Origin of the sequence: Flavobacterium pectinovorum (assembly GCF_006438875.1) — a bacterium.
In the GTDB taxonomy this organism is placed as follows: domain Bacteria; phylum Bacteroidota; class Bacteroidia; order Flavobacteriales; family Flavobacteriaceae; genus Flavobacterium; species Flavobacterium pectinovorum_A.
The window spans coordinates 1-57,671 of record NZ_RCZH01000027.1; the positions used below are offsets into that span (position 1 = coordinate 1).

General features: G+C 33.4%; 48 protein-coding genes, 1 other RNA gene and 1 pseudogene (1 of these 50 running past the window's edge). 25 read left to right on the forward strand and 25 right to left on the reverse strand.

All coding sequences use genetic code 11. The features are described from left to right. Both EAH81_RS25810 and EAH81_RS25815 read right to left on the reverse strand, forming a co-directional pair. On the reverse strand, positions 1–4,858 hold a 4,858-nt coding region (locus EAH81_RS25810), incomplete at its 3' end, for a VWA domain-containing protein (protein WP_140511868.1). A gap of 50 nt (positions 4,859–4,908) precedes the next feature. Continuing rightward, complete coding sequence (locus EAH81_RS25815) at positions 4,909–5,460, reverse strand: hypothetical protein (RefSeq protein ID WP_140511869.1); 552 nt, start codon at positions 5,458–5,460, stop codon at positions 4,909–4,911. Between the two features lie 496 nt (positions 5,461–5,956). Between EAH81_RS25815 and EAH81_RS25820 the strand changes: the two genes are divergently transcribed. The 7 genes from EAH81_RS25820 to EAH81_RS25850 all read left to right on the forward strand — a co-directional run bounded on the left by EAH81_RS25820 (position 5,957) and on the right by EAH81_RS25850 (position 12,385). After that, complete coding sequence (locus tag EAH81_RS25820) at positions 5,957–6,442, forward strand: SixA phosphatase family protein (protein ID WP_140511870.1); 486 nt, start codon at positions 5,957–5,959, stop codon at positions 6,440–6,442. 8 nt (positions 6,443–6,450) lie between these two features. After that, a complete protein-coding gene (gene ppk1 / locus EAH81_RS25825) occupies positions 6,451–8,532 on the forward strand; it encodes a polyphosphate kinase 1 (RefSeq protein ID WP_170214159.1) in 2,082 nt (693 codons plus the stop codon). Between the two features lie 33 nt (positions 8,533–8,565). Continuing rightward, complete coding sequence (locus tag EAH81_RS25830) at positions 8,566–9,456, forward strand: Ppx/GppA phosphatase family protein (protein ID WP_140511872.1); 891 nt, start codon at positions 8,566–8,568, stop codon at positions 9,454–9,456. A 120-nt stretch (positions 9,457–9,576) separates the two neighbouring features. Then, positions 9,577–10,152: a TMEM175 family protein gene (locus tag EAH81_RS25835; protein WP_140511873.1), complete on the forward strand. Its 576-nt coding sequence runs from the start codon at positions 9,577–9,579 to the stop codon at positions 10,150–10,152. Further along, positions 10,149–10,709: a Crp/Fnr family transcriptional regulator gene (locus EAH81_RS25840; protein ID WP_140511874.1), complete on the forward strand. Its 561-nt coding sequence runs from the start codon at positions 10,149–10,151 to the stop codon at positions 10,707–10,709. Before EAH81_RS25835 ends, EAH81_RS25840 begins: the two co-directional genes overlap by 4 nt. A gap of 62 nt (positions 10,710–10,771) precedes the next feature. Beyond that, positions 10,772–11,800, forward strand: a complete 1,029-nt coding sequence (locus tag EAH81_RS25845) for a saccharopine dehydrogenase (protein WP_140511875.1) — start codon at positions 10,772–10,774, stop codon at positions 11,798–11,800. A gap of 6 nt (positions 11,801–11,806) precedes the next feature. Further along, positions 11,807–12,385 (forward strand): NAD(P)H-dependent oxidoreductase, encoded by a 579-nt coding sequence (locus EAH81_RS25850; RefSeq protein WP_140511876.1) that lies wholly within the window; start codon positions 11,807–11,809, stop codon positions 12,383–12,385. A 91-nt stretch (positions 12,386–12,476) separates the two neighbouring features. On the opposite strand, the gene EAH81_RS25855 is transcribed toward EAH81_RS25850, so the two are convergent. Then, positions 12,477–12,983: a DNA polymerase III subunit gamma/tau gene (locus tag EAH81_RS25855; RefSeq protein WP_241676660.1), complete on the reverse strand. Its 507-nt coding sequence runs from the start codon at positions 12,981–12,983 to the stop codon at positions 12,477–12,479. Between the two features lie 167 nt (positions 12,984–13,150). After that, a complete protein-coding gene (gene dnaX / locus EAH81_RS25860) occupies positions 13,151–14,236 on the reverse strand; it encodes a DNA polymerase III subunit gamma/tau (RefSeq protein WP_140511877.1) in 1,086 nt (361 codons plus the stop codon). 657 nt (positions 14,237–14,893) lie between these two features. Between dnaX and EAH81_RS25865 the strand changes: the two genes are divergently transcribed. The 8 genes from EAH81_RS25865 (at position 14,894) to EAH81_RS25900 (ending at position 18,685) form a co-directional block, all read left to right on the forward strand. Continuing rightward, positions 14,894–15,688 carry a peptidase gene (locus EAH81_RS25865; RefSeq protein ID WP_140511878.1) on the forward strand — a complete coding sequence of 265 codons (795 nt, stop codon included), beginning with the start codon at positions 14,894–14,896 and terminating at the stop codon, positions 15,686–15,688. Positions 15,689–15,759: 71 nt separating this feature from the next. After that, positions 15,760–16,251 (forward strand): hypothetical protein, encoded by a 492-nt coding sequence (locus tag EAH81_RS25870; RefSeq protein WP_140511879.1) that lies wholly within the window; start codon positions 15,760–15,762, stop codon positions 16,249–16,251. 65 nt (positions 16,252–16,316) lie between these two features. Further along, positions 16,317–16,607 (forward strand): hypothetical protein, encoded by a 291-nt coding sequence (locus EAH81_RS25875; RefSeq protein WP_140511880.1) that lies wholly within the window; start codon positions 16,317–16,319, stop codon positions 16,605–16,607. 3 nt (positions 16,608–16,610) lie between these two features. Continuing rightward, entirely contained in the window at positions 16,611–17,090 is a 480-nt protein-coding gene (locus tag EAH81_RS25880; protein WP_140511881.1) for a cupin domain-containing protein, read from the forward strand. A gap of 53 nt (positions 17,091–17,143) precedes the next feature. Further along, positions 17,144–17,386: a type II toxin-antitoxin system ParD family antitoxin gene (locus EAH81_RS25885; protein ID WP_140511882.1), complete on the forward strand. Its 243-nt coding sequence runs from the start codon at positions 17,144–17,146 to the stop codon at positions 17,384–17,386. Continuing rightward, on the forward strand, positions 17,387–17,689 hold the full coding sequence (locus tag EAH81_RS25890; protein WP_140511883.1) for a type II toxin-antitoxin system RelE/ParE family toxin: 303 nt from the start codon (positions 17,387–17,389) through the stop codon (positions 17,687–17,689). A gap of 134 nt (positions 17,690–17,823) precedes the next feature. Further along, positions 17,824–18,306 carry a BON domain-containing protein gene (locus EAH81_RS25895; RefSeq protein ID WP_140511884.1) on the forward strand — a complete coding sequence of 161 codons (483 nt, stop codon included), beginning with the start codon at positions 17,824–17,826 and terminating at the stop codon, positions 18,304–18,306. Between the two features lie 7 nt (positions 18,307–18,313). After that, positions 18,314–18,685, forward strand: a complete 372-nt coding sequence (locus EAH81_RS25900) for a LysM peptidoglycan-binding domain-containing protein (protein WP_140511885.1) — start codon at positions 18,314–18,316, stop codon at positions 18,683–18,685. Positions 18,686–18,965: 280 nt separating this feature from the next. Here the strand turns inward: EAH81_RS25900 and EAH81_RS25905 are convergent, their stop codons facing one another. Beyond that, a complete protein-coding gene (locus EAH81_RS25905) occupies positions 18,966–19,259 on the reverse strand; it encodes a hypothetical protein (RefSeq protein WP_140511886.1) in 294 nt (97 codons plus the stop codon). 124 nt (positions 19,260–19,383) lie between these two features. On the opposite strand from EAH81_RS25905, the gene rnpB reads away from it, so the two are divergent. The 3 genes from rnpB to EAH81_RS25920 all read left to right on the forward strand — a co-directional run bounded on the left by rnpB (position 19,384) and on the right by EAH81_RS25920 (position 22,022). Next, positions 19,384–19,701: RNase P RNA component class A (rnpB, locus tag EAH81_RS25910), an RNA gene on the forward strand. A 31-nt stretch (positions 19,702–19,732) separates the two neighbouring features. Next, a complete protein-coding gene (locus tag EAH81_RS25915) occupies positions 19,733–20,986 on the forward strand; it encodes a cation:dicarboxylate symporter family transporter (protein ID WP_140511887.1) in 1,254 nt (417 codons plus the stop codon). Positions 20,987–21,101: 115 nt separating this feature from the next. Beyond that, complete coding sequence (locus EAH81_RS25920; protein WP_241676661.1) at positions 21,102–22,022, forward strand: ketopantoate reductase family protein; 921 nt, start codon at positions 21,102–21,104, stop codon at positions 22,020–22,022. A gap of 1 nt (position 22,023) precedes the next feature. Here EAH81_RS25920 and EAH81_RS25925 read toward each other — a convergent pair whose 3' ends face one another. Then, a complete protein-coding gene (locus tag EAH81_RS25925; protein ID WP_140511888.1) occupies positions 22,024–22,218 on the reverse strand; it encodes a hypothetical protein in 195 nt (64 codons plus the stop codon). A gap of 164 nt (positions 22,219–22,382) precedes the next feature. Between EAH81_RS25925 and EAH81_RS25930 the strand changes: the two genes are divergently transcribed. Beyond that, entirely contained in the window at positions 22,383–22,931 is a 549-nt protein-coding gene (locus EAH81_RS25930) for a hypothetical protein (RefSeq protein ID WP_140511889.1), read from the forward strand. A 33-nt stretch (positions 22,932–22,964) separates the two neighbouring features. On the opposite strand, the gene EAH81_RS25935 is transcribed toward EAH81_RS25930, so the two are convergent. Together EAH81_RS25935 and EAH81_RS25940 are read right to left on the reverse strand one after the other, a co-directional pair. After that, on the reverse strand, positions 22,965–23,654 hold the full coding sequence (locus EAH81_RS25935) for a response regulator transcription factor (RefSeq protein WP_140511890.1): 690 nt from the start codon (positions 23,652–23,654) through the stop codon (positions 22,965–22,967). Positions 23,655–23,664: 10 nt separating this feature from the next. Then, a complete protein-coding gene (locus EAH81_RS25940) occupies positions 23,665–25,023 on the reverse strand; it encodes a sensor histidine kinase (RefSeq protein WP_140511891.1) in 1,359 nt (452 codons plus the stop codon). Between the two features lie 305 nt (positions 25,024–25,328). Between EAH81_RS25940 and EAH81_RS25945 the strand changes: the two genes are divergently transcribed. Then, positions 25,329–27,443, forward strand: coding sequence for an outer membrane beta-barrel family protein (locus EAH81_RS25945; protein WP_140511892.1), 2,115 nt, complete (start codon positions 25,329–25,331; stop codon positions 27,441–27,443). Positions 27,444–27,852: 409 nt separating this feature from the next. Here the strand turns inward: EAH81_RS25945 and EAH81_RS25950 are convergent, their stop codons facing one another. Together EAH81_RS25950 and EAH81_RS25955 are read right to left on the reverse strand one after the other, a co-directional pair. Beyond that, positions 27,853–28,455, reverse strand: coding sequence for an RsmD family RNA methyltransferase (locus EAH81_RS25950; RefSeq protein WP_140511893.1), 603 nt, complete (start codon positions 28,453–28,455; stop codon positions 27,853–27,855). After that, the gene (locus EAH81_RS25955) at positions 28,452–29,273 is read right to left on the reverse strand and encodes a DUF3822 family protein (protein ID WP_140511894.1); all 822 of its coding nucleotides are present in this window, start codon (positions 29,271–29,273) and stop codon (positions 28,452–28,454) included. Before EAH81_RS25955 ends, EAH81_RS25950 begins: the two co-directional genes overlap by 4 nt. A 285-nt stretch (positions 29,274–29,558) precedes the next feature. On the opposite strand from EAH81_RS25955, the gene EAH81_RS25960 reads away from it, so the two are divergent. Next, a complete protein-coding gene (locus EAH81_RS25960; protein WP_140511895.1) occupies positions 29,559–30,983 on the forward strand; it encodes an ATP-dependent RecD-like DNA helicase in 1,425 nt (474 codons plus the stop codon). A 99-nt stretch (positions 30,984–31,082) separates the two neighbouring features. Beyond that, positions 31,083–31,913 (forward strand): 4,5-DOPA dioxygenase extradiol, encoded by an 831-nt coding sequence (gene ygiD, locus EAH81_RS25965; RefSeq protein ID WP_140511896.1) that lies wholly within the window; start codon positions 31,083–31,085, stop codon positions 31,911–31,913. A gap of 95 nt (positions 31,914–32,008) precedes the next feature. On the opposite strand, the gene EAH81_RS25970 is transcribed toward ygiD, so the two are convergent. Further along, positions 32,009–33,343, reverse strand: a complete 1,335-nt coding sequence (locus tag EAH81_RS25970; protein ID WP_140511897.1) for a PQQ-binding-like beta-propeller repeat protein — start codon at positions 33,341–33,343, stop codon at positions 32,009–32,011. A 130-nt stretch (positions 33,344–33,473) separates the two neighbouring features. Between EAH81_RS25970 and kdsB the strand changes: the two genes are divergently transcribed. Beyond that, the gene (gene kdsB, locus EAH81_RS25975) at positions 33,474–34,205 is read left to right on the forward strand and encodes a 3-deoxy-manno-octulosonate cytidylyltransferase (RefSeq protein WP_140511898.1); all 732 of its coding nucleotides are present in this window, start codon (positions 33,474–33,476) and stop codon (positions 34,203–34,205) included. Positions 34,206–34,917: 712 nt separating this feature from the next. Here kdsB and EAH81_RS25980 read toward each other — a convergent pair. The 3 genes from EAH81_RS25980 to EAH81_RS25990 all read right to left on the reverse strand — a co-directional run bounded on the left by EAH81_RS25980 (position 34,918) and on the right by EAH81_RS25990 (position 41,278). Continuing rightward, a complete protein-coding gene (locus tag EAH81_RS25980; protein ID WP_140511899.1) occupies positions 34,918–37,329 on the reverse strand; it encodes a thiamine pyrophosphate-dependent enzyme in 2,412 nt (803 codons plus the stop codon). A gap of 188 nt (positions 37,330–37,517) precedes the next feature. Further along, a complete protein-coding gene (locus EAH81_RS25985; RefSeq protein ID WP_140511900.1) occupies positions 37,518–40,268 on the reverse strand; it encodes a M1 family metallopeptidase in 2,751 nt (916 codons plus the stop codon). Positions 40,269–40,549: 281 nt separating this feature from the next. Beyond that, entirely contained in the window at positions 40,550–41,278 is a 729-nt protein-coding gene (locus EAH81_RS25990; protein ID WP_140511901.1) for a TIGR00730 family Rossman fold protein, read from the reverse strand. A 982-nt stretch (positions 41,279–42,260) separates the two neighbouring features. Here EAH81_RS25990 and EAH81_RS25995 point away from each other — a divergent pair. Further along, on the forward strand, positions 42,261–42,923 hold the full coding sequence (locus EAH81_RS25995; RefSeq protein ID WP_140511902.1) for an ABC transporter ATP-binding protein: 663 nt from the start codon (positions 42,261–42,263) through the stop codon (positions 42,921–42,923). A 53-nt stretch (positions 42,924–42,976) separates the two neighbouring features. Here the strand turns inward: EAH81_RS25995 and EAH81_RS27570 are convergent. From EAH81_RS27570 to EAH81_RS26035, 9 genes and pseudogenes are all read right to left on the reverse strand, one after another. Next, positions 42,977–43,174 (reverse strand): annotated as a pseudogene (locus tag EAH81_RS27570) (hypothetical protein); the annotation flags it as partial. Positions 43,175–43,252: 78 nt separating this feature from the next. After that, on the reverse strand, positions 43,253–43,558 hold the full coding sequence (locus EAH81_RS26000; protein ID WP_140511903.1) for a type II toxin-antitoxin system RelE/ParE family toxin: 306 nt from the start codon (positions 43,556–43,558) through the stop codon (positions 43,253–43,255). 9 nt (positions 43,559–43,567) lie between these two features. After that, a complete protein-coding gene (locus EAH81_RS26005) occupies positions 43,568–43,795 on the reverse strand; it encodes an addiction module protein (protein ID WP_140511904.1) in 228 nt (75 codons plus the stop codon). A 48-nt stretch (positions 43,796–43,843) separates the two neighbouring features. After that, the gene (gene uvrA, locus EAH81_RS26010; RefSeq protein ID WP_140511905.1) at positions 43,844–46,675 is read right to left on the reverse strand and encodes an excinuclease ABC subunit UvrA; all 2,832 of its coding nucleotides are present in this window, start codon (positions 46,673–46,675) and stop codon (positions 43,844–43,846) included. A gap of 89 nt (positions 46,676–46,764) precedes the next feature. Further along, positions 46,765–47,721 (reverse strand): tetratricopeptide repeat protein, encoded by a 957-nt coding sequence (locus tag EAH81_RS26015; protein WP_140511906.1) that lies wholly within the window; start codon positions 47,719–47,721, stop codon positions 46,765–46,767. A 22-nt stretch (positions 47,722–47,743) separates the two neighbouring features. Next, complete coding sequence (locus EAH81_RS26020) at positions 47,744–48,697, reverse strand: Fic family protein (RefSeq protein ID WP_140511907.1); 954 nt, start codon at positions 48,695–48,697, stop codon at positions 47,744–47,746. A gap of 713 nt (positions 48,698–49,410) precedes the next feature. Next, the gene (locus tag EAH81_RS26025; RefSeq protein WP_140511908.1) at positions 49,411–51,195 is read right to left on the reverse strand and encodes a chloride channel protein; all 1,785 of its coding nucleotides are present in this window, start codon (positions 51,193–51,195) and stop codon (positions 49,411–49,413) included. 74 nt (positions 51,196–51,269) lie between these two features. Then, positions 51,270–52,952 (reverse strand): gamma-glutamyltransferase, encoded by a 1,683-nt coding sequence (gene ggt / locus EAH81_RS26030; RefSeq protein WP_140511909.1) that lies wholly within the window; start codon positions 52,950–52,952, stop codon positions 51,270–51,272. A gap of 39 nt (positions 52,953–52,991) precedes the next feature. Further along, positions 52,992–53,576: an ACP phosphodiesterase gene (locus EAH81_RS26035; protein ID WP_140511910.1), complete on the reverse strand. Its 585-nt coding sequence runs from the start codon at positions 53,574–53,576 to the stop codon at positions 52,992–52,994. 284 nt (positions 53,577–53,860) lie between these two features. On the opposite strand from EAH81_RS26035, the gene glmM reads away from it, so the two are divergent. Beyond that, positions 53,861–55,249 carry a phosphoglucosamine mutase gene (gene glmM / locus EAH81_RS26040; protein ID WP_140511911.1) on the forward strand — a complete coding sequence of 463 codons (1,389 nt, stop codon included), beginning with the start codon at positions 53,861–53,863 and terminating at the stop codon, positions 55,247–55,249. A 238-nt stretch (positions 55,250–55,487) separates the two neighbouring features. Here the strand turns inward: glmM and EAH81_RS26045 are convergent, their stop codons facing one another. Together EAH81_RS26045 and EAH81_RS26050 are read right to left on the reverse strand one after the other, a co-directional pair. Beyond that, positions 55,488–56,975, reverse strand: coding sequence for a glycosyl hydrolase (locus EAH81_RS26045; RefSeq protein WP_161595859.1), 1,488 nt, complete (start codon positions 56,973–56,975; stop codon positions 55,488–55,490). 231 nt (positions 56,976–57,206) lie between these two features. Further along, on the reverse strand, positions 57,207–57,671 hold the 3' portion of the coding sequence (locus tag EAH81_RS26050) for a lysophospholipid acyltransferase family protein (protein ID WP_140511913.1). It continues 408 nt past the right edge of the window; the window shows 465 of its 873 coding nt (coding positions 409–873); the start codon falls outside the window, past its right edge; its stop codon occupies positions 57,207–57,209.

Genomic DNA, 57,671 nt, shown 5'->3' on the forward strand with positions numbered 1-57,671 from the left:
AATAAGTTCCCGTTCCACCAGTTGCCGAAGCTGTTGCAGATCCTGTTGCGTCACCTTTACAATTTACATCAGTTTTAGTATTTATGGCTGCAGTTAAAGCAAGTTCAGGTTCTGTAATTGTTATTTGTTCGGTATCGGTACAGCCTTTTTCATCGGTCACAGTTACGATATAAGTTCCCGCAATTAAGTTATTGGCTGTAGCTGAGGTTTGAACAGGCGAAGTATTCCAGGAATAAGAATAAGTTCCGGTTCCACCAGTTGCTGATGCTGTTGCAGATCCTGTTGCATCACCTTTGCAGTTTACATCAGTTTTGGTATTTATGGCAGCAGTTAAAGCAAGTTCAGGTTCTGTAATTGTTATTTGTTCTGTATCGGTACAACCTTTTTCATCAGTCACCGTTACGATGTAAGTTCCCGCAATTAAATTATTGGCTGTAGCCGAAGTTTGAACAGGCGAAGTATTCCAGGAATAAGAATAAGTTCCGGTTCCTCCAGTTGCCGAAGCTGTTGCAGATCCTGTTGCATCACCTTTACAATTTACATTAGTATCAGTATTTATTGCAGCTGTTAGAGAAAGTTCAGGTTCTGTAATTGTTATTTGTTCGGTATCGGTACATCCTTTTTCGTCAGTTACTGTTACAATATAAGTTCCCGCAATTAAATTATTGGCTGTAGCCGAAGTTTGTGCTGGAGAAGTATTCCAGGAATAAGTATAGTTTCCATTTCCTCCGCTAGCCGAAGCTGTCGCAGATCCTGTTGCATCACCTTTACAGTTTAGATCAGTTTTAGTGTTTATTGCAGCCGTTAGAGCAGCTTGTGGTTGTCCAATAGTAACAGTACAAGTTGTTTTGTAACCTAATTTATCAGTAACAGTAACAGAATGTGAACCAGCAGTCAAAGCTATTGCCTGAGCAGTTGTTTCAGTATTATCCCATAAATAGCTGTATTCTCCGTTTCCGCCAATCGCTGTAACAGTTGCAACACCATTATTATCTCCGTAACATTTGGCAGGAGCGTCCTGAACAATACTACAAGATAAAACATTCGGTTCTGAAATAGTAATGGTACAAGTTGTTGTACATCCTTTAGAGTCAGTTACAGTTACAGAATGTAAACCCGCATTTAAGGCAATTGCTTTTTGTGTTGTTTCAGTATTATCCCATAAATAAGTATAACTACCGTTTCCGCCAAGTGGAGAAACTGTTGCTTCACCATCACTTAATCCATTTGAAGTTACTGCTTTGTTTTGCGTAATTGAACAAGATAAAGGATCATAAGGTTGTCCTATAATAACCGAATTAGATTGGCTGGAACAAGAATCCGTAACAGTCAAAGTGTAAGTTCCAGTAGGAAGCCCGTTTACAGAAGCAGTAATTCCTACTTCGACATTTGAGCTGTTTTTCCATGAATAAGTTACAGTTCCTACGGCATTAGTTACCAAACCTGCATTTACTGTTCCAGTACTTTCACCATAACAAGAAGCGTCTGTTTTGGAAGAAGCTGCCAATGCTAAAGGTAAAGCTGGTTGTCCAATAGTTACCGAATTAGATTGATTGGAACAAGAATCCGTTAAGGTCAAAGTATAAGTTCCAGCAGGAAGTCCGCTTACAGAAGCCGTAGTTCCCACAAGTGTATTTGAACTATTTTTCCAGGAATACGTTACAGTTCCCACGAAGTTTGTTACTAATCCTGCAGTTACAGATCCCGAACTTGCATTATAACAAGTAGCATCCGTTTTAGAAGAAGCCGCTAAAGCCAAAGGCGAAGCCGGTTGTCCAATAGTTACCGAATTAGATTGATTGGAACAAGAATCCCTTACAGTTAAAGTGTAAATTCCTGCAGGAAGTCCGCTTACAGAAGCCGTAGTTCCTACGACAGTATTTGAACTATTTTTCCAGGAATACGTTACAGTTCCCACAGAGTTTGTTACCAGTCCTGCAGTTACAGATCCCGAACTTGCATTATAACAAGAAGCATCCGTTTTGGAAGAAGTGGCTAATGCCAAAGGCGAAGCTGGTTGTCCAATAGTTACCTGATTAGATTGGCTGGAACAAGAATCCGTAACAGTCAAAGTGTAAGTTCCAGTAGGAAGCCCGTTTACAGAAGCAGTAATTCCTACTTCGACATTTGAGCTGTTTTTCCAGGAATACGTTACAGTTCCCACGGAGTTTGTTACAGTTCCGGCAGTTACTGATCCTGAACTTGCATTATAACAAGAAGCATCAGTTTTAGAAGAAACCGCTAAAGCTAAAGGCGAAGCCGGTTGTCCAATAGTTACCGAGTTGGATTGATTGGAACATGAATCCGTTACCGTCAAAGTATAAATTCCTGCAGGAAGTCCGCTTACAGAAGCAGTAGTTCCCACGACCGTATTTGAGCTGTTTTTCCAGGAATATGTTACAGTTCCCACGGAGTTTGTTACTAGTCCTGCAGTTACTGATCCTGAACTTGCATTATAACAAGTAGCATCAGTTTTAGAAGAAGCCGCTAAAGCCAAAGGCGAAGCCGGTTGTCCAATAGTTACCTGATTTGATTGACTTGAACATGAATCCGTTACCGTCAAAGTATAAATTCCTGCAGGAAGTCCGCTTATAGAAGCCGTAGTTCCCACGACCGTATTTGAACTATTTTTCCATGAATACGTTACTGTTCCCACGGAGTTTGTTACTAGTCCGGCAGTTACAGATCCTGAACTTGCATTATAACAAGTAGCATCCGTTTTAGAAGAAGTGGCTAAAGCTAAAGGCGAAGCCGGTTGTCCAATAGTTACCKRATTAGATTGATTGGAACAAGAATCCGTTACAGTCAAAGTATAAGTTCCGGCAGGAAGTCCGCTTACAGAAGCAGTAGTTCCTACGATCGTATTTGAGCTGTTTTTCCAGGAATAAGTTACAGTTCCCACGGAGTTTGTTACTAGTCCTGCGGTTACTGATCCTGAACTTGCATTATAACAAGTAGCATCTGTTTTAGATGAAACCGCTAAAGCTAAAGGCAAAGCCGGTTGTCCAATAGTTACCTGATTAGATTGATTGGAACAAGAATCYGTWACMGTCAAAGTATAAGTTCCKGCAGGAAGWCCGCTTACAGAAGCAGTAGTTCCTACGATCGTATTTGAGCTGTTTTTCCAGGAATAAGTTACAGTTCCCACGGAGTTTGTTACTAGTCCTGCGGTTACTGATCCTGAACTTGCATTATAACAAGTAGCATCTGTTTTAGATGAAACCGCTAATGCTAAAGGCAAAGCCGGTTGTCCAATAGTTACCTGATTAGATTGATTGGAACAAGAATCTGTAACCGTCAAAGTATAAATTCCTGCAGGAAGTCCGCTTATAGAAGCCGTAGTTCCCACGACCGTATTTGAGCTGTTTTTCCAGGAATAAGTTACAGTTCCCACGGAGTTTGTTACTAGTCCTGCGGTTACTGATCCCGAACTTGCATTATAACAAGAAGCGTCCGTTTTAGAAGAAGTGGCTAATGCTAAAGCCCCCGCAGGTTGCGTTATTTCAATCGTCAAAATACCCGTTGCACAATTATTATTATCTGTAGCAGTTACTTTATAAGTTCCAAAAGTTAAACTGGATATGTTTTTTGTTGTTGCGAAGTCTACATTGTTTTTTGTCCATTTATAAGTATATGGACCTTGACCTCCTGTTGGATCATTAAGTGTAATTGCTCCGTTGTTTCCTCCAAAACAAGTAACATTTGTTTGTGATAACAAAGTTATAATTGGACAGGGAACATTTGTAGTAGGTGAGGTAATATTCTGAAATGTAGTCACACAAAGTGCATTTTGAAAATCTAACCTTGACGTACTAACCAGTTGATTACCGCATGTATTTGGTTTTGGCGTTAAGCGATATTTTAAAGTAATAGTTTCAACATTTAAAAAGTCAATATTCCAGGAAATTTGCTGTCCCGCTATTGAAGTAGTTCCTTTGGTAGCAGTCACAGTTCCAATTATAAAATTAGAATCGACAGTTTCTTTCTCAAAAGGAGTTCCTGTGATTTGTTTTGCAACCCAGGAAAGTTGAGTAAAAATTTGAGAATAAATTCCGGTTAGATTAGCTGCGTTTTCAGTAAAAAAAGAACCTCCGGACTGAACTTGGTTTAAAGTATATTGTGCATCAGTTTGCTCAGTTCCATTAATAGCACCAAATAATCCAACAGTGAAAATTTGGTTGTTATAAGTAACTCCTAATTTTACAACGGTCTTTCCTGCATTTGCTGCAGCGATCGCATCTTGTATACAAGTACCCGTTTGTCCGCCAGTACAATTAGTACCATGAGTTGCAGATGCATTAGCTACTCCATCGGTCAATAAAACCATACTTCTTGCAGTCGAACAATCGTAAGTTGCAGAGTTTAATACCTGATTAGCTTTAAGAATACCATCTTCGATATTAGTTCCGCCATTTGCAACAAGTCCGTTAATGATAGTTTTTAATCCCGCTTTACCGGTAGAATCCGTCAAGCCTTGTCTTATTGTACCATTACTGCTAAAAGTTACGATTGCGACTTTATTAAGTCCGGTAGGATTATTAGCAGCAAGGAACATTTTATCAATAAAATCATTAGCCGCATCCTGAGCATAAGATAATGGTTTTGGATTGTTTCCATCTCCCATACTTCCGGAAACATCAATAACTAAAACAACTTCTAAAGGTCTGGCAACAGGATTTGTACCCTGAATTTTTAATTCCACATCTAATGCTCCACAGACTCCGGGTGCTACAGTAACAGTTTTTGTTGGTGTAATTGTTTGGGCAAAACCTATCGTAGAAGAAAGAAAAAAAAGTAACAAATAAAAAGCTTTGCTAACTTGTTTCATAAAATGGATAAAGTGTAATGTTTTTTTCATTTTATATGAATTTAAATTGAAAAACGACTAAATATTTCTAAACGAACTATTTAATTTTCAGAAGGATTGTTTACGATTGTATGTACAATAGTGCTTGTTGTGTAATTGCTACAATTTGTCGATGTCGCGTTTATTTGGGTACAATTCCATTTGTTGTATGCAGTTCCTTGTGGGACCGTTAAATGAATTGAGAAAGTAGCTGTTTGATGAGATGAAACAGTGATCGAAGTAATCGGGACAGAACTATTGTCCAGAAAACTGCCAATTAAGTTAACATTTTGAGAAGTATTGGTCTGATCATTGTTCGAGCAATTGGCATTTATATTCAGGGCACTTAAATTATAGACATCAGACGAGTTTCCCTCGTTGGTTATAACCATCGTAAAATAAGCTCCATCAGTACCAGCGTTGCTGTAGTTTCGGTCTTTCTCGACTCCCAGAGTTGCGTTACACGAACCAGATTGTGCAAACGAAAGAGTTGTTACTAAACAAAATAGTATAGAAAAAATGTTTTTGTAAAAGAAACTTCTTCTGATCGAAAAAATAGACTTACAATTGGTTACAAATTTTACGGCCTTTTCAAGAGTAGATTTCGTTCTCATAACTTAAGATTTAGTTTTGTAGTATTTGTGAAATTTTAACAGAATCAAAGTTATATAGACTGTTTCCTTTTGATTTTTTTTGTCTGTAACTAACCTAAAAACTCGTTGAAATGTTCTTTTTTTGTTAAATTATACCTTTAAAAAGTATTTTTTTGTCATTTTTTTGAAAGAAAAAAGAAAGACTTTTTTTTGGTTTTTCATTGAAAACTGCTTTTTTAAAATATTTTAAAGCATTAATAATCAGTTATTTAGTTAAAATTTTATCAATTTGTAAATATCGACGAACTGTTGGTTTTAGCTGATGAAGTACACTTTTTGTTAAAAGTTGTTGGTGGAATTTGTGTATTGTTAAAATTTTGCGTATTTCGTATTCTTGTTAAAATTTGTAGATAATGTTAACAGAAATAAAAAAAGGAGCAGTATTAGAATTTCTTTTGTAAATTAGAACTTAAATAAAATACTAACCTCCATAAGGAGCTTTCTAAACCTTCGGCTTATGAAAAATTTAATTTTAATACGGCATGCAAAATCCAGCTGGGAAGCCCCTTTAAAAGATTTCGACAGACCTTTAATGAAAAAAGGGATTTTAGATGCACATGATGTATCAGCAACTATTTCAAAATTTCTGCCAAAGACCTATATAATATGGAGTAGTACTGCTGCTCGGGCCACAGAAACAGCGCTTATTTTTGCCCAAAATATTTCATATCCTATTGAAAGTATCGTTTATAAAGACGACCTTTATACCTTTGATGATAAACAACTCGAGAAAGTTATCAAATCATGTGATAATAGTTTCGATAGCGTTATTCTTTTTGGACATAACGAGGCTATTACAAATTTTGTTAATAAATTTGGGGATGTTTTTATAGAAAATGTTCCTACTTCCGGTTTTGTATCATTACAATTTGATGAAGAAAGCTGGAACAGCATTAATAAAGGCAAAACACATAAAACAATTTTCCCCAAAGATTTAAAATAAAAATACCAGTGTACGAACAGAAATATATCGATAGAGAAAAAAGTTGGTTAGCGTTTAATGCAAGAGTTCTTCAGGAAGCTGCAGATAATACAGTTCCACTTTTAGACAGGTTGCGTTTTGTTGGAATTTTTTCCAATAATTTAGATGAATTTTTTAGAGTTCGTTATGCTGCAATTCGACGGTTAAGTCTCTCAGGTATTTCTGGCGAAAAATATTTAGGCGGAGTTTCTGCCCATCAATTAATCAAAGACATTACAGAAATAGTAATTCAGCAACAATCAGAAAGCTTACGTATTTTAAGTAATATAGAAGCTGAGCTTGAAGCCGAAAATATATTTATAATAAACGAAGATCAAATTACAAAATATCAGGAAGCCTATTTGAAAGACTTTTTTGTCCAAAAATTAAGCCCTGAACTCGTAACAATTATCCTGAATGATTTAGCCGAATTTCCAGTTCTAAAAGATACATTAGGATATTTGGCAGTTCGTTTGGAAATGAATGTTAACAATGAAATTCGATATGCCGTTATCGAAATTCCCAAAACAATAAACAGGTTTGTTGTCCTGCCATCCAATGATGATAAACAATATGTTATCCTTATAGACGACGTTATACGTTATAATCTGGGGAATATTTTCAACATTTTTGACTATAAAAGCGTTTCAGCCCATATGATCAAAATCACACGTGATGCACAATTAGATATTGATAGTGATTTGAGCAAAAGTATGCTCGAGAAAATTGCAACATCAGTAAAAGATCGCAGAATAGGAGAGCCAGTTCGTTTTATCTATGATAATTTAATAGAGGTAGATACATTGCATTTTTTCTTAGATAAAATGAAAATTGTAGAAACTGATAGTATAATTCCGGGCGGAAGATATCACAATCGTCGTGATTATATGAGCTTTCCAAATTTAGGAAGATACGATTTACTATACAAACCAAATGAACCATTGCCAATTCCGGGATTGAGTTTAGGTGGAAGTATTTTGGAAAAAATTAATAAAAAAGACTATTTATTACACGCACCATATCAGTCATTTTCGTATTTGACAAAGTTTTTGCGTGAAGCCGCTTTAGATCCAAAAGTTACCAGTATAAAAATTACTTTATATCGATTGGCAAAAAATTCGCAAATCATTAGTTCATTGATTAATGCGGCTAAAAATGGTAAAAAAGTAACGGTTCAAATCGAACTTCAGGCGCGTTTCGATGAAGCTACAAATATCTCGTATGCAGAGCAAATGCAAACCGAAGGAATCGATCTTATTTTTGGAATAAAAGGACTGAAAGTTCACAGTAAAATATGTGTGATCGAAAGAGTTGAAGAAGGAAAAACACGTCGATACGGATTTATTTCGACAGGAAATTTCAACGAATCAACAGCTAAAATTTATACAGATGTAACGCTTTTTACCTGTCATCARGGAATTTTGAAAGATATATCTAAAATATTCGAATTTTTCGACATCAATTATAGAGTACACAGATACAAGCATTTAATAGTATCGCCACATTATACAAGAACAAAATTTGTTAAATTAATAGATCGTGAAATTCTGCACGCATTGGCAGGTAGAAAAACGCATATTAAATTAAAAATGAATAGTTTATCTGATTTTAAAATGATCGATAAACTATATGAAGCCAGTAACGCCGGAGTAAAAATCCAGCTTCAGGTAAGAGGAATTTGTTCCTTGATTCCGGGAATTCCAGGAATGAGCGAAAATATTGAAGCAATAAGTATTGTAGATAACTATCTGGAACATTCAAGAGTTTATATTTTTGGAAACGCCGGTTTAACCGAAGTTTACATTTCTTCAGCTGATTTCATGACCAGAAATCTCGATGGAAGAGTTGAGGTTACATGTCCAATTTATGACCTTGAAATTAAAAAAGAACTAATAGATAATTTCAACATAGCATGGAAAGGGAATGTAAAAGTGAGATATCATTCCTATAAATTAGATAACAAATATAAGCCACGTAATCATCATGCCCCATTTAGAGCACAGCTTGAAACCTACAAGTATTATCAGAATAAAATAGATGTAATCGAGGAGGTAGTACAGCGCTCCAATTAAATAAATAATAAAATTTCAAATCATAAAGTGAGCATGATTAATATAAGGAAATATGCAGCAATAGATATTGGTTCAAATGCCATGAGGCTTCTGATATCAAATGTTGTAGAACAAGATGGCAAAGAACCACAATTTAATAAAAGTTCGCTTGTTCGTGTGCCAATTCGTTTGGGACAAGATGCCTTTACTGTAGGAGAAATTTCAGAAGAAAATATAGATCGAATGGTTGATGCCATGAAAGCATTTAACCTTTTGATGAAAGTACATAAAGTGGAGCGTTACATGGCATTTGCTACTTCGGCAATGCGTGAAGCTTATAATGCCAAAGAAGTTGTGGCTTTAATTAAGAAAAAAGCCGATATTAAAATTGAAATTATTGATGGTAAAAAAGAAGCAGCAATTATAGCTTCGACAGATTTACATCATTTATTAAAAACAGACGAAACCTATTTATTTGTGGATGTTGGCGGCGGAAGTACAGAATTTACATTGTTTTCTGATGGAAAAATGATCAATTCAAGATCTTTCAAAGCCGGAACTGTTCGTTTGTTAAATAATATGGTTCATGATTCTGTTTGGGATGAAATCGAAAAATGGATTAAAACCAACACCGCAGATTATGAAGAAGTAACCTTGATTGGTTCCGGAGGAAACATTAATAAGTTGTTTAAAATGTCTGGAAAACAACAAGAAAAACCACTTTCATATATTTATATTAATTCGCAATATGCGTTTTTAAATTCGCTAACCTACGAACAAAGAATTGCCGAATTAGGCTTGAACTCTGACCGTGCCGACGTAATTATTCACGCAACAAGAATTTATCTCAATGCCATGAAATGGAGTGGAGCACGTCAAATCTACGTCCCTAAAATTGGACTTTCTGACGGAATCGTAAAAGCAATGTATTACGGAAAAATTTAATATTTAAAATGTATTTGCCACAAATTTCACAAATTTTCACGAATTTTTTATGCACAAAGTTTAAAAATACTAATTCGTGAAAAATTGTGAAATTCGTAGCTACTAAAAATTCATCAGTACATGAATAAAACTAGACTTGAAGCCTTTAGTGATGGTGTTTTGGCCATTATAATCACCATTATGATTCTGGAAATGAAAGTGCCTCATGGCGTAGAATTTGCAGATTTAAAACCACTGATTCCTAAATTTCTAAGTTACATTCTAAGTTTTATTTACGTTGGAATTTACTGGAACAATCATCATTATTTAATCCACAGTCTGACCAAAGTCAACGGAAAAATTCTTTGGGCAAATTTACATTTACTTTTCTGGCTTTCCCTAATTCCTATTGCAACCGGTTGGATGGGAGAGCATAATTTTGCCAAAGCTTCGATGACTTTATATGGAGCTGTTTTATTATTATCTTCGATAGCTTACTTTATTTTGCAGCGCACTATAATCGTTAATGAAGGAGAAAGTTCCTTGTTGGCCAAAGTTATTGGAAAAGATCTTAAAGGACATACATCATCAGTTTTATACATCGTGGGAATAGTTGCTTCATTTTTTAACGAATGGATTTCCGGAGCAGCATATTTTACAGTTGCTCTATTATGGCTTATTCCAGACAAAAGAATCGAAAAGATTTTTAATAAATGAAAACTGTTTTTCAATCCATTCAGATTTTACCTCAAAATGAATTAGAGCAATTAGATGCTTTAATCACTTTTCGAAAACTTAAAAAAGGAGAACTTTTATTGAAAGAAAATCAGGTTTGTAACGAAATCTATTTTATCAAAAACGGAATTCTGAGATCCTATTTTTTCAATCATCAAGGCGATGAAATCACGAATTGTTTTGCTTTCGAAAATGAATTCATGTCATCATTCTCCAGTTTTATAACACAAAATATTGCCGAAGAAAATATTCAGGCTTTAGCCGATACAGAATTGCAGGTTTTAAGCCGGGAAAGTTTAGAAAAACTATATAGTTTAGGAATTCATTGGCAGGAAATCGGTCGAAAATTGACTGAAATGGAATATGTAAGACTTCAAGAGCGAATGATTTCCTTTCAGAAATTATCCGGAACACAGCGTTATGAAGAACTTTATCAGAATCATCAAAAATACCTTCAATTAATTCCACTTCAATATTTGGCATCATATTTAGGCGTAACGCCAAGACATTTAAGCCGAATTCGAAAAGCGATTTTATAGGACATTTGTCTGGTTTCTGAGAAATATTTACTCATTATTTTTGCTGAAAATAATATACAATAATGAGAGAAAATATTTTAATAATTGGAGGGACAGGATTAGTAGGTAAAGTTATATTACGTATTCTTAAAGAAAGAAATCCTGACTACAACTTATTTGTTGGAAGTCGAAAGTTAAGCAATCAAAGTAATAGTTTGCTTATTGATGTCGCTAATCCTAAGACTTTTAATCCTATCATAGAGAATGAAATAGGTTTGATCGTAATGTCTACAAAAGATGATGCCAATGAAATTCTGCAATTTGCAATACAAAATAATATTGACTATGTTGATATTACAAAACCAACTCCCGATTTGACCGTTGCATATGATTTAGCTAAAGCAAATAAACAAAATATTAATAGCCGAATTGTTTTTAGTTCTGGCTGGATGGGCGGTATTGTTGGTAGTTTGATTGATTTCGTAGAAAGTGATAAGTCTAAAATTCAAGAAACAAATCTTTATATTTATTATTCGGTAAAAGATTTAGCTGGGAAAAGCTCAGCAAATTTTTTGGCAGAAAATATATGTAAGCCTTTTATAGTTTATGAGAATAATAAAGCTAAGAATGTCAAGCATTTTTTAAATTCAGAAAAATTTGATTTTTCATTTGGAATAGGAAAAAGGCAAGTTTATAATTTAGATGTTCCGGATTTATTCATTTTAAACCAACTGGAGAAAATACCAACTGTTAGGGTTAAAATGACTTATAATTCTAAATTTATTACCCGTTTAATGGGGTATTTTCAATCTTTTAAAATTTTTAATATTATGTCTTTAAGAGAAAGGCAGTCATTGTTTGGTTCAAGTGGAAATGGTGATCAGACCATTTTTGAAATTATTGTTAAAACCAAGTACAAAACAAAGAAAATTAGTTTGCAAAGCGTGAAGGGTCAAGCTGAATTAACAGCATTTTCGACAGTTTTACATATTGAGAAATTGTTAAGTGAAACAGTATCAGATGGGATTTATTTTAGTCATCAAATACATTCATCTCAAGAAGTTTACAAAGCATTAGAAAGTTATCATACAATTAATATTAAAATAGACTAGTTGAATATGAAAAATATATTGATTATAAACGGACACCCAAATCCGTCAAGCTTTAATTTTGCAATCGCAGATTCTTATCTAAAAGGCGCAATTGCTTCGGGAGCAGAAGTGGATACTATCACAATTGCTGATTTAAAGTTTAATCCGAATTTGCAGTTTGGTTATCAAAAGCGAACAGAGTTGGAACCTGATTTGTTAGAAGCTTGGGGAAAAATTCAGAAAGCAAATCATCTTGTTTGGATTCATCCCGTTTGGTGGGGAGGACTTCCGGCAATTACAAAAGGATTTATAGATCGTTTATTTTTGCCAGGAATGGCATTTCAATATCGCGAAAACTCCGTTTGGTGGGATAAATTATTATCTGGAAAAACAGCGCATATTATCACAACCTTAGATCAGCCAGGCTGGTATTACAGATTGTTTTATGCACGACCAAGTGTGAATCAATTGAAGAAATCAACTTTAGGATTTTGTGGAGTAAAGCCGGTGAAAGTAAGTTACTTCGGAATCATAAAAACAGCCGATGATTTTCAACGAGAAAAATGGCTGCAGAAAGTCTATGAGTTTGGACTTAAAAATAAATAGAAGTTCAGCCGCGAATTTACGAATCTACACGAATTTTTTATTCTCAAAGATTAGCAAGAAATAATTCGTGAATTCGTGGCGAAAAAAAATATTAAGAAGTTAAATCCAATCCAAATGTAGTACGCAAAAGATCAAGATTTGGATTGATTTCCATCAAACGATTGTATCGATCCTGATCGTTCAAACTTCGTTTGCTTTCGATAGCTTCGTTTACATTAACTTGAATTGTAATATCATGATTGTGTAAATGTCCTTTCAAATGCCCTAAAAGACCATTAATCTGACTTTCGAAATCTAATTTAGAACCTTCGTTTGGTAATTCAAGTGTAATGGTAGTTCCGTCTAAAGTTGGGTCGTTAATTAATAATAACGCTTCCATAATTTTGAAACCTTTATCTCCCAGGCGCTGGGCATATTTGTTCCATTGTACCAACATTTCTGTTTCAGTAAAATCTTCCGTCGGCATTACAGAAGTAGGTTTTACATAGGCTTTTGTGCTTGCTTCCAGTTCTTTTTTCTTGCGAATACTTGATAAAGAAAAAGCCGAAATTTTAGGTTCGGTACTAACTTCAGGTTTTGGAGCAACAGGAGTTTCCACTTTTGAAGTTTCAACAGTTTCTGCTTTTTGTGAAGTTTCGGTTACAGATGAAGCGGTCGTATTTTCAACAGAAGTTGGATTGACAGTTTCAACGCTTTCAACTTTCGACTTTGGACTTTGAACTTCAACTATAGAATAACTCCCATTCTTATAATAAGTGGGCGGAATTATGAATTGCTCAACTTTTTTTTTTCTCCATCAAAATTGATAGAGGCCAATTGCATCAAACATAATTCAACTAAAAGGCGTTGATTCTGACTTAATTTATACTTTAAATCACAGTCATTTGCAATGTCGATTCCTTTTAGTAAAAAGTCCTGCGAACATTTTTGTGACTGAACACCATACATTTGTTGTGCTTGTTCTCCAACTTCAAGTAAAGTGATTGTAGCAGGAGTTTTGCTCACCAATAAATCTCTGAAATGCGAAGCCAGACCAGCAATAAAATGATGTCCGTCAAAACCTTTTGCAAGAATATCATTGTAAGCCAATAAAAGATCCGGAATCTTATTTTCTAAAAGTAAATCAGTAATGCTAATGTAAGTTTCGTAATCTAAAACGTTTAGGTTTTCAGTTACAGCCTGACGTGTTAGGTTAGTTCCGCAGTATGAAACCACACGGTCAAAAATGGATAGAGCGTCACGCATTGCACCATCTGCTTTTTGAGCAATAATGTGCAAAGCATCGTCTTCAAAATTGATTCCCTGACTTGTTGCAACTTCTGCCAAATGTTCTTTAGCATCTTTTACAGTAATTCTTTTGAAATCAAATATCTGACAACGAGATAAAATCGTTGGAATAATTTTGTGTTTCTCTGTTGTTGCTAAGATAAAAATAGCATGTTTTGGCGGTTCTTCTAATGTTTTCAAAAAAGCATTAAAAGCAGCCGAAGACAACATATGAACCTCGTCAATAATATAAACTTTGTATTGTCCGGTTTGTGGTGGGATTCGAACCTGATCAATCAGACTACGAATATCATCAACCGAGTTGTTTGAAGCGGCATCTAACTCAAAAACGTTAAAAGCAAAATCTTCATTTGGATCATCATATCCGGGCTGATTTATTTTTCGAGCCAAAATACGTGCGCAAGTTGTTTTTCCAACTCCACGTGGTCCTGTGAATAAAAGCGCAGAAGCAAGGTGATTACTTTCAATAGCATTCAGCAAAGTGTTGGTAATAGCTTTCTGACCAACAACATCCTTAAAGGTTTGTGGGCGATACTTACGAGCCGATACTACAAATTGTTCCATATTCTTTTTATTCGATAGCAAATATAGGCTGAAATTTACCAAATCACAAATCTGAAAATCATAAATGTTTGATGGATTTTTGAGTGTTTTGAATATGAGAAAGTAAGAGTTAATTTTAATACCAGCCTGACGAAATGGAACGCAGATAAAACGGATTCGCTAAAGCGAAAACGCGGATTTATACTGATTTTTTTCTTTGTATTGTGTTCCTGAGCGTACCGATCCCGAAGCTTCGGGCAATGTCATTAAGTTAAGCTTTTTGACTAGCCTCCAGCTTCAGCTGGAGGTGTTTAATATGCACAATGAGTGGCTTTAGCCAAATCGTACATTTTTGGCTAAAGCCACTCAGACTGGTTTTACATAATCTCCAGCTGAAGCTGGACGCTATTCAAAACTACACTTTGAGATAAAAAATATAATYAAAAAAGCTTAACTTAATGACATTGAGCTTCGGGACGGAAGAAGTATCGTAATTATAACCACAATCAAAGTCCTTGCGGGGAAAGAGCGGTTCGCCAAGGCGAAAGCAATCTCAACGCGGATAATTTTGATTCTTTCAACTGAAATGGATCAATAATTATTTTGTAATAAATAAAGTACTATTTTTAATCCGGGCTAAGTGCTATTTTATCAAAAACCAATTAATTTTAAGAATCAATGAACGCAAAACAAATAGTTAGATTAAGTAATATTATCGGAATCACATCAATACTTTTATTAGTCTATTGGGTTTTTACTTTTATAATGATTCAGGTTTTTGGGTTGAAAGTTTTCCGGGAGAATATGACCGAAACTTTCTATTTAAGTGTTTTAGGAATTCTTGCTCTTATGGTTGGTTCATTAATCGTTAATTTAATGTTCAATCTAACCAGAATAGCTGAGAAACACAATCTGGATGCGGTAAATAATAAATCAAATAAAATGAGATTTATAACCTTACTACTAATTTTTCCATTAATAGCACTAATTCTTTTTGGAGGAGATTATTTGACTTCTGCTAAAAAGGAGAAAATGTTAGTCGAGTCGGCTAAATCTATTATAGAAACCAATAAAGCAAATAGTGATAAATTGGTAAACTATACTTTTTCAGAAAACTACATTAAAGAAACATCAGAGATTTTAGAAATTTTGTCCGGAACAGATAAAAATTTTCCAAGCGTAACGTTAATCGTTAAAGACTCAATTAAAGGTTCGCCGGTTTATTTAGGTTTTAATGAATATTTTGGAGATAATTTAAAGGATACTATAAAGCCACAAAAAAGTGATTACATTTATAAGACTACACAAGAAGAAAGAGCGTATTTAAATAGTGTATTTGATAAGAAAAATGAGGAATTACGTTATAGTTCGCATGATGGCAATTATGAATTGTTTTATCCTTATAAAAAGAATGGAAAAAAGGTAATTCTATATTTTTCTGAACAACAACGTTACGGGAAACTAGGGAGCTAGATATATCTTTTAGTGTGATCATCTCGCTCATGAATCCAATCAAAATTAATTTCAAAACTAAATAAAATTCGATGCAGCAATTCAACTTTAAAAATAATATTTTAAATTTAAAAGTTAACAAATCCCCCTTAGTAATTAGAATTGTAATGTTCTTTTTTACGTTTGCTTTTTTTGTATTTCCTACATTCGGAGTTATTGTTAGTATTTTGTCTGGAAACGGATTACAATTTGGTTATTTTATTGCAATAGGTTTATTTGCATTGATGGGATTTTATCTTCTCAGAGTTTCATTGTGGAATACTTATGGAGAGGAAAACATTGAAATACTAAAAAGCAAAGTTATTTACGAAGCAAATTATGGCTGGTTCAAAGATGGAAAAAAGGAAATTGAAATAGCAGTTCCTAAATATTCATTTAAAGCCGTTGGTTACAAAGAAGATAATGAAGGCGTATTAGTTATTAGTGATGGAGTATCAGAATTGGAATCTGTTGTAAAAATTCCTGTTTCAGTGTTAGAAAAATTACTATGGATTTTAGAACCTGGTAAAAATGAAACAGTATAAATAATATTATTATTCCAAGTTGGCGTAAGCGTCCCGCTCATGACCGCAATCAAAGTAAAATCCATATGAAGATACATTCAATTCAACATTTTGAAAATATGCAAATGATGTGCAGATATTTTGAAGCAAAATCAAAATATGATGATTTGTATGTGATAGAGTTTGAAACTTCAAAAATTATAAATAGTATAATTGAAAAAGAAGACGATAATATTGTTGGAATTGAAAAAATATTAGATTTTTTAGCAATTGTCGAAAAGAGTAATCATGCGGGTGGCTCACATTGGCAAGATTACGAAATTCATGTATTAGCAATAGTAAAGATTAATAGATTATCTATAAATAAAGCAATCTAAATAATGAAAACTCCAATAACAACCGTCAACGAAACCGAAGGTCAAAAACTAAAAATAGCCGGTGGTAATTACCGAATCATAATCTCAGGAAAACAAACTGATGGAGAATATGCCGTAATCGAAATGTCGGTTCCTCCGGGAGCGGGACCAAATCCGCATGCACATCCTGATTTTGCAGAGACTTTTTTTGTTTTGGAAGGAGAGGTTTCTTTTAAATCAGAATTAGGAAGTTATGTAGCTAAGAAGAATTCTTTTGTCAATATCCCGAAAGGCGGAATTGTTCACGGCTTTAAAAATCTAAGCAACGAACCTGCTAAACTTTTATGTACGGTTACACCGGCAGGATTAGATGATTTATTTGAGGAAATGGCAGGTTATATGGAAACAGCAGTTTCGAGTAGTGAATTAGAGAAAAAGGAAAACATAAATATTATTTTTAAAAAGTATGGACAAACACTTTATCCAGAGAATTATTTGGATTAATTTGCAAAGTTACCAAAAAATGGTAACTTTGTAATAGGTAATAGAAAAATATCATGGGAAAGAATACATCCATATCATTAGGCAATCATTTTGAAAATTTTATTGATTACAGCCTTTCAGAAGGAAGATTTAAAAATGCAAGCGAAGTTATTAGGGCTGGATTGCGTCTTCTGGAAGAAGAAGAGAATCGGTTAATTATTTTGAAAAGCGCAATTCAAGAAGGAATTAATAGCGGAAGAGCCGAAAATTTTGATCCGAAAAGAAATCTTGAAAATCTAAAAGCAAGCAAAAAATAAATGGCTAAATATCATCTGACTAAGAAAGCTGTCCTAGATTTGAATGAAATTTGGAATTATACATATGAAGAATGGTCAGAAAGTCAAGCTGATAAATACTATATGTTACTTTTGGACTCTTGTCAGGAAATAGCTGAAAATCCAAATTTGGGTAAAAAATATAATATTGTAATCAATGGTTTATTAGGATATAAATCAAATGAACATATACTTTTTTACCAAATTCTCGTGAATAACGAAATTGAAATTATTAGAATTTTGCATGGCAGAATGGATTTGAAAAATAAATTACAGAAGTCCTGAACAATAAAATTCAGGACTTTTTTTATGCATTAATTTTAAGAAATCAATAAGAATTAAAATTGTAGGATTATTATGTAATATTTAAATGATTTATTCGTTAACTTAGATGATTAATTAATTTAAAATATATCATTATGAAAGTTAAATCAATTTTATTAGGACTGTGTCTTGCTGTATCATTAGTAGCTTGTGGTCCTAAAGATGCAGATATTCAAAAAGAAATTGCTGCAAAAATTAGTGCTTTGCCAGGTGTTGAAGTAACTGTAAAAGATGGTGTTGCTACTATTTCGGGTATTTGTAAAGACGAAGCTCTTAAACAAAATGCTGAAAGCCTTATTAAAGGAATTAAAGGAGTAAAATCTGTAGTGAACAATTGCGAAATTGCTGCACCGGAACCTGTGGTTACGACTCCGGCTCCTGTAGAAATCAATACAGATAGTGTTTTAAACACTTCGGTAAGTGGAGTTGTGAAAGCTTATAGTGGTGTGACTGCAACTGTTAAAGATGGTGTAGTAACACTTACCGGAGCTATCAAAAAAGAGCAATTACCGGCTTTGATTCAAAGTGTTCAGGAATTGAAACCTAAAAAAGTTGAAAACAAGCTAACTATTAAATAAAAGCGTTATGAGTTTACTGGATAAATACAAAGAGTTAACAGATTTAGCGACTAATTTAGGTACTGCTAATTTGCAAGTAAGAGAGCAGGATAATGTACTATATGTTGATGGTACAGCAAAATCGGCTGAAGACAAAGAAAGACTTTGGGATGCTTACGGAAAAATAGATCCTGAATTTAGATCGGCTGATGTAGTGATGAATATCGCTGTAGCTGAAGGCACAACTACTGACTATACGGTTGTAGGTGGTGACTCGCTATCAAAAATAGGAAAAGCACACGGCGTTTCATGGCAGGCAATTTTTGAAGCCAATAAAGATATTATTAAAAATCCTGATTTGATTCAACCGGGATGGAAGTTAAAAATACCAACAGCGTAATTTATTTTATGTACTGTTTTTAAAAGTCTGTCATTTTTATGATGGACTTTTTTTATGTCATTGCGAGGAACGAAGCAATCTCATTTGCTGAATCACTTCTTATTTGTAGTAGTGAGGTTGCTTCGTTCCTCGAAATGACAAGATTGGAGAAATAGTTGATTGCAAAACATAATTTTCTAATGAAACCTAAAGCCCTAGCCCTGATAGAAGCGAAAATCCTTTTGTGCAATGAAATGGAACAAAAGATTGAAGCGTATAGCAGGAAATAGCTCCATAAAAATCACCTGCCCTTTATGCTCAGATCGAACAAAAATTTTGCGGTTTCCTGATCAGAATCGGCGGAGAAACCTGCTACATAAACGCCTTTTTTGCCTGAACTTGATTTAATTCCGTATACAACTGCCTCATCGCCTGGATCCGAATCCCCTTCGTATCGATACACATGTACAATTTCAAATTTTTCAGGATTTTTCTTAATCAGGTCCGAGTTTAGATTAAAATCACATGTAAATCCTTTTTCATTCAATTGATCTAAAGCTTTTGAAACAGTTGCGTAATGATACATTCTAGTCATAATAAATGGATTTTAAAATTATGGATTTTAAAGATAACCAATTTAAAATTAAATCGTTACGAAAACAGGGCAAAAATCTAAAATTTAAAATGATTATTCTTAGTTGATAAATCGTTACTTTTGCCGCGCAGACCGCCTTATCGTCGTCCCGATTCATCGGGAGGGAGGAAAGTCCGGACACCAAAGAGAAGCATAGCGGGTAACCCCCGTCGGCGTTAGAAATGACGTAAGGACAAGTGCAACAGAAAGTATGTACAGGTAATGCTGTAGTGAAACCAGGTAAACTCTATGCGGTGAAATACCAAGTATATCAGCATTTAAGGGCTTCTCGTCCGTTGTTGAAGGGTAGGTAGCTTGAGTCCCGTAGTAATGCGGGATCTAGATAAATGATAAGGCTCTGATTTATCAGAGACAGAATCCGGCTTATAGGTCTGCATTTTTTATATATTTGTGAAAGTCTCTAATCTATCTTCATGAATGTAACTACCCCAGGTTCTACTGCTAAACCAAAGCAGAGTACTTTTAAAACTATAATTACCAATCTTACTTTTTGGGTTCTGATCGCGATTATCGCAGGAATTTTGCTTGGACATTTTTCGCCTGAGAATGGTGTGAAGATGGAAATACTAGGGAAAAGGTTTATTGATATTATCAAACTTTTTATTGGTCCGATTATCTTTCTGACAATTGTCTTAGGAATTTCCGGCATGGGAAATTTGAAAAAAGTAGGTCGAATTGGAATAAAAGCGCTCGGGTATTTTGAAGTAGTTTCGACTATAGCTTTGGCGATTGGAGTTTCGGTTGCTTATTTTTTCAAACCCGGAAAAATAGACCGATCAGGATTGACTCTTGGCGATGCGACTCAATATACAAAAGGTGCGGCAGAACATTTTTCATGGCTGCAGTTTTTCTTTTCCAACTTTACATTGCAGGTTTTACTGGCAGCGATTGTTTGCGGAATTGCATTGAATTTTTATAAAAAAAGAGAACAAACTATTTTGGTTCTGGAACGTTTCTCAAAAGTAGTTTTCCTCGGATTAAAATATGTAATGTATTTGGCTCCAATTGGTGCTTTTGGCGGGATGGCATTCACGATTGGTAAATTTGGTCTGGCAACTTTAATTCCGCTTGGGAAATTGATGTTATGCGTTTATCTGACTATGGCGCTGTTTGTATTTTTAGTTTTGGGAAGTATCCTGAAATATTATAAAATCAATATCCTTTCGGTTTTAAAATACATTAAAGAAGAACTTTTATTGGTTCTTGGAACTTCGTCTTCTGAAGCTGCTTTGCCAAGTATTATGGTTAAGCTGGAGCAAATGGGTTGCAGTAAATCTGTTGTTGGTTTGGTGATTCCAACAGGTTATTCTTTTAATCTGGATGGAACTTCGATTTATTTGTCAATGTCGGTTATATTTTTAGCACAATTGTATGATGTGCATTTGAGTTTTTTCGAAATATTGAGCGTAATCGGAATATTGATGGTGACTTCAAAAGGTGCGGCAGGTGTTACCGGAAGTGGGTTTATAGTTTTGGCGTCGACTTTGACGGCTTTGCATAAAATTCCGGTTGAGGGTTTGGCTTTCTTACTAGGAGTTGATAAATTTATGAGCGAAGCCCGAGCCATAACAAATTTGATTGGAAATACTGTTGCAACAATTATAATTTCGAAATCAGAACGTGATTTTACGGAGTTGAATCTGGATCCTGTTTTGGAGGAAATTTGATTTGCCACGAAGGCTCAAAGACACTAAGTTTTTGTTTCTTTTAGGTAATAATTATAGACTTTTTGATTTTTATCTTTGTGACTTAGCGCCTTTGTGGCATTTATACTGATTGATTATGAAAAGAATTGGAATTTTAGGATTAGGTGGAGTAGGTGGTTATTTTGGTGGATTATTAGCGAAAGCCTACTATAAATCGGAAGAGATTGAAGTAATTTTTATTGCTCGTGGCGAAACTCAAAAAGCAATTGCTGAAAACGGATTAAAAATCGTGACAGACGATAACGAAATTGTAGTTCATCCAAAATTAGTCTCGAATAATCCGGATGAAATCGGGCAATTAGATTATTTAATTTGTGCCACAAAAACGTATGATATTGAAGAAAGTCTGCTTTCGCTGAAAAAATGTATTGTTCCCAAAACCGTAATTCTGCCTTTGTATAATGGCGTTGATGCACCGGAACGTATTCAGGGATTGTTTCCGGAAAATGTAGTTTTAGAAGGCTGTGTATATATTGTTTCGATGATTTTTTCACCCGGAACAATTCGGAAAATAGGATTTTATGAAAAATTGTTTTTTGGATCTATAACGGCGCCAAAATCAAAATTAGACGAATTGCAAAGCATTTTCCAAAAGGCAAAAATCGAAAGTTATTTGGTCGAAAATATTGAAGAAACAGTTTGGGAGAAATTCATTTTTATTTCGGCATTGGCTTCCGTAACTTCTTATTTGAATGAGAATATTGGTGAGATTTTAAAAAACAAAGCTTCTAAAAAACTTTATGTCGAATTACTGCATGAAATTGCCGCCGTTGCAAAAGCTAAAGCCTTGAAATTGCCAAATGACATTGTAGAACAAACCATCGTAAAATTAGAGAAATCGCCAAAAGAAGCGACTTCATCTATGCATCGGGATTTATTGGCCGGTAAAAATACTGAAGCAATTTCATTGACTCAGTTTGTTGTAAAAGAAGGCATTAAATACAATGTAGAAACTCCCTTTTACAAAAAAATAGCAAATGTTTTGTTGCCGAAATAAATTATGATTCGTCTTTTGTGGTGCGTACTAAACTGATTCCGGACATGAAGAATACGATACCAAGAATGCCGTAAATAATTAGCGATTTAATATCTCTGGTTCCTCCGGATGTGCCAGCGAATATTACTGCTGTATAAATAAGACCAACTATACCAAGAATGGTTAGCAAGCCTCCAAAAAATCTTTTTAGGTTCATGATTTCTAGTTTTAAAATGTTCATAACAAAGCTATTATGTAATCTCTCGAAACCGTTATACAATTGTCTATAAAACTTATATCATTTACAGTGATAAAAAAATCTTTTAATACGATTTGTATGATTTAATTGTTATTTTTGGCGCAACCAATTTAACAACCAAAATGAAAAAAAATTATCTGTTCTTATTTTTATCTGTCCTTTTATTTAATGGGGTCTATGCGCAGGATGAAGCTGTAACTTCTGTTAGAAAAAATCAATTTAAAATTAATATGCTGTTTCCGGGATTCGTTTACGAGCATGGTTTTTCAGCAAAAAACACACTTTACTCCGAAGCGAGTCTAGGAATTGGTTATAGTTATAACAGCTATTACGATGAATCAAATGTATATCTTGCACCGTTAATTAGCGAGCAATTTCGTCATTATTATAATTTGGAAAAAAGAGCTGCCAAAGGCAAAAGAACGGCATATAACTCCGGGAATTTTATTGCTCTAAATGCTCAGTATAATTTTGAATCTATTTCTACAAATGAGAAATACGGAAAGTATGTACAATCGTTTACATTAGCAGCACTTTGGGGATTTCAGCGTACTTATAAAGGAAAATTGAATCTTGAAGTTACTTTAGGTCCGGGAGTAAATTTTGATAAATTTAATACTGAATTTGTTCCTGTAGGAAACTTTACGTTAGGTTGGGTTCTTGGAAAATAACTTTATAAAAAAACACAGAAAAACCTTGATTCGTCAAGGTTTTTCTATTTTAAATTCTAAGCCAATATTACGAACACTTTCAATCTTGATTTTTGGATCTGAATTAAAATATTTTCTAAGTCTGCTGATAAAAACATCCATACTTCGACCGGAGAAATAATCATCTTTTTTCCAGACAGACATTAAAATTTGATCCCTTTTTAATAACTGATTATGGTTCAGATATAAATACTCAATAAGAGAAGCTTCCATTTCTGTGAGTTGCTGGACATGATTTTTATTGTTTAAGGTTAATCGTTCATTATCAAAAATATAAGAACCAATTTCAATTGTATTATTTCCGTCCAGACTTCTCTTTTGTTCGATTCTTTTTAAGATATTCTGCAAACGTAAAACCAGTTCGTCGACTTCAAAAGGTTTTATAATATAGTCGTCTGCGCCAAGTTTTAATCCAATGATTTTGTCTTCTTGTAACTTTCTTGCCGTTAGAAAAACAAATGGAATCTCAGGATTGATTGTAATTATTTTTTCGGCCAATGAAAATCCGTCCAATTTTGGCATCATGACGTCAAAAACACAAATATCAAAAGTTTGGTTTTTAAAATAGTCCAAAGCTATTTCTCCATTTTCTGCCCAGATTACTTCAAATTGATGCAGTTCTAAATATTGTTTTAAAATGGCAGCAAAATCAAAATCGTCTTCGGCTAAAAGTAGTTTTTTCAAAATAAGGTAATTAAACTTTTAATAAAATAGTAAACTGAGTTCCTTTTCCTAAATCACTCACAACGCTAACAGAACCCTGATGCGCTTTTATAATTTGATTGACATAATACAATCCTAAACCTAAGCCTTTTGTATTATGAAGATTTCCTTGTTCTACGCGATAGAATTTTTCAAAAAGAAGTGATTGTTTGTTTTTTTCAATTCCAATTCCATCATCTTCAATAGTAATCGAAAATTGATTTTGGATTATTCTAGTTTTTATCGTTATTGTATTTGAACCATATTTTACTGCATTTTCCAAAACATTTAAAAAAGCAGTTGTCAGATGGAATTTGTCTAAAACTAAAATTGTTTTCTGCGTTTGAAAATCAGTTTGAAGATTGATTTTTGGGAATGTAATCCTAAAATCATTTATAATTGAAAGCAGAAAATCTTCGGTTTGTAGTTTCTCTTTTTGTAATTCAATTTCGTTTTCTGCAAGCGAATTTGCCATAACCTGATCGATTAAATGCTGTAAACGATTGTTCTGACGTGAAATCGTATTGACAATAGCATTGAAATTCTCATCATTATAGCGAATATTTTTCTGCTCCAGAATTTTGGTTGAAATTCCTAAAGTAGCCAAAGGCGTTTTAAGTTCGTGTGTAATATTATTGATAAAATCAGTTTTTACATCGCTTACTTTTTTCTGTTTGATTAAAGCTTTAATCGCAATTACAAAAAGCGTTATAAGCGTTAAAATCGATAATAAAGACAAAATCAAAACAACCATCATTCGTCTTAAAATGATCATTTCCCAATCAATAACAGAAACATACATAGAATCTTCTGTCAACAATTTATAATCCTGATTTTCAAAAGTTCCGTTGGTTGTTCCCACATAATTCCGCACCAGGAAAGCGTGATTTAAAGAAACTAGATTTCCGTATAATTTGTTTTGGATAAAAGGCTTTTCAGAGAAAATAGTATCTGTCCTTTTTGTGTTCCGATAAAGTATAAATTTATTCAGTACAATGGCAAAATCAATTTTAAGATTGGGTAAATCTCTTTCGAATTTACGTTTGATTTTCTGTGTCAATACATCTTGAAATTCATTGTCAAGAACACCATTTTTAATGTCGAGTTTGGTCTTTTTTCCTTTGATATAATTTTCAGATAAGCTTTTATAAAGAGCTTCCTTTTTAGAAACAATTACGGAGTCGATATCACTGTAATTATTGGAGATCTGAGCGATTTCGTTTTTGATTTCGGTATGAAATTGCGCCACTTTATAATCGTAAGTCGTTTTTACCAAATAACATTGAACCGTCGACAAAACGATTAATGCAATGACAGAAAACACGATTAATAAATTGATTCTTTGTTTCATTACTTCTTAATTATGGCACGCGAATGACGCGGATTAAACGGTTTTACACTGATTTTTTTTTCACGCAGATTTAAAAAAGATTTAAGCAGATTAAAATTAATCCCCTTAAATCTGCTTAAATCTTTTTTAAATCTGCGTGAAATTAACGTGCGCTGATCCGTAAAATCTGTGGGCAAATTTTCAAGTCAAAAATAATGTTTTTATAGTTCAAAAAGTCCGTTAACTCCGCATTAACCTTCAATTAACCTACAGAACTCTTTTTTAGAAGCACTTTTGTAGCGTTTCAATCTAAAATCAATCAAAAAATGAATGTTTATTTGCCTTTAAAACTTATTCTAATTGTACTCTTATTTTGTTTTTCTCTTATTGGAAATGCTCAAACGGAAACTCCCAAAGACAGTATTTCCAATAAATTAAAAGAAGTTGTAATCTCTCAAAGTAAAAAAACTTTTACCAATACAAACGGAAATATAAAAGTAGACGTTGCCAATTCTATTTACAATTCAATACCCAATGCTGTTGATTTATTGGCAAAATTACCAACAGTTCAAATAAGCTCCGACAAAGAAAGTATTACGGTTGTTGGAAAAGGAAATCCGCTGATTTATATCGACAATCAAAAAGTAGGGATGAACGATTTGAATGCTTTGGCTGTAGCCGATATTAAAGCCATCGAAATCATTCAGAATCCTTCTTCAAAATATGAAGCCGAAGGACGCTCCGTAATTTTAATTACAAGGAAATTTAGCAAAAAAGATAGTTTTAGAACCGAAATTTCTGAAGTTGCTTCTTTCAAAAAAAACTACAACAATTACCTTGGGTTTAATTCTAATTTCAAAAAAAATAAATTGGAGTTGAAAGCTAATTTTAACTACAATAGACTGAATCCTTGGGAAGGCCATAGTATCGATTATCAAATTCCAACGGCAGATATTGCTTCTAAATATGATGTAATGGCCGAAACCACGAGAAATCAATATGTTTTCGGTGCTGGTTTATTTTATAAAATAAATGAAGACGATTATTTCTCCTTTAGTGTCAATAGCAAGTTACAATCCGATACATTTCCAATCAATACGGTAACAAATAATAAGAATAAAGACGTAGTAAATAACGTGGTAACTTTTACCGACAATGATAGTAAAAAGAATTTTGTAAACTCTTTTTTAAATTATCAGAAGAAAATAAAACCATTAAATGCACAGGTTTTTGCAGGTTTGCAATATTCTAATTTTGATCAGGGATTATATACAAACGTATATAATAATTTTAATGATACTGAATTTGAACAGACACAAATCAGGAATCAAAAATTTAAGATCAATTATTTTTCAGGACGAATTGATGTAGAGAAAAAGTTTAAAAATGATATGAAATTTGAGATGGGAGGATTATATTCAGCTGCAAATTCTAGATCAGATGTTGCTATTTTTTATACCGAAACGAGTCAAAATGAATTAAGTAATTACGACTTTAAAGAAGAGAATTTATCCGGATATTCACAATTATCCGGTAAGATTAAAAAAGTCGATTTTTCACTTGGTTTTAGAGTAGAAAACTCAAATATAATTGGGAAGTTTAGAACTGATGCCGAACCGTTACTTGAAATAAATTATACCAATTTTTTCCCGAAAGCACAGTTTACATTTCCCATAGATAGTACAAAAAATATTTCTGTAAATTATGCCAGAAGTATTTCAAGACCTAATTATTCCTCATTAAGTCAGGGAGCAACTTATATAAATCCTTATTTTTTATATGCCCGAAATATTAATTTAGGTCCAACATTTATCAACGAAATTTCGACCACTTTTCAATACCATGACAAGTCAGTTAAACTTAGTTATTCTCAGGCAAAAGATCCTGTTTACAATAGTTTTTCTTTTGATGATCAAACTAATATAATGACTTTTAAAGACATAAACTTTGATAAAAGTTATGCATTCTCAGCCGATTTTACATTACCGTTTACCTATAAATTTTGGACAACAACCAACTCTTTAGTTTTTATTCTTGAAAAGATTGAAGATAATACTGCGGTATCTCTCGGTTCAAAACCGTATTCTTATTATAGTTCAAATAACGAATTTAAGCTTCCGGGAGATTATTCATTTGTTCTGAATTTTTGGGGATTAACAAAACGATATACGGGAGTTTTTGAAACAAATGCGAGATTTATAGTAGATATGGCGGTTTCAAAAACCTTCGCTAAGAATTGGAATTGTACTTTAAGCTCCAATAATATTTTTAAGAATAATATTGAAACCGAAAAATTTACAATCAATAATGTAAATTCTAAAGCAAGATATGTTGTTGATAATCACGAGATTTCAATCGCTATAAAATACTCTTTCGGAAAGGTAAAAGAAACCGAATTTAAAGAGAAAAACAACGACGAAAACCAGAACAGGGTTAATTAATTCAATTTGGTATGTTAACCCATATTAAGAATTAGAGATTTGCATAAAACACAAGTATTTAACATTCAATAGACAACAGCTTTTGTTCCATCGGAACATTTCATCGGTAGAAAAAAAAATGGTTGTAATTTGATTTCATCCCTTAGGGATGTTTGATAAATTGTATGTTCATATATTGGTTATGAATCAAACGTTCCTACGGAACGTAAAAAAAACGCATCATTATTGAGTTACCGATGAAATGTTCCGATGGAACAAAAAAACAAGTAATTGATTTGTTATCAATTACTTGTTTTTTAGTGATTTTTTTAATGCGTAGTCTGGGTTAAAATATCAACTTGAATTAATTTAGTTAAAACAAAAAATCCCTTGAAATTTTCAAGGGATTTTTTTATGCTTTAAAAGGAAATTATCCTTCGTCTTCTTCTGTTACTTTTATAGAATTGTCCGGAAGTTCTTCATCGTCGTCAGTTGAGTTCAATTCGAAGAAACTAAAGAAAGATCCACCGTAGTTTTTCTGGAAAGAAAAATTACTTAAGTGCTCCATTTTTGTATATTTTGAATGCTCGATAATCATCATTCCGTCTTCATGAAGCAATTCTCTTTCAAAAACCGTTAAAACAATTTTTTCAAAAGAAGCCTGATCTAATGCGTAAGGAGGATCGGCAAAAATAATGTCGTAGGATGTTTTACAGTTTTCCAGAAATTTGTAAACATCACTTTTTGTAGCAGCAATATTAAAATCATATTCTGATGCTACTTGTTTGACGAATTTCACACATCCAAAATCTCCATCGACGGAGGTAATTGGTGCGCTTCCGCGTGAAGCAAATTCGTAACTGATATTGCCTGTTCCTGCAAATAAGTCTAAAACCTTTAAGCCTTCAAAACTAAAATGATTATTTAAAACATTAAACAATGCTTCTTTACTCATGTCAGTCGTTGGTCTTACAGGAAGGTTTTTTGGCGGAAAAATGCGGCGTCCTTTGTATTTTCCTGATATGATTCTCATGATTGAAATAAGATATAATGTTTTTGATTTTGTGCAGTTGAAAAGCTGTTTCTTTGCTGTAAAGCATCAACGTCCATAAATGATATATGGCGAATATACTTGTACGCAATGGCATAAAACGGATCGTTTTTTTCTATCGTACCTAATAATTCAAGCTGAAAGCTTTCAGGATTTAAGCTCAATTGCTCGGCAGTGAAAAGGATATAATAGATAAAATCTTCAGGAGTCTGGTATTCAAATGAATTGAATAACAGTAGTTTTTGATTTTGAACAACGATAATTTCAAAATGATCTGTATTGAAATTGACAACCATTTTTTTCTCGTCATTGTTTCTTGAACCGTCCAAAATCTTTTCGACTAAAATGCTGTTAGCATGTTTGTAATCGAAAGAACCAAACTGATCAATAAAAAAATTATTGATATTCACGTATGGTATATAAACGGAATTCATATGATAATTTGAAATCTGATCGTACGCAAAAAAATCAGTTTCAAAAACTTTTGTGTTGTATTGTAAATAACTTCCAAGATAATCTTCATCAAACAAAGGCGTCGGTACAAACGTTGAAAGGTTATTGTTGTGAATAACTAAAACTTCGTCGTAAGTATCTTTTAACTCCGGATTATTTTTGAAAGCATCACCAAAAAGTTCTTCAATTTTGGTCGCTTTATGAAAAGGATCAAACTGAATTTCTTTTAATGAAGTAATTGTATTATTTAAAGTATCAAAACAACAAAATGACAATCCGGTCAAGGAAACCTGAATAGAAAGTTTTTTGTATTTTTTTGAAGTGATATTAGTATTTTGCAATGACATATTGATTTACAATTCGTTACCTGTTTTACAAGAAAGAATTTAAGGCGACCACAAACTTACAAATAAAATAAATAACAATATCAATGTCAAAAATCAATTTCAATGTCAATCAATGTCAATTTCAATGACAAATTGAAAAATCAATACCAAATTTCCATTTAAAAAGTTTTGTGAGTTTACTTTGTTAATTTTTATTAAATTGATTTTTGAAATTGAAATTGATTTTTGACATTGACATTGAATTTGCCATTAAAAAAGCCGAACTTTGTATCTCAATATTCCCTTATGAATTCATCACTTTTTTACAGTCTTTTACAAAAGAAATTTCCATTTGCGCCAACTTATAAACAAGATATTTTTTTTCAAAAAATTGCTATTTTCTTAACGGATACTCATAACGATACTATTTTTGTACTAAAAGGATATGCCGGAACGGGAAAAACAACTGTGATTTCGACCATTGTAAATAATCTGGGAGATATTAATAAAAAGTTCGTTTTGCTGGCACCAACGGGACGTGCTGCAAAAGTGATTGCCAATTATTCGAATACTCCAGCGTTTACAATTCATAAAAAAATATATTTTCCTAAAAAATCGGCTGGTGGAGGCGTTGCTTTTACCAAGCAATTGAACAAACATAAAAACACCATTTTTATTGTCGATGAGGCTTCAATGATTTCAGACAGTAATTCAGACTCGAAATTGTATGATAACGGATCGCTTTTAGACGATTTGATTTCATACGTATATTCTGGAACCAATTGCAAGATGATTCTTTTGGGAGATACTGCGCAGTTGCCTCCAGTGAATTTAGATATAAGTCCTGCACTTGATACGCATACTTTAGGTATTCATTATAATAAAGAAATCGAACATATAGAGCTTGACGAGGTAATGCGTCAGGAAGAAAGTTCAGGGATTTTATTTAATGCCACCGAATTGCGCGAATTGCTAAAAGATACTTTTATTACTGAGTTTAAATTCAATGTCAAAAAGTTCAAAGACATTGTTCGCTTGACGGATGGTTACGATATTCAGGATGCGATTAACTCGGCATATAGCAATTATAGTATTGAAGATACAGCGTTTATAGTACGTTCGAATAAAAGAGCGAATCAATATAACGAGCAAATCAGAACCAGGATTTTGTTTAAAGAAAGTGAACTTTCTGTTGGCGATTTCTTAATGGTTGTCAAGAATAATTATTTCTGGCTGAAAGAAACTGACGAAGCAGGATTTATTGCCAATGGAGATATTATTGAAGTTTTGGAACTTTTTGGAATCAAAGAATTATACGGTTTTAATTTTGCGAAAGTAAAAATCAGAATGGTCGATTATCCCGATCAGAAACCTTTTGAAACGGTTTTGTTGTTAGATACTATAAAAAGTGAATCTCCATCTTTAACGTACGAAGAATCAAATCGTTTGTATGAAGAAGTAATGAAGGATTACGAGAACGAAACAACTAAATACAAGAAGTTCCAGAAAGTAAAAGAGAACGAATATTTTAACGGATTGCAAGTAAAATTCTCGTATGCAATTACATGTCATAAATCACAAGGAGGGCAGTGGAATACGGTTTTTATCGAACAGCCATATTTACCAAACGGAATCGATCGTGATTACATTCGATGGCTTTATACTGCTATGACACGTGCCAAAAATAAGTTATATTTGATAGGATTTAAAGACGAGAGTTTTGAGGAATGATTGTTCGCCACGAATTCCACGAATGAGCACGAATTTTTTTTATAAAGATTAGTAATTAGTGTAATTTGTGAAATTCGTGGCGAAAAAAAGACACTTATAATGACAACACTAAACGATTTACATTCGATTTCATCAACGTTTTCGAATACAGATAAAATGCCGGTTTTATTTTTAGGACACGGAAGCCCAATGAATGCTATTGAAGAAAATCAGTTTGTGTCTGGTTTCCGAAATTTGGCTAAAACTTTGCCACAGCCAAATGCGATTTTGTGTATTTCGGCGCATTGGTTTACCAACGGAACCAAAGTTACTTCAATGCAAATGCCAAGAACAATTCATGATTTTGGAGGTTTTCCGCAAGCACTTTTTGATGTGCAATATCCTGCAAAAGGAAGTCCCGAATTGGCGGCAGAAACTAAAAAAATATTAGAACCGGTTCAGGTAGATTTAGACGAACATTGGGGTTTAGATCACGGAGCATGGAGTGTAATCAAACATTTATATCCGGAGGCAAACGTTCCGGTAATTCAGTTGAGTATTGATTATACAAAATCCGGACAATATCATTTTGAGTTGGCTCAGAAATTACAATCATTGCGTCATAAAGGAGTTTTGATTATCGGAAGCGGTAATATAGTTCATAATTTACGTTTGGTCGATTTCAGGAATTTTGATAAAGATAATTACGGTTTCGATTGGGCAATTGAAGCTCGGGAAACAATCAATAATTTTTTATTAAACGAAAATTTCCAGCCTTTAATTGATTTCGAAAAAATGAATAAAGCAATCCAATTGGCGATTCCAACTCCTGATCATTATTTGCCTTTACTTTATACTTTAGGTTTAAAAGAAAAATCAGAAGATTTGACTTTATTCAATGATAAATTATTAGCGGGTTCTTTGAGTATGACTTCGGTAAAAATTATGTAATCTAACTTTGTGTATCTCTGTGAAATCTTTGCGCTACTTTGTGTTATAATTTTACCACAGAGATTCACAAAGATTTCACAGAGATACACAAAGGTTTATTTATTTAGATTATAAGCATATAAATATCCGTCAGCACTTCCAAAATAGATCGTATTGTTGCTTATGAATGGGGAAGAAACAATTGAACCTAATTGGTAAAATTGATCCATTACTTTTTTGTTATTATCGTAAACCGAAAGATCTTCGTTTTGTCCTGTATATCCAAAATCAAGAAAATCATTTTTTAATGTAGAAGCCGCAAATTGCTTGCGATTATCGGTGCTTATAAAATTAGATTTTTTGCCATTCGAACGTAAATCCAAAGAGAAGAAATTACCTGTAAAATCACCAAAGTAAATTGTGTTTCCTGCGATTGCTGGCGAAGTATAAACATAACCATTTGCTTTGAAACGGTATTTTTCGGCACCGGTTTTGGCATCCAAAGCCAGTAAAGCATAAGTATCTGACGTTCCCACATAAATGGTATTGTCCTGAACAACGGCAGAACTTAAGATCCAGGAACTTTCGGCATTGTATTTCCAGATTAATTTTCCGGTTTGAGCATCTAAAGCAAAAAAGAACGGATCTCTTGCTCCAAAATAAACTTTTCCATCAGAAACCGAAACGGATGATTGTATTCCTTTAAAAGCCGTTTTTGTTCCTGTTGCGAAACTCCATATTTCTTTGCCAGTTTCAATATTCAAAGCATATAATGTAGCGTCCCAACCACCAATATAAATTTTATCGTGATCGATTACGAGAGTTCCGTGAATTGGTCCGTTCGTTTTGAATTTCCATTTTAAAGTGCCTGTTTTGGCATCTACGGAATAAACGTTTCCGTCGCTGCTTCCGAATAAAACTACTGCTGATTTTTTGTTTTCGTAAACAACAGGAGATGATAAATAGAAATCCCATAAATCTTCCATGTACTGTGTTTCCGGTTTCATTCCCCACATTCCAATTTCGCCCAGCCAATGTTCTCCGCCCGTTTTAAATTTCCAGATTAATTTTCCGTCTTGCGTATTTACAGCGTAATAATTTCCATCAAAACTGCCAAAATAAATAGTGTTTTCAAAAATACTTGGTGAACTATGAATTGCTCCATCGGTTTTGAATTTCCACTTTGTGTTTCCTGATTTTTCTTCAATTGCATATAGAAATCCATCTTCGCTGCCAATATATACAATACCATTTTTTACTATTGGAGAACTAAATATTTTACCATCAGTTTTGAATTTCCATTTTAAATTACCTAGTGGCTGATATCCTTTTCCGTCAAAAATACGATTCGAAAATGCATTAACTATTTTAGTATTATTGGTTTGGCTTAAAGCCGAATTCGTAAAAAATAAATGGAATAAAAGCAGAATCAAAATCGACGGTTTTTTCATGACGTTTTTTCTTATAAATGTAGTGTTATTTTGAAATGATGACAATCACATTCTAAAGTTCTGTTGTGATTATTTTTTTAAACTTAATTCCGAATGGTTACATTTGTTTACGTTTATAAATAAATTTAAAATGAAAATAATAGCTGTAATTCCTGCACGATATGCTTCAACACGTTTTCCTGCTAAATTGATGCAGGATTTGGGTGGAAAAACTGTGATTTTAAGAACTTATGAAGCTACCGTTGCAACAAAACTCTTTGATGATGTTTTTGTGGTAACCGATTCTGATTTGATATTTGATGAAATTGTAAATCACGGCGGAAAAGCCATTATGAGTATTAAAGAACACGAATCCGGAAGCGATAGAATTGCAGAAGCTATTGCAAGCTTAGAAGTTGACATTGTAGTAAATGTACAAGGCGATGAACCTTTTACAGAAGCCGGACCGTTGGAGCAGGTTTTGTCGGTTTTTAAAAATGATGAAGAGCGCAAGATTGATCTAGCTTCGTTAATGCGTGAAATCACAAATGAAGACGAAATCAATAATCCTAATAATGTAAAAGTGGTGGTTGATCAATCACAGTTTGCTTTGTATTTTTCGCGTTCGGTAATTCCGTATCCGAGAGACAAAGATGTTGGAGTACGTTATTTTCAGCATATCGGAATTTATGCTTTTAGAAAACAAGCTTTACTGGATTTTTATAGTTTGCCAATGAAATCTTTGGAAGCTTCTGAGAAGTTAGAACAACTGCGTTATTTAGAATTTGGAAAACGTATTAAAATGGTTGAAACGAGTCATGTTGGAATTGGGATTGATACTGCTGAGGATTTAGAAAAGGCTCGCGCTATTTTGGGGGTTTAGATTGCGAGATGGCACGCGGATGACACGGATTTGCTATCGCGAAAACGCGGATTTACACGGATTTTTTCTTATGTAGTGTCTTTGCGAGGAACGAAGCAATCTCACGTGCTAAGTTTGTGTTGTTAAATACCAAGATTTTGGTACGAAGCCTAAAACCCAATGTCATTAAGTTAAGGAAAAATGCAATGTAATAATTTGTTTTTGTTCCATCGGAACATTTCATTGGTAGCCCAATAAATACGGTATTTTTTCACGTTCCTTAGGAACGTTTGATTTTATAAATAATAATTGGTAAAAACAGATACAGATTACGTATACAATTTCTCAAACGTTCCAATGGGACGATGTTTCTCTCGATGCATTTTTTTTCTATCGATGAAATGTTCCGATGGAACAAAATCTAAAATATCTTAACTTAATGACATTGGCCTAAAGCCCTAGCCCTGATAGAAGTGGAAATCCTTTTGTGTAATGAAATGGAACAAAAGATTGAAACGGATAGCAGGAAATAGCTCCGGAAAATTAAAAATCTTAGAGGGATTCTTGTTATTTCTAAAGAATCTTGTTATTTTGAAGAAATCACATTCAGAGAGCGACGCACTGTGTAAGTTTCTAGTGTGATTTCTCCCTGCGGTCGAAATGACAAAAAAAGAAAAAAGCTTATAAACAATTGTCTATAAGCTTTTTTTATTTTTAAAACCGAACTAAATTCTTAGTATAAACTTGGGAATTTAGATGGATTAACTTCGTTCATCATGTTGTACACTTTTTCGAAAATATCTTCGGCAGAAGGTTTTGAGAAATAGTCACCATCAGTTCCATATGCTGGTCTGTGCTCTTTTGCAGCAAGAGTTTGCGGTTTACTGTCTAAGTAATTGTAAGCGTCCTGATCTTCCAGAATTTGTTGCAAAATAAATGCCGAAGCTCCTCCCGGAACATCTTCGTCGATTACTAAAAGACGATTTGTTTTGGTAATACTTTTTACTATATCTTTATTAACATCAAACGGAAGTAAAGACTGAATGTCGATTACTTCGCAATCAATACCTAAATCCAATAATTCTGTTGCTGCTTGTTCGACCAATCTCAAAGTCGATCCGTAAGAAACTAAAGTAATATCCGTACCTTCTTTTAGGGTTTCAACAACACCGATTGGTGTTTTGAATTCACCAAAATTCAAAGGTGTTTTTTCTTTTAAACGGTAACCATTTAAACATTCGATTACTAAAGCCGGTTCATCAGTTTCTAAAAGAGCATTGTAGAATCCTGCGGCTTGTGTCATGTTTCTAGGAACAAGAACGTGAATTCCTCGTATAGCGTTGATAATCATTCCCATTGGAGAACCAGAATGCCAGATTCCTTCCAGACGATGTCCGCGGGTTCTTATGATTAATGGTGCTTTTTGTTTTCCAACAGTTCTATATTGTAATGTCGCCAAATCATCACTCATGATTTGAATAGCGTACAGTAAATAATCTAAATATTGAATCTCAGCAATAGGGCGTAAACCTCTCAATGCCATTCCAATTCCTTGTCCAAGAATAGTTGCTTCACGAATACCAACATCGGCAACACGAAGTTCACCATATTTTTCCTGCATACCTTCCAGACCTTGGTTTACGTCGCCAATGTTTCCTACGTCTTCACCAAAGATTAAAGTTTCAGGATATTTGGTAAACAAAGCGTCAAAGTTGTCACGTAAAATCATACGTCCATCTGAGTCCGGTTTTGCATTTTCGGCATATTCAGGAAGTACTTTTTGTACTGAAAATACATTTTTATCAGAATCAGAATATAAATTACTGCTAAATCTTGGTTGTGTAATTTTGATATAATTGGTGATCCAGTTTGATACTAAAACTTTACTGTTTGGAACTTCGATAAAGCGCAAAATCTTTCTTGCTATAACAAGCATTTCCTTTTTTAGAGGTGATTTTATAGCGCTTAATTCTGAAATGTATTTTTGGATTTTTTCTTTATGATTGATACTTGCCGCAGCAATTTGTTCCAGTAATACCAGAAGATTCTTTTGATCTTCGATAATTGGATCTATGAACGAGTTCCATGCTTCTTTTTTAGCTTCAAGAACTTCTTTTTTAATTTGAAAATCAATTTCAGCCAATTCTTCAGGAGATGCAATATTGATGGCAATCATCCATAAACGCATCTGACGAACACAGTCAAAATCTTTTTCCCAAGCCAGTCTTTCTGCATTTTTATAACGCTCGTGAGAACCTGAAGTCGAGTGTCCTTGTGGTTGCGTTAATTCGTTTACGTGAATTAAAATAGGAACATGTTGCTCACGTGCAATTGCACCGGCTCTTTCGTATGTAGAAACTAACTCGGCATAATCCCAGCCTTTTACTCTAAAAATGTCATAACCTTTAGAATCTTCGTCGCGTTGATATCCTTTTAGAATTTCAGAAATATTTTCTTTAGTAGTCTGATGTCTTGCATGAACTGAAATTCCGTATTCATCATCCCAAACACTCATAACCATGGGAACTTGTAGTACTCCGGCAGCATTTATGGTTTCAAAAAATAAACCTTCAGAGGTACTTGCATTTCCTATTGTTCCCCATGCAACTTCATTTCCGTTTACAGAGAATTTGTCTTTGATAGTAATACCATCAACGTTTCTGTAAATTTTTGAAGCTTGGGCCAATCCCAATAATCTTGGCATTTGTCCTGCTGTTGGAGATATATCTGCGCTTGAATTTTTTTGTTTTGTTAGATCTTTCCAGGATCCGTCTTCGTTTAAACTGTGCGTTACAAAGTGTCCGCCCATTTGTCTTCCGGCAGACATTGGATCAAAATCTAAATCGGTGTGACCGTATAAACCTGCGAAAAATTGTTTTGGAGTCAATTCGCCAATTGCCATCATAAAAGTTTGATCGCGATAGTATCCGGAACGGAAATCTCCGTTTTTAAAAGCTTTTGCCATAGCGAGCTGTGGCACTTCTTTTCCGTCTCCAAAAATTCCAAATTTGGCTTTCCCGGTTAATACTTCTTTACGACCTAATAGACTACATTCGCGGCTGGTTACTGCAATTCTGTAATCGCTCAATACCTCAGTTTTGAAATCTTCAAATGTTAATGTAGTATTGCTTTTTTCTTTTATCATAATCTTGGAGGGTCATGTTTAGACTGCGAAATTACTTAAAAACAATCAATAATCATAATTCTTTAAAATAAATATAATTTAATTATCTGTATTTAAAATCAAAAAACTACGTACTTTTTTTGAGGTATTTGTATGTAAAAGATGGTTTAAATGATAATTAAGCAGGTTTTTATTTAAAATTCATTTGATTAGAACCATTTTCTAGTGAAAAGATTGACTAATGTTTTTGGTGATAAAGTGATCACAAATCGTATTTTTTCGTCATAATTTTTTTGAGAAATCTCCCAGCCGTTATTTGAATAAACCGGAAAAAAGAGTTCAAAATAGTCTGGAACCAGATTTAATCGCAAACCGCTATCATAAACAAAGTTCTCACTTTGGTGTTTACTTTTCATAAAACCAATGTCTCCATATAGTTCAATCCAATTCCAAATCGAATAGCTCGCGTTCAAAGTCGTCATCCATTCATTGGCATATCCGGGATTAATTTTTGATTTAAAACCTCCTTCTGCCATCACAAATTGCTGACTAAAGAAACCGGTGCTTTCAGATCTTCCGTAAAAATTATAATCAAACAAATAATCGGTAGGTCTATCTAAGCCAAAACTAAAATAATCTGAATTTGTTGTATTGTATAAAAAGCTTCCCGCGTAAAGTCGTAAGTTCAATTTATGATTGTTTTCAAATAATCTTCGATATTCAACTTCTCCGGCTAGTTTTCCAAAATCACCTGCAAACTGAACATCAGTCATAAAACTAAGATGATTGATTAATTCGGTTTTTGTATTAGAATAACGCGCGTTGAAAACAGAATAATTAGGTTTCGAGTTATCCGTAATGTACTTGCTCGCTTCACGATTTACAATAACCTGACGAAACATTATCAACTGTTTTCTATTGTCTCTAAAATTTTCCTCCCGAATTCTAAATTGAACCATCGGATTTAATTTTAAATAAGTGGCATCAGGAGCGTAGTGATAGTAATTCTGACTTATCGAATATCTTATATTGTATAAAGTGCTGTTTCTGTAATACTCACTCCATGAAAAAGCTGATGAACCTGAAATCGTTCCGGCATTAATCGAATAAGCCGGGTTGATATCAAACGTAAACGGTTTGTCCAGAATCGTTTTATTGTGAAAACGAACTCCGGGTGTCAAACCATCGTATAGATTATAAGTAAGTGTTGGAATGTATAAAATCTGATTGTAATAGGGATCTTCTAAATCTTTGGCAAAATTAAATTTTATCGGACGATTCGTTATCACCAGACTTTTCAATGATTTCCAGTTGTTTCTCTGGTTGTATTCCGGAACTTCATTATCGTAGTTTATAACTATTTTGTCCGCACTTTTTCGATCAAATTCATAAATTGAATCATTATTTTTTGGTTCAATCCATTTTTTGAATACGACTTCATTTTTCTTAATTCCATAAATCGGAACCGGAACAAAATTATCCGTTTTGTTTTTTATCTGAAATTGTACACTGTCTTTAGTTCTCGAAACATGCGTGAATTTATAATCGATAATATCACGTGAATCTATAATAGTATTAAAAAACCAATCAATCTTTTTTGGACTATTTTTGGTTAGTATTTTTTCAAAATCGTATCGATTCGTTTGCTCTTTTTTGTTTAGATTGTAGAATTCCTGAACACTTTCCGGAACAATATTATGGTTTAAATAATCATCCAAATAACTCAAACTTAAACCAGCGCGATACTTACTCGCAATTTGTTCGTTAAATTTTATTAAAGTATTTTTTGGGTCACCAAGAGGCTGATCCAGATTTTTTCTCGCCATTAACATGTAATAATAGCTGTACTGTTCATTAAAAGTTAAGCTGGTAATATGATAACTTTTAAAGAGTTTCATGTCAGAAAGCCGACCAAGCATTTTCTGATCTAAATGATTTTCCTCCATGTATTTCATCATCGCATAAATCTGAATTCCGTCATAAACCCAATTGTCTTTTCTGGGATCGAGACGTAAGCTATTCTTCAGGTAATTGTTCAGATACGTTTTTAAGAAGGTAATTTCGAATATAAAATCATCAGAAAACGGACTAATAAACGACGGCAACTGATTTAAGCCATAAAACGGATTTCGATCGTAATCTGCCTGTGAAACCGTTATTTTTTCATGCGGATATTTTCCAATAAATTCATCTGCAAAAGCCGAAACTCTATCGATGATAAGCGCCTTTTGAATTTCATCCAGTTTCTTGGTTTTCAAATCCGAAAGTACTTCTACAATGCCATTATTATAGCTTCTGAAAGTATTTTGTTTTTCGATGAAAAAATTAAAATCAGTTCTGTTGTTTCCGTTAAACAAATAAGTGCTATAGGCTGTATTCGAGCTGTCTTTTGAAACCGAATTCAAATCCGTCGTAATAGAATAAGTACTTGGAATCTTTATTTCGACTTCATAATCAGCGCTTGCATTGGCAATATCATCCAGATTGAAATTATTGTTTTTTGTAAAACTATGATTTTCATATCTCGCGGGACTTAAAAACCAGTTTTTCAAATTCATTCCGCCATTTTGATCAAAGCCGTAACGTGTAAATTTGTTACTTGGAATCTTAGAAATATAAGCAAGGTGCAAATCTATTTTTTCGCCCGGACGCAGTTTTCGATTTAGTTTAACTACAATAAAATCCGGATTTTTATCTGTTCTTTCCCATTCAAGCGCCATATTATCAGAATCGGTCAGACTTATAATTGTAGTATTTCCTCTTTCTGCGGGTTTCGCAAGATGAAAACCTCTGTAAAACTCATCCGAAAAGCGTTTTGCAAGCGGTGTGTTTTTGTCTGAGAAAGCATTGTTCCAATCGTTCAGGACAATCGAAATCAACGAATCGTTTGAAGTATTGTAAAACGTAATATCCTGCTTTACATTCAGAGTTTTAAGTTCGAGATTAACAGCCACTTCCATCTTAGATTGATGTTGGGCGTATTGTTTTATCGAGCTTAATAAAACTAAAACAAATAATATAATTCTATAATTTGACTTCAAGGATAGTTCAGATATTGATGAGTATAACTTAAGTTACGAGTATATAGTTGTTTTGGTTCTTTTGTAAAAATAGCATAAAAAAAGCTGTTTTAAAAAACAGCTTTCAATTTTTGTGATACTTAACGTTATTTATTCATTTAAGCAATTTATTTTCTTTTTATTAAAGTTACAGTAACTTAAATTACGATTTAATTTAAAAATTAGAAATTTGGACTTAAGTCATATTTCTTATAGAATTTATCTAAAACGTCAACAACTTCATCTTCAGTATCTACGATTTTGAATAAATTTAAATCTTCAGGACTTACTGTGTGCATTTTTTCTACCAAAACAGTTTTTACCCATTCGATCAATCCAGACCAAAATTCAACACCAACCAATATAATTGGGAATTTTCCAATTTTCTTCGTCTGTATCAAAGTAATCGCTTCAAACATTTCATCCAGAGTTCCAAAACCTCCAGGCATAACTACAAAACCTTGTGAATATTTTACGAACATAACTTTTCTCACAAAGAAATAATCGAAATTCAAGTTTTTATCGTGATCGATATAAGGGTTAAAATGCTGTTCAAATGGCAATTCGATATTCAAACCAACCGAAGTTCCGCCACCTAAATGTGCGCCTTTATTTCCAGCTTCCATGATTCCGGGACCACCTCCTGTGATTACGCCGTAACCTGCTTTACTGATTTTAAAAGCAATTTTTTCAGCCAATAAATAATATTTATCATCTGGTTTTGTTCTCGCCGAACCAAAAATCGATACACACGGACCAATACGTCCCATACTTTCGTAACCATTTACAAATTCAGCCATGATTTTAAAAATCGCCCAGCTGTCATTTGTTCTAATTTCATTCCACGTTTTTTGTTTCAAACGGTCCTGAATTACTTTGTCCTCATCATTATCAAAATCTTCTAATCTCATTTTAGGTATTTTAATTTATTTATATTTTTATTTCTAGCTGTGTCGTTTTAATTATAGTCGAGTTAAGGAGCTATTTCCTGCTGTCCGCTATATCTTTTATGGCGAACCCCACCACAAAAGGATGCCGCTCCCATCAGGGCTAGGGCATCAGTTTTCAATTGAATCATTGTTTTTCGCCAAAAAAAGCATCATTAAAGTTTGAAATTTTGACAAAAAGGCTAGCTAAATTACTGCTTTTTTTGAGAATTGTTATAGAAATGGGGATTTATTAATTTAAATGTAACATTTAAAATTAGAGCATTTTTGTATTGTTATTCATTATCAATGGATTAATGCAGTTAAGGAAATATGTGGTTCTTCCCTAACTTCTATAATGCAATTATTTAATTGATTAAAATGTGTAGTTAATCTATTTAAAGTTTCCTTTCTAATCTATTATTCTTTAAGGTGAAACTTTACTTTTTTCAATTCTGTTAAAAGCATTTATTTGTATTCATCAGGAATTTCTAATTCCTTTTTCATATTTATATGATTGTTTTTTTTTGCTAACTAATTACCTTTAATATTAGTATTATTAGATTTTATTAACTTAGATAAATTAAAACTGGAATTATTTTACGGTAACTTTGACCAGCATCCAATTATCTTTTCTTTAGACCAAACATCAAAGAGTCAGTTGTATGTTTTTAATCGCCTTAAATAGATTCATGAAAATTATCTTTAAATACTATTTCGATGTTAATTTTTTTAATCTCATTTATACTACTCTCGTAAGTCTGTTTTTCTTTAATTTTCTTTGTTTTCCTATCATTTTTTCAAGCATTGGGACATTTTTAGGCATTTTTAGTTTTCAATATTTTTATGCTAATGAATATTATTTTTACCATAATTTGGGATTTACAAAGAAGAGATTGAATTCAATAGTTTTATTTTTTAATGTTTTTATATCTATTATCGTTTTTGTAATTTATCAATTAATAAAATGAACATTTTAGAAATTAAAAATTTAAATAAATCCTTTAAAGGAAAACAGATTTTAAAAGATTTATCATTTGATTTTTTGGTAGGTGAAACAAATGTAATTTTCGGAAGAAACGGAAGTGGTAAATCAACTCTCTTAAAATTGATATATGGAACTTTAAAGTCAGATAAACTGGAATTAAAAATTAATGGAGAATTAATTAAAAACAATAATGTCATTTTAGATAATAGAATTGGATACTTACCACAAGATAATTTTTTACCCAAAAGGTTAAAAGTTTCAGAAGTAATCAGAATGTATTTTAGAGAAGGAGATAAACAGTATAAAGTTTTTTATGCTCCTAAAATTAATACTATAGAAAATCGTAAAATTGGCCAATTATCATTAGGAGAAAGAAGATATTTGGAAATTGTTTTACTTGGTAATTTAGATCATAAATTTTTATTACTAGATGAACCATTTTCAATGATTGAGCCTTTATTTATTGAAATAATTAAGGATTTTTTAAATAATCTAAAAAAAACAAAAGGAATAATTTTGACCGATCACTATTATAATGATGCGATAGAAATTGCAGATAAAATATATTTAATAAAAGACGGTAATAAAATTAAAATTGATAAAAAAAGAGATTTAATCGATCATGGGTATCTAACTAGCTAAAAATACAAAATTATCTTTGTCAAGTTTTAAACCTTGACAAAGATATCATGATTTTAGTTCTCCAGTTCCTTTTTCAAAAACTTAGCGGTATAGCTTTTTTTATTTTTAGCGACTTCTTCAGGAGTTCCTTTGGCGATTAATTGTCCGCCGCCTTTTCCTCCTTCAGGACCAATATCAATAATATAATCGGCAAGTTTTATGACGTCCATATTATGTTCGATAACCAGGATTGTGTTTCCTTTATCGACTAGTTAACGAAATGTTCAATAAACGTGTCATTCCTCCGGAATTTAATTTAGAGATCGATTAATCAGTTATGACAATTAGTATTATTTTTTTATTCTTGAATTCCATATCTCTGGATGTCGACTAGTATGAAATACGGCGAAAATTTCTACTAAATAAGATTCGTCATTAATTTTGTAATGAATCATAAATGGAAATTTTTTGACAAGCATGCAACGCATATCTTCGTAACGAATATTACAGATATAAGGTTGATTTTTTAAAGTATTAATTTGAGATTTAACTTGCTTATGAAAACGTAATCCTAAATTTTGTACTTGATTATTGTACCAAATAACTATTTCTTTAAGATCATTTAAAGCATCTTGATCTATTTTAATATTGTACATTTTGAAGAATTACTGAATTGGTAAATCTGAGACTTCATCCCAATCTAACATTCTTTCGGGTGAAGCCGTACTTTTTTTAATTCTGTTCAATACTATTTTTTGATGCTCAGTTGGAATTTCGATATCATCTTTCCAGATTTCATCGTTTAGTTTTAATTTTTCAGATGGAGATAATTGTTTTACAACTTTTAATAACTCTTTAAAATCTAAATCTATTTTTAAACTTAAACTGTTCATGTTGTTATTGTTTATAATAGTTACGTAACTACTTTTGGTTATGATATACTAAGTTAACTCTTTTTTCAAAAACTTAGCGGTATAGCTTTTTTTATTTTTAGCGACTTCTTCAGGAGTTCCTTTGGCGATTAATTGTCCGCCGCCTTTTCCTCCTTCAGGACCAATATCAATAATATAATCGGCAAGTTTTATGACGTCCATATTATGTTCAATAACCAGAATTGTATTTCCTTTATCGACCAATTTATTAATTACGTCCATCAAAACACGGATATCTTCAAAATGTAATCCCGTTGTAGGTTCATCTAAGATATAAAAGGTATTTCCTGTATCTTTTTTAGACAATTCTCCTGCAAGTTTTATACGTTGCGCTTCACCACCCGAAAGTGTTGTACTTTGCTGACCAAGCGTAATGTATCCTAAACCAACATCCTGAATTGTTTTTACTTTTCGATAAATCTTCGGAATCATTTCAAAAAATGGAACCGCTTCATCAACTGTCATATTCAATACATCCGAAATTGATTTTCCTTTGTAACGAATCTCCAGCGTTTCTCTGTTAAAACGTTTTCCTTGACAGGTTTCGCATTCTACATAAACATCTGGTAAAAAGTTCATTTCGATAGTTCTAACACCGGAACCTTCACAGGTTTCGCAACGTCCGCCTTTTACATTAAAGCTAAAACGTCCTGCTTTATAACCACGAATCATACTTTCAGAAGTCATCGTAAACAAGTTCCTAATTTCGGTAAAAACTTCTGTATAAGTCGCCGGATTTGAACGTGGCGTTCTCCCAATCGGGCTTTGGTCAATATCAATTACTTTGTCTATATGCTCAAGACCTTCAATCTTTTTATAAGGCTGTGGTTTTTTTACGCCATTAAAATAATAAGCGTTCAAAATAGGGTAGAGGGTTTCATTGATCAAAGTCGATTTTCCGCTTCCCGAAACTCCTGTAACACAAATCAATTGACCTAAAGGCAATTCGATAGAAACATTTTTTAAGTTGTTTCCAGTTGCTCCGGTCAGTTTTAAGAACTTTCCGTTTCCTTTGCGACGTTCTTTCGGAATTTCTAATTTCATTGTACCGTTCAAGTATTGAGCGGTAATTGTATTTGATTTTAAAGTTTCTGCCGGAGTTCCAATACTGATGATTTCTCCGCCGTATTTCCCTGCTTTTGGTCCAATATCAATAACATAATCGGCACGTTCGATCATATCTTTATCGTGTTCAACTACAATAACCGAGTTCCCTATATCGCGTAATTGTTCCAAAGAATGAATCAGTTTTTCATTATCTCGTTGGTGTAAACCAATACTTGGTTCATCAAGAATATATAAAACTCCAACCAATTGCGAACCAATTTGTGTTGCCAGTCGAATACGCTGCGCTTCGCCTCCGGAAAGTGATTTTGAACTTCGGCTTAAAGCCAAATAATTCAAACCAACATTCATCAGGAAGTTCAAACGGTCTTTTATTTCTTTTACCACTTCTGATGCAATCAAAAGTTGTTTATCTGTTAAATGTGCATTTAAATCCTGAAACCAAGTTGTTAAATCAGAAATATCCATATCACACAATTCGGTGATATTTTTTCCATTTACTCTAAAAAACTGTGCTTCTTTCTTCAAACGAGAACCCTCACAAACCGGACAATTAATTTCGTCCATGAAATCTTTTGCCCAACGTTTTATAGTTGTTGATGCGCTTTCGTCGTATTGATTTTTGATGAAATGAGAAATTCCTTCAAAATCAATTTTATAATCGCGAGTAACACCTAGATCTTTTGAGTTTACGGTGAATTTTTCCTTTCCGCCATGCAAAATCATGTTCATGGCTTCTTCCGGAATCTTTTCGATTGGATCAGTCAGCTTGAAACCGAATTTTTCTCCAATAACTTCCAATTGTTTAAAAATCCAGGACGATTTATATTCACCAAGTGGAGCAAAACCACCCGCTTTAATCGATAATTTAGAATTTGGGATAATCTTTTTAACGTTGATTTCGTGAACCGTTCCTAATCCGTTACAATGCGGGCAAGCTCCTTTTGGGGAGTTAAAAGAAAATAAATTAGGTTCTGGATTTTGATAGGAAATTCCAGTTGTCGGACACATTAAATTCCTGCTGAAATAACGTACTTCATTGGTGTCCTGATCCAAAATCATCAAAACATTTTCGCCATGATGCATTGCTGTATTAATACTTTCAGCCAATCGTTTTTGATTGTCTTCGGTATTTTCGATGAGCATTCGATCTACCACAATTTCGATATCGTGAGTTTTGTAACGGTCTAATTTCATTCCCGAAACTAAATCCTGAACTTCACCATTGACACGGACTTTCAGGAATCCTTGTTTGGTAATTTGTTGGAATAATTCCGCATAATGACCTTTTCTGGCTCTAATAATTGGAGCGAGAATATTGATTCGTTTCCCATTAAAATCCTGCATGATCAAATCTTTAATTTGATCATCAGAATAAGAAACCATTTTCTCGCCGGTGTTATAGCTATAAGCATCGGCACCACGAGCGTAAAGAAGTCTTAAAAAATCGTATATTTCAGTAATGGTTCCAACGGTAGAACGCGGACTTTTACTGGTTGTTTTTTGTTCAATTGCGATTACTGGCGAAAGCCCGTCGATTTTATCAACATCCGGACGTTCTAAACCGCCAAGAAACTGTCTTGCATAAGCAGAGAAAGTTTCTACATAGCGACGTTGTCCTTCGGCATAAATGGTATCAAATGCCAAAGATGATTTCCCCGAACCGGAAAGACCAGTAATTACAACTAGTTTTTCACGCGGAATAGAAATATCTATATTTTTCAGATTATGAACTCTTGCACCAAGAACTTCAATTGTATTGTCTTTTTCTAACATAATTTGAGCAAAACGCAAAGTTACCACTTTGATTTGTTCTTTTAGTACTAGAGAACAAAACTTTATGTTACAAATAGTAACAAAAAATGCTAATTAGAATTGATGTTGTTTGTTGCTAAAATTTTATTAAAAGAGTCCTCTTCTCCATCTTTTTTCATTTGAGCATAAATCATTTGGATAATTTTTTCAGCATCTGCTCTGTATGGCGATTTCTGCATGCTATACAACTTGTAAGCTTTGCACATGTTGTCAAGCCCTTTTTTAGAATCATTTAAATGAAGTGCATACGTTTGTCCAATTCCATAAAAAACTTCTGGATTATTAGGATCAATTTTTGCTAGTTTCTCATAGGTTCTTACGGCTTTTTTATATTCTTTTTTATAAGTGTATACAACGGCAATATTTTGTAATGGCATTAATCCGTTTGGATCAATCTTGAGAGATCTTTCATAAGAATCTATTGCTAAGTCAAATTCTTCTAAACGTCTATAACAAATGCCCATGTTGTCATAAGCGAATGCAAAATTTGGGTCAATTTTTATTGCCTTTTTGTAATATTCGATAGCTCCTTTAAAATTATCTTTTTTAGTTTCATCTAGTCCTAAGTAATACAAATCCAATGCTTCTTGGTTTTTAGAGATTGAATTATTATTTAATTGATTATTTGAAGCTATTTTATTTTTTAAAGTGGGACAGTTATCAAGTAGGTATTTTTCCATTTTATAATAAATTTCCTTATACTCTTTTGATTTTTTATCTAGATTTAAAGTAACGTTAATCTCTTTTTTTTCGCCAGTTGGATTTGATAAATCCAAGTTGGCAAATTGTTCAGTTATTTTATAAGCTCCAACTTTATCATCAATGCAGGAGCTTATATTAGCTGTAATAGAATCTTTAATTCTATTGTAAGTTGGTATTGAATCAATACAGGAGCAAGCCTGATCAGTTAACTCTTTAAATAATTTTGTAGTGTCAATTTTATCTTTTGTTTGGGAATAAGAAGATAAACTAAGAGAAAAAAAGAGAAAGAGTAGAATTTTTTTCATTTTATAATTGAATTTTTATTGGTTAGCGTTTTCGTTTTCTTGTTGCCATGTATTCTTCGATGGCTTCTTTGGTAGTGTACCAGTTTCGACCTTCTTTATAAGCATCTATTTTTCCTGTTCTAGCAAGTAAACTAACATATTCCTGACCATATGGAGCACTAGGTTCGCTTACAATATCTATAATTGGCTGAAAGTCATAACTGCTTCCCGGCATTGCATTTAAGTAAATATTGAGTGTTCTTTCTAAAGCCTGACACATCAAAAGCGTTAATTTTTGATAATTGCCGTTATTAGCCTGATTAAGCGCTTCGTAATATTTTTTTCTGTCATTTTTAAGAATAATTGCCGGTGGAAAACCGCAGCGCATCAAGATTAAATTCATACTTAAACGAACTGTACGGCCGTTTCCATCAAAAAAAGGATGAATCCAGACTAGTTTATGATGGTAAATTGTTGCCAATTCAATATCATTTAAACCAAGAGGATTTGTATTGATAAAATCAATAAGTTCATCCAGATAATCTGAAACTTTATTAGCATTAGGTGGCATAAAATTAGCTCCCGAAATACGAACGCCGCCGTTTCGCAAACGTCCTGCAAAATCGTCTTCGATAGAACGTAAAACCAATCCGTGGATCGATAAAATATCAATACTTCTCAGGTTGTAATTAGTATCAACAATCGAATACAAATAATCAATTGCTTTGTCGTGATTGTGCGTTTCAAAATGTTCCCGAAGCGATTTTCCTTTAATAGTAATTCCTTCCTGAATAACCATTTGGGTTTCACGTAAACTCATGGTATTTCCTTCGATACTATTCGAATTATAAGTCCATTCTAAAGATAAACTCTCACGAATTTTGTGCAAGGCGATATTGGGCAATGGTCTGCTATTTTGCAAATCAAGCCTTTTTTGGTACAATCGATCAAATGTCGATTGAAATTCTGTTCTATATGTTAAGTCTATATTCCACATTATCCCACAAAGGTACTTCTTAATATCGGATATATCTATTTTTTAGTCTATCCGATATTAATATTAATTACAATCTACTAATCTTAGGTATTAGTGGACAACATATTTGTAGAATATCAAAAGAAATACGTGATTGATCTTTGTCGCCGTGGGCTGGAGTTTGTATAAAACACGATGAATAGCTTTAGCCAAAAATGCGTGATTTGGTTAAAGTCTTTTTATTGTGTGTATTAAAGACCTCCAGCTGAAGCTCAATGTCATTAAGTTAAGGAAATTGCCGAATAAATCTCGCGCAAAGTTGCAAAGAAAATGTATGTAAACTTGGCGGCTTTGCGACTTTGCGCGATTTTTTTGCAGTCTTAATTATCTAAAAAAAGCTTAACTTAATGACATTGAGCTGAAGCTGGAGGCTAGTCAATAAATTGAGGCTTAAAAACGTTGCGATTCTTTGCGAGCAAAAAAGTCAAATAATCGTTCCGAGCTTTTTGCGGTTAAGTTCACCACAAATTTCACGAATCTACACGAATTATAAATTTGCATCTAAAAAAATCTTCTTAATCTTCTGAATCTGCGTGAAACAAAAAACTTTGTGCCTCTGCGTCTTTGCGCGATTTTTTTTAGTCTTAGTTGCCTAAAAAAAGCTTAACTCAATAAATAGTAAAAACGTATTTAATATCGGATATATCTAATTTTTAACCTATCCGATATTAAGACTATTCAATTGTCATGGAACGCAGTTTGGTTCTATAAGCTTCAAGTGCTATAGATTTGGAAATAAAACCGTAATATTTATCATTTCGGATCACCGGAAGAAAGGCTGTTTTAGATTTTTCGAATTTACTCATTACGATTTCCATGCTGTCAGAAGACGAAATAGTGGCTGCGGGAGTTTTCATCACATCTTTGATCAGCGTATATTTTACGCGATAGGAGTTGAAGATAATCTCGCGAATATCATTAAAATGGACAATACCAACCAATTCTTTCTCATTGTTTACAACCGCAAAAACGACCTGATTGGAGTGTGAAATTAAATCAACTAACTTGCTTAAATTTTCTTCTGGATGAACGGTCAAATAATCACATTGAATTATCGTGTCAATATCTAATGTTGATAGAATGTTTGAATCTTTATTACTTGTAAAAGCGTGACCTTTTTTAGCCAGACCTTTTACATCCAAAGAATATTTCTCGAAACGTTTAGAAATAGCAAAACTTATCGACGAAACAATCATAAGCGGAATCATCAGGCTATAACCGCCAGTAATTTCGGCAATTAAGAAAATTGCTGTAAGCGGCGCATGAAATAATCCGCTCAAAATCCCCGCCATTCCTACCATTGTAAAATTACTTATTGGCAATTTTGCTAAACCAATTAGTGTGATAAATTTCGAGAAAAAATATCCCAAATAAGATCCTAAAAATAATGATGGGGCAAAGTTACCTCCGTTTCCGCCACTTCCAATAGTTAGTCCCGAAGCGAATACTTTTACCATCATGGTGCAGCCTACAAAAAGCAGTAAAACCCATTGATTATTTCGAAAATCTCCAAACAAGGTATTGTCTAATATTTTCCCCGGATCTGATTCAGATAATGTTTTGATACTTTCGTAACCTTCCCCAAAAAGGGTAGGGAAAATAAAAATTAATACAGCTAAAAGTGAAGATCCAATTAATGCTTTTCTGTAGGGACCAATCTCCATTTTTCCAAAATAGTGCTCAACTCTTTGAAAGTTTCTTGCATAATATACCGCTATAAATCCTGTCAATATTCCCAAGAGAACATAAAATGGAATATTATGATAATTAAAGGCTTCCTGTTTTTTGAAGGATAATAAAATCGTTTCATCCAGAAGAATAGCAGAAACCAAAGCACCGGTTGCGGCAGAAATCATGATAGGAGTGAAGGCAGAAATACTTACATCCACCAATAAAACTTCAATAGCAAAAAGAACTCCGGCAATTGGAGCATTAAAAGCGGCAGAAATTCCCGCTGCAACACCACATCCAATAAGTAAAGTTCTGTCTTTATAAGGTAATTTATAATTTTGGGCAAAGTTTGATCCAAAAGCAGCTCCTGTTACTACAATTGGGCTTTCCAGACCCGCTGAACCTCCTAAACCAACAGTTAAAGAGCTGGTTATAATCTGCGCATACATTTGTTTTTTCGGAATGATGCTTGCCTTTTTTGCAACGGCATATAAGATTTGCGAAGTTCCTTTTTCTATAGTTCCGTTTAGGACTCTTTTTACAACAAAAACGGTAAGTACAATACCAATAATTGGTAAAATACTGTTGATGAAACTTAATTTTAAGATCCCGTTGATATACGTCGCAAAAGAGAAAACACTATGGGCAAAAGTTTTTAAAACGATTACGGCCAAAGAACAAGAAATACCAATTAAAACACTTGATAAAAAAATAAATTGCTTTGGCGTCATCAATGACTGTCCTAAAGCGATAATGCTTTCTAGTTTTCTAAAATATTTTTTTAGCATTCTGTTTGTAAAGAGTTAGGGAAACCACAAATTTAGTTCATAATGTTTGAATATAATAAAAATTGGGAACTAAATTAAAAACCAACTGCTGCATCGTCTCCACGGAAATCGGCACCACCTTCAAGATTTTTGTTTGGTAAAACCAAAATACAATCTAATTTACCAATTACGGGAGTCGTTTTTTCGTTGATTAAATATCCTTTTGCTTTTAGTCTATCGATAGTATTTGTGTCGAAAGCATTTGGTTCAAAAGTAATTAAATCCGGCAGCCATTGATGGTGAAAACGTGGTGCATTTACCGCTTCCTGCATACTTAGATTGTACTCATGAACATTTAGAATTGCCTGTAAAACAGAAGTAATAATAGTAGAACCTCCGGGAGAACCCACAACCATATACAAGTTTCCATTTTTCTCGACAATAGTTGGTGTCATAGAACTCAACATTCTTTTTTTCGGAGCAATACTATTGGCTTCATTACCTACTAAACCAAACATATTTGGTGATCCCGGTTTTGCACTAAAATCGTCCATTTCGTTATTTAAAAAGAAACCTAATTCATCACAATAATATTTAGATCCAAAACCGTCATTTATTGTAGTGGTTGCAGCAACAGCATTTCCTTGTGCGTCTACAATAGAATAATGTGTAGTTTCGGTGCTTTCGTTATACGTTACATTTCCTTCTTTTATATCTGATGATAAACTGGCTTTATTAACATTAAAATTCGACATTCTTTCTTTTAAATAAGAATCGGCTAATAAAGCGTTGATCGGAATTTTTACAAAATCAGGATCACCCAAAAACTGACTTCTGTCGGCGTAAGCCCTTCTTTCCGCTTCAACAATTACCTGAATCGATTCTTCGGAATTATGTCCCATTTTTGATAAATCATAAGGAGCAATCATTTTCATGATTTGCGCCAGACAGATTCCACCGCTGCTTGGTGGCGACATCGAAGTGATTTTTAAATCTTTGTAATTAAATTGTAATGGTTTTCTCCATTTAGCCTCATAAGTGGCTAAATCTTTAAGGGTAATAATTCCGCCTCTTTTTTGAAGATATTCTACTAAAATTTTAGCCGTTTTACCTTTATAGAATTCGTCTTTTCCGTTTTTCAGAATTCGTTTTAACGTTTCTGCGAGCGCTGGATATTTAATCGTATCATTTTCTTTAAATTTTCCTGCCATAAGCGTATTTGGTCCATTTGCTTTGACAATAGCATCATGATAATTTTCGAGTTGTTTTTGTTGTTTTTGAGTAACAATTACACCTCTTTCAGCAAGAGCAATAACAGGTTTTAAAATTTCGGACATTGGTAATGAACCTAATTTTTTATGAACGGCAAAAACTCCTGCAATAGTTCCGGGAACTCCAATTGCCAAAGCTGTTTCGGTACTTTTTCCTTTTATTACATTTCCGTCTTTATCCAGAAACATATCTTTTGTGGCTGCCAATGGCGCTTTTTCGCGATAGTCTAATGATCCAACTTCGCCATTTGCTTTTCGGTACACCATAAATCCGCCACCGCCAATATTTCCTGCATACGGATAAGCAACTGCGAGAGCCAATTCGGTGGCAACCATTGCATCAAAAGCATTTCCGCCTTTCTTCATAATGTCCGCTCCAATTTTTGAAGCTTCCTGACGCGCCGAAACTACCATGGCTTTTGTTGCAACTAAACCTGTTGGTTTGACAACGTCTTGAGCAGAACAATAAAGAGAAATAAAGCTGAATAAAAGGGTGATTTTTTTCATAAAAGTATTGTAGTATTATTTTATAGAATCCGACAGATTTTATAAGGAAAGTAATTTTTGATTGGCTTGCTGTTTTATATCTTCAAAGAAAAGATCAAATTCACTCTCAAATTCCGAATAAAATTCTTTGAGTTCCTGGGAGGCAAACTGCATTTTTGACTGATTTTTTGATCTTCGGTCCATTTGCGTTAAAATATGCTGAATACCATCAACTGTCTGATAACTCCAAAGCCAGTTTTCCCGAATCATAGTTGGCATTATATTTTGTGTTCTTTCGGTTAGAATTGAATAATTATCATGTAACGATCCATAAAATCGATTAATGAAAAGGTCCAGTTTTTCATCGGAATATTTTTCCCAGTTTTTGGCTAAAAAGTGATCATAAAGAATATCTACAATTACACCAGCATAATGGTGGTATTTCTCATGCAAACGTTTGGTACTTTGTCTGAAAACATCGTGAGAATCCGTATAAGTATCAATAAAACGATGCAGAATAATTCCTTTTTGGACATCCTCAGGAAAATGTTCAAATTGTTTTCCGCGAATTCCATCGGCCATAAAATTGCCAATTTTGATTAAATCATTATCACCTGAAAGGTATATATGGGCTAGGAAATTCATTTTTTTAGAGTTGCTAAGTGACTAAGTTGCTAAGAAACTAAGTTTATTTTAGTAAAAGTATGAAAACTTTTTTATATCGTTTAAGGAATGATTAAAGGCTTTATTAAAATCTCAGAACCTTAGTAACTTAGTACCCTTAGCAACTTTTTACTAAATCTTAGTCCCGAAGCTTCGGGATAGTAACTTAGTCCCTTAGCATCTTTTTTAAAAATTCTTAGCACCTTAGCAACTTAGAACCTCAGTAACTTTTTTATATTTGTAACTGGTAACCATAACTCACAATAATGACTTTAATAAAATCAATTTCAGGTATACGAGGAACAATCGGTGGAAAAGTAGGAGATAACCTGACTCCTGTTGATGCTGTAAAATTTGCATCGGCATACGGTACTTTTCTGAAAAATAATACTTCAAAAGAAAAATTAACGGTTGTAATTGGTCGTGACGCCAGAATTTCTGGTCCGATGATTCATAATCTTGTTGTAAATACTTTAATAGGTTTAGGAATTAATGTAATTGATCTTGGACTTTCTACAACACCAACTGTTGAAATTGCTGTGCCTTTGGAAAAAGCTGACGGTGGAATTATCCTGACTGCTTCCCACAATCCAAAACAATGGAATGCTTTGAAATTATTGAATGCAAAAGGAGAATTTTTAAGTGGTGCAGAAGGAGCAAAAATTCTTGAAATTGCTGAAGCAGAAGCTTTCGATTTCTCAGATGTGGATACTTTAGGCGAAATCACGATAAATGATGCTTACATGGATATTCATATCGACGAGGTTTTAAATTTGTCTTTAGTAGATGTTGAAGCTGTAAAAGCTGCAAAATTTAAAGTAGTTGTTGACGGTGTAAATTCTTCGGGAGGAATCATTATTCCAAGACTGTTAGAATTAATGGGCGTTGAAGTTGTAAAATTATATTGCGAACCAAACGGACATTTTCCTCACAATCCAGAGCCTTTAAAAGAGCATTTAACTGATATTTCTGAATTGGTTGTCAAAGAGAAAGCAGATTTAGGAGTTGTTGTGGATCCTGATGTTGATCGCTTGGCTTTTATCTGCGAAGACGGAGAAATGTTTGGTGAAGAGTACACTTTGGTGGCTTGCGCCGATTATGTTTTGAGTAAATCTCCTGGAAATACAGTTTCGAATATGTCATCGTCTCGTGCTTTGCGTGATGTAACGGTTGCTCATGGCGGAAAATACGAAGCCAGTGCCGTTGGAGAAGTGAACGTTGTGGAATTAATGAAAAAAAATAACGCTATTATTGGTGGTGAAGGTAACGGTGGAATCATTTATCCGGAATCTCATTATGGAAGAGATAGTTTGGTAGGAGTTGCTTTATTTCTAACGCATTTAGCAAATAAAAAAATGTCAGTTTCGGCATTGAGAGCTTCATATCCTGAATATTATATGAGCAAAAACAAAATTGAATTAACACCTCAAATTGATGTTGATGCAATTTTAGTGGCAATGACTGAAAAATATAAAAACGAAGATATTACAACTATTGACGGTGTAAAAATTGATTTTGCTACAGAATGGGTTCATTTAAGAAAATCAAATACAGAACCAATTATCCGAATCTATACTGAAGCTCCTTCTCAGGAAAAAGCAGATGTTTTGGCACTTCGAATTATTGATGAAATTAAAGCAATTGCAGGAATTTAGTTTTTAGCAATTCAGCATAAAAAAACACCTCTTTCATTTTTTTGAAAGAGGTGTTTTTTTGTCTAAAAACGGCCTTATATTTTACCGCAGAGTTCGCTAAGATTTTATTTGATAGTGCGTTCACAAAACACCAAGTTCGCAATCCCGAAGCTTCGGGATGTATTTATCTAGCTTTGCGAACTTTGTGTTTGCTATCAGTAAAGTAAAATTAAAACTTTGTGCACTCTGTGGTAAAATTTTAATCTTTGATAATTTTCAATGATTTTTTAATAGTACCATAAGTCGCAGTTACAATATAAACTCCACTTGAAAGTTTATCGCCAATTTTAATATCTTCATTTGTAAAATAAGAATCTGAGGAAAAGCAGATTGTTCCTTTCATGTCGACAATTTTTAAAGTCAACGGTTCTGTTTCTGCCGATTTTATGTGAAGTGTAGATTGGTTTTTAATGGGATTAGGATAAACCGTAAAAAAATCATTTTCGATCGTTAGATCATTTACGCCCAGATTTGTTGCAACAACATCAATATAATTGAAACTCATATCGTTTGATTTGAATTTAATCTTTAAATAAACTTCTCCTTTTGGTAAAGTAATTCCGTTTACGGTTTTATTAATAAAAGTTTGAGCTCCGCCCGTTGCAGGAAATGTTTCATCAGTTTTGACAATGACATCATTTACCAAAACGTCAAATTTACCTGTAATTGTTGGCGATGCAACCCTAAAGGTGAAATTATAAGTTCCTGCATTATTTACATTTAGCATAAATTCATTCCAGTCTCCTTCGTTTATCAAAGACACATTTTGTCCCGTTCCGGCATCTGTAGTATTTTGTAAGTTCGTTCCTTTTCGGCGATAATGTTTGTTTGCAATTATTCTGCCTGGAATAGTCATTTTTTTAGAAGTATAAGCAGTATTTACATATTCAGTTCCTATAGGTCTTAGAACTCCGCTTTGTGTGTCCAACAATTGTCCTTCAAGCATATCTGTCCATGTAGGATCTACTCTTCCAGAAAACCAGGAATAGCGATAAATGTCAGGATCGTTTTCAAAATTTGTTATAATTTCTTTCATAAAAGCAGTTTTTTCGGCTGCAGTCTGAATTACTCTGTTCGCAAATTCAGTTACCCAAACAGGACGATTGTATTTTTTCAGAAGTCCCGTCACACCAATTACGTCGCCCGAGGTTCTGTCATAAGTATGAAAAGCAATATAATCGACTTTACAATTTGGACATAAAAGAAAAAATTGATCGTGCCATGCAATCGGACTGCTATAACCACCATAATTGTTATTTGGATCATTAAAAGCTGGGGATGCGCTAACAATTTCCAGATTTTTGGCAGCCGCTATTTTTTCAATATTTTTCCATGCATTTACAGCTTCCTGAGGAGTATATCTGGATCCATCGTTAAAGTTAGGTTCATTAAAAGCAAGCAAATATTTAGCGCCGGGTTTTATTCTGTCTATAAAAGATTGTACATCAGCATCGTTTACTTGATTCCACGCCATTGGAACATATTCAACTCCAATAGATTGATAATTTGCATTGGCGTCATTTTCTGGCAAAGAGCCCCAGTTATACCACCACGAAACTCCGGGTTTTAGTGCTAATAAATCGGCTGTTGAGTTATGTCCGTAAGCAATTCCGCGTTTTGGACTCTGACCACAGGCGGTATTTGAAATCTGTAGTGTTAAAAAGGTAAATAGTAGGTTTTTTATCATAACTGATGATTTTGATTGGGGGATTTGGGGTATAAATTTGTTAACTCCAAATTTATACTGTTTCTGTAATTGTTCCTCTTTATAAGTGAAGGAAAAAATATTACAAAAACCCATCAAAAATCAGTTTTCAGCAGATAGAAACAATGCTTTTAATAGTCTTGAGCGTTTTATAAATAAAAAGTCCAAAAAAGAATGTTGCTTTTTTGGACCTTATTTTTTGTTGTGAAAGAATTATTGAACACGATGTTTCCATCTTTTATGTGTCCATAAATAAAATTCAGGAGCTTCATAAATTTGTTTTTCTACTTCTCTTAAATATTTTTCTGTAATGTCAAAATTATCGTATTCTTTAGGATTGTCTGCAATTGGTATAATTGTAGCTTCATAATAACCTCGACGTACTTTTTTGACTTTTACAAAAACAACACTCAGATCATATTTTTTGGCAAGCATTTCGGCACCGGTATGCACCGGAACTTCAATTCCCATGAACTTCATCGAATGAAAAATTCTGTCCAGTTTTGGTGATTGATCACTTGCCAAACCGTACATGCTTAAAATTCCGTCACGCTGATTTTGAGCCATTGTTGGAATCGCTTTTCTTGTTTCAACTAATTCCGTATCATATTTTGAACGAATTTTTCGAACCAATTTATCAAAGTATGGATTGGCTACTTTTTTATAAACAGCAATTCC

What these genes read in the sequence shown, in the direction of transcription:
- glmM (WP_140511911.1), top strand. Translation starts at nt 53,861, where the DNA reads ATGACTTTAATAAAATCAATTTCAGGTATACGAGGAACAATCGGTGGA.
- EAH81_RS25890 (WP_140511883.1), top strand. Translation starts at nt 17,387, where the DNA reads ATGGCTAAATATCATCTGACTAAGAAAGCTGTCCTAGATTTGAATGAA.
- EAH81_RS25865 (WP_140511878.1), top strand. Translation starts at nt 14,894, where the DNA reads ATGAACGCAAAACAAATAGTTAGATTAAGTAATATTATCGGAATCACA.
- EAH81_RS25940 (WP_140511891.1), bottom strand. Translation starts at nt 25,023, where the DNA reads ATGAAACAAAGAATCAATTTATTAATCGTGTTTTCTGTCATTGCATTA.
- EAH81_RS26020 (WP_140511907.1), bottom strand. Translation starts at nt 48,697, where the DNA reads ATGTGGAATATAGACTTAACATATAGAACAGAATTTCAATCGACATTT.
- EAH81_RS25950 (WP_140511893.1), bottom strand. Translation starts at nt 28,455, where the DNA reads ATGAGAATCATATCAGGAAAATACAAAGGACGCCGCATTTTTCCGCCA.
- EAH81_RS25980 (WP_140511899.1), bottom strand. Translation starts at nt 37,329, where the DNA reads ATGATAAAAGAAAAAAGCAATACTACATTAACATTTGAAGATTTCAAA.
- EAH81_RS25955 (WP_140511894.1), bottom strand. Translation starts at nt 29,273, where the DNA reads ATGTCATTGCAAAATACTAATATCACTTCAAAAAAATACAAAAAACTT.
- EAH81_RS25920 (WP_241676661.1), top strand. Translation starts at nt 21,102, where the DNA reads ATGAAAAGAATTGGAATTTTAGGATTAGGTGGAGTAGGTGGTTATTTT.
- EAH81_RS25985 (WP_140511900.1), bottom strand. Translation starts at nt 40,268, where the DNA reads ATGGAAGTGGCTGTTAATCTCGAACTTAAAACTCTGAATGTAAAGCAG.
- ygiD (WP_140511896.1), top strand. Translation starts at nt 31,083, where the DNA reads ATGACAACACTAAACGATTTACATTCGATTTCATCAACGTTTTCGAAT.
- EAH81_RS25845 (WP_140511875.1), top strand. Translation starts at nt 10,772, where the DNA reads ATGAGAGAAAATATTTTAATAATTGGAGGGACAGGATTAGTAGGTAAA.
- EAH81_RS25930 (WP_140511889.1), top strand. Translation starts at nt 22,383, where the DNA reads ATGAAAAAAAATTATCTGTTCTTATTTTTATCTGTCCTTTTATTTAAT.
- EAH81_RS26000 (WP_140511903.1), bottom strand. Translation starts at nt 43,558, where the DNA reads ATGTACAATATTAAAATAGATCAAGATGCTTTAAATGATCTTAAAGAA.
- EAH81_RS25995 (WP_140511902.1), top strand. Translation starts at nt 42,261, where the DNA reads ATGAACATTTTAGAAATTAAAAATTTAAATAAATCCTTTAAAGGAAAA.
- EAH81_RS26005 (WP_140511904.1), bottom strand. Translation starts at nt 43,795, where the DNA reads ATGAACAGTTTAAGTTTAAAAATAGATTTAGATTTTAAAGAGTTATTA.
- ggt (WP_140511909.1), bottom strand. Translation starts at nt 52,952, where the DNA reads ATGAAAAAAATCACCCTTTTATTCAGCTTTATTTCTCTTTATTGTTCT.
- EAH81_RS25905 (WP_140511886.1), bottom strand. Translation starts at nt 19,259, where the DNA reads ATGACTAGAATGTATCATTACGCAACTGTTTCAAAAGCTTTAGATCAA.
- EAH81_RS25850 (WP_140511876.1), top strand. Translation starts at nt 11,807, where the DNA reads ATGAAAAATATATTGATTATAAACGGACACCCAAATCCGTCAAGCTTT.
- EAH81_RS25880 (WP_140511881.1), top strand. Translation starts at nt 16,611, where the DNA reads ATGAAAACTCCAATAACAACCGTCAACGAAACCGAAGGTCAAAAACTA.
- kdsB (WP_140511898.1), top strand. Translation starts at nt 33,474, where the DNA reads ATGAAAATAATAGCTGTAATTCCTGCACGATATGCTTCAACACGTTTT.
- EAH81_RS25925 (WP_140511888.1), bottom strand. Translation starts at nt 22,218, where the DNA reads ATGAACCTAAAAAGATTTTTTGGAGGCTTGCTAACCATTCTTGGTATA.
- EAH81_RS25820 (WP_140511870.1), top strand. Translation starts at nt 5,957, where the DNA reads ATGAAAAATTTAATTTTAATACGGCATGCAAAATCCAGCTGGGAAGCC.
- EAH81_RS25990 (WP_140511901.1), bottom strand. Translation starts at nt 41,278, where the DNA reads ATGAGATTAGAAGATTTTGATAATGATGAGGACAAAGTAATTCAGGAC.
- EAH81_RS25830 (WP_140511872.1), top strand. Translation starts at nt 8,566, where the DNA reads ATGATTAATATAAGGAAATATGCAGCAATAGATATTGGTTCAAATGCC.
- EAH81_RS25835 (WP_140511873.1), top strand. Translation starts at nt 9,577, where the DNA reads ATGAATAAAACTAGACTTGAAGCCTTTAGTGATGGTGTTTTGGCCATT.
- EAH81_RS26025 (WP_140511908.1), bottom strand. Translation starts at nt 51,195, where the DNA reads ATGCTAAAAAAATATTTTAGAAAACTAGAAAGCATTATCGCTTTAGGA.
- dnaX (WP_140511877.1), bottom strand. Translation starts at nt 14,236, where the DNA reads ATGGAACAATTTGTAGTATCGGCTCGTAAGTATCGCCCACAAACCTTT.
- EAH81_RS26015 (WP_140511906.1), bottom strand. Translation starts at nt 47,721, where the DNA reads ATGAAAAAAATTCTACTCTTTCTCTTTTTTTCTCTTAGTTTATCTTCT.
- EAH81_RS25875 (WP_140511880.1), top strand. Translation starts at nt 16,317, where the DNA reads ATGAAGATACATTCAATTCAACATTTTGAAAATATGCAAATGATGTGC.
- EAH81_RS25900 (WP_140511885.1), top strand. Translation starts at nt 18,314, where the DNA reads ATGAGTTTACTGGATAAATACAAAGAGTTAACAGATTTAGCGACTAAT.
- EAH81_RS25970 (WP_140511897.1), bottom strand. Translation starts at nt 33,343, where the DNA reads ATGAAAAAACCGTCGATTTTGATTCTGCTTTTATTCCATTTATTTTTT.
- EAH81_RS26035 (WP_140511910.1), bottom strand. Translation starts at nt 53,576, where the DNA reads ATGAATTTCCTAGCCCATATATACCTTTCAGGTGATAATGATTTAATC.
- EAH81_RS25840 (WP_140511874.1), top strand. Translation starts at nt 10,149, where the DNA reads ATGAAAACTGTTTTTCAATCCATTCAGATTTTACCTCAAAATGAATTA.
- EAH81_RS26045 (WP_161595859.1), bottom strand. Translation starts at nt 56,975, where the DNA reads ATGATAAAAAACCTACTATTTACCTTTTTAACACTACAGATTTCAAAT.
- EAH81_RS25960 (WP_140511895.1), top strand. Translation starts at nt 29,559, where the DNA reads ATGAATTCATCACTTTTTTACAGTCTTTTACAAAAGAAATTTCCATTT.
- EAH81_RS25870 (WP_140511879.1), top strand. Translation starts at nt 15,760, where the DNA reads ATGCAGCAATTCAACTTTAAAAATAATATTTTAAATTTAAAAGTTAAC.
- EAH81_RS25945 (WP_140511892.1), top strand. Translation starts at nt 25,329, where the DNA reads ATGAATGTTTATTTGCCTTTAAAACTTATTCTAATTGTACTCTTATTT.
- uvrA (WP_140511905.1), bottom strand. Translation starts at nt 46,675, where the DNA reads ATGTTAGAAAAAGACAATACAATTGAAGTTCTTGGTGCAAGAGTTCAT.
- EAH81_RS25915 (WP_140511887.1), top strand. Translation starts at nt 19,733, where the DNA reads ATGAATGTAACTACCCCAGGTTCTACTGCTAAACCAAAGCAGAGTACT.
- EAH81_RS25895 (WP_140511884.1), top strand. Translation starts at nt 17,824, where the DNA reads ATGAAAGTTAAATCAATTTTATTAGGACTGTGTCTTGCTGTATCATTA.
- EAH81_RS25815 (WP_140511869.1), bottom strand. Translation starts at nt 5,460, where the DNA reads ATGAGAACGAAATCTACTCTTGAAAAGGCCGTAAAATTTGTAACCAAT.
- EAH81_RS25885 (WP_140511882.1), top strand. Translation starts at nt 17,144, where the DNA reads ATGGGAAAGAATACATCCATATCATTAGGCAATCATTTTGAAAATTTT.